General features: G+C 42.4%; 39 protein-coding genes and 1 pseudogene. 21 read left to right on the forward strand and 19 right to left on the reverse strand.

What is annotated here, in order from left to right; translation table 11 throughout:
- Nucleotides 1-106: 106 nt before the first annotated feature.
- On the reverse strand, nt 107-1,459 hold the full coding sequence (locus AC4II3_RS01970; protein WP_488006927.1) for a TldD/PmbA family protein: 1,353 nt from the start codon (nt 1,457-1,459) through the stop codon (nt 107-109).
- A 99-nt stretch (nt 1,460-1,558) separates the two neighbouring features.
- Between AC4II3_RS01970 and AC4II3_RS01975 the strand changes: the two genes are divergently transcribed.
- On the forward strand, nt 1,559-2,950 hold the full coding sequence (locus tag AC4II3_RS01975) for a tetratricopeptide repeat protein (protein ID WP_488006929.1): 1,392 nt from the start codon (nt 1,559-1,561) through the stop codon (nt 2,948-2,950).
- Here the strand turns inward: AC4II3_RS01975 and AC4II3_RS01980 are convergent.
- Both AC4II3_RS01980 and AC4II3_RS01985 read right to left on the reverse strand, forming a co-directional pair.
- Nucleotides 2,947-3,642 (reverse strand): potassium channel family protein, encoded by a 696-nt coding sequence (locus tag AC4II3_RS01980; RefSeq protein WP_293082200.1) that lies wholly within the window; start codon nt 3,640-3,642, stop codon nt 2,947-2,949. The genes AC4II3_RS01975 and AC4II3_RS01980 overlap by 4 nt on opposite strands.
- A gap of 116 nt (nt 3,643-3,758) precedes the next feature.
- Nucleotides 3,759-5,093, reverse strand: a complete 1,335-nt coding sequence (locus AC4II3_RS01985; RefSeq protein WP_488006931.1) for a TrkH family potassium uptake protein — start codon at nt 5,091-5,093, stop codon at nt 3,759-3,761.
- Between the two features lie 180 nt (nt 5,094-5,273).
- Here AC4II3_RS01985 and AC4II3_RS01990 point away from each other — a divergent pair, with 180 nt between their 5' ends.
- From AC4II3_RS01990 to AC4II3_RS02005, 4 genes are all read left to right on the forward strand, one after another.
- Nucleotides 5,274-6,137, forward strand: a complete 864-nt coding sequence (locus tag AC4II3_RS01990) for a methyltransferase domain-containing protein (protein ID WP_488006986.1) — start codon at nt 5,274-5,276, stop codon at nt 6,135-6,137.
- A 306-nt stretch (nt 6,138-6,443) separates the two neighbouring features.
- Nucleotides 6,444-7,124 (forward strand): actin-binding WH2 domain-containing protein, encoded by a 681-nt coding sequence (locus AC4II3_RS01995; RefSeq protein ID WP_488006933.1) that lies wholly within the window; start codon nt 6,444-6,446, stop codon nt 7,122-7,124.
- 377 nt (nt 7,125-7,501) lie between these two features.
- Nucleotides 7,502-8,182 (forward strand): actin-binding WH2 domain-containing protein, encoded by a 681-nt coding sequence (locus tag AC4II3_RS02000; RefSeq protein ID WP_488006935.1) that lies wholly within the window; start codon nt 7,502-7,504, stop codon nt 8,180-8,182.
- A gap of 205 nt (nt 8,183-8,387) precedes the next feature.
- Complete coding sequence (locus AC4II3_RS02005; RefSeq protein WP_488006937.1) at nt 8,388-9,104, forward strand: hypothetical protein; 717 nt, start codon at nt 8,388-8,390, stop codon at nt 9,102-9,104.
- Between the two features lie 152 nt (nt 9,105-9,256).
- Here AC4II3_RS02005 and AC4II3_RS02010 read toward each other — a convergent pair whose 3' ends face one another.
- The 5 genes and pseudogenes from AC4II3_RS02010 to AC4II3_RS02030 form a co-directional block, all read right to left on the reverse strand.
- Nucleotides 9,257-10,657 (reverse strand): reverse transcriptase family protein, encoded by a 1,401-nt coding sequence (locus tag AC4II3_RS02010; protein ID WP_488006939.1) that lies wholly within the window; start codon nt 10,655-10,657, stop codon nt 9,257-9,259.
- Between the two features lie 754 nt (nt 10,658-11,411).
- Entirely contained in the window at nt 11,412-12,818 is a 1,407-nt protein-coding gene (locus AC4II3_RS02015; protein WP_488006941.1) for a hypothetical protein, read from the reverse strand.
- 1,198 nt (nt 12,819-14,016) lie between these two features.
- Nucleotides 14,017-14,358: a XisI protein gene (locus AC4II3_RS02020; RefSeq protein WP_293087194.1), complete on the reverse strand. Its 342-nt coding sequence runs from the start codon at nt 14,356-14,358 to the stop codon at nt 14,017-14,019.
- Nucleotides 14,346-14,811 (reverse strand): annotated as a pseudogene (locus AC4II3_RS02025) (XisH family protein). The gene AC4II3_RS02020 and the pseudogene AC4II3_RS02025 overlap by 13 nt, the downstream one beginning before the upstream one ends.
- 236 nt (nt 14,812-15,047) lie before the next feature.
- Nucleotides 15,048-15,245, reverse strand: a complete 198-nt coding sequence (locus tag AC4II3_RS02030) for a hypothetical protein (RefSeq protein ID WP_488006944.1) — start codon at nt 15,243-15,245, stop codon at nt 15,048-15,050.
- 398 nt (nt 15,246-15,643) lie between these two features.
- Between AC4II3_RS02030 and AC4II3_RS02035 the strand changes: the two genes are divergently transcribed.
- Entirely contained in the window at nt 15,644-17,389 is a 1,746-nt protein-coding gene (locus AC4II3_RS02035; RefSeq protein WP_488006946.1) for an esterase/lipase family protein, read from the forward strand.
- A 133-nt stretch (nt 17,390-17,522) separates the two neighbouring features.
- On the forward strand, nt 17,523-17,891 hold the full coding sequence (locus AC4II3_RS02040) for a translation initiation factor (protein ID WP_070391866.1): 369 nt from the start codon (nt 17,523-17,525) through the stop codon (nt 17,889-17,891).
- A gap of 83 nt (nt 17,892-17,974) precedes the next feature.
- On the opposite strand, the gene AC4II3_RS02045 is transcribed toward AC4II3_RS02040, so the two are convergent.
- The 3 genes from AC4II3_RS02045 to AC4II3_RS02055 form a co-directional block, all read right to left on the reverse strand.
- Nucleotides 17,975-18,481 (reverse strand): hypothetical protein, encoded by a 507-nt coding sequence (locus tag AC4II3_RS02045; RefSeq protein WP_293072439.1) that lies wholly within the window; start codon nt 18,479-18,481, stop codon nt 17,975-17,977.
- 410 nt (nt 18,482-18,891) lie between these two features.
- Nucleotides 18,892-20,916 carry a mechanosensitive ion channel domain-containing protein gene (locus tag AC4II3_RS02050; protein ID WP_488006949.1) on the reverse strand — a complete coding sequence of 675 codons (2,025 nt, stop codon included), beginning with the start codon at nt 20,914-20,916 and terminating at the stop codon, nt 18,892-18,894.
- Between the two features lie 65 nt (nt 20,917-20,981).
- Nucleotides 20,982-21,653 carry an FHA domain-containing protein gene (locus tag AC4II3_RS02055; RefSeq protein ID WP_488006951.1) on the reverse strand — a complete coding sequence of 224 codons (672 nt, stop codon included), beginning with the start codon at nt 21,651-21,653 and terminating at the stop codon, nt 20,982-20,984.
- Between the two features lie 206 nt (nt 21,654-21,859).
- Between AC4II3_RS02055 and AC4II3_RS02060 the strand changes: the two genes are divergently transcribed.
- From AC4II3_RS02060 to lnt, 4 genes are all read left to right on the forward strand, one after another.
- Nucleotides 21,860-22,777, forward strand: coding sequence for a branched-chain amino acid transaminase (locus tag AC4II3_RS02060; RefSeq protein ID WP_488006953.1), 918 nt, complete (start codon nt 21,860-21,862; stop codon nt 22,775-22,777).
- Between the two features lie 74 nt (nt 22,778-22,851).
- Complete coding sequence (locus AC4II3_RS02065) at nt 22,852-24,684, forward strand: tetratricopeptide repeat protein (RefSeq protein WP_488006955.1); 1,833 nt, start codon at nt 22,852-22,854, stop codon at nt 24,682-24,684.
- Between the two features lie 308 nt (nt 24,685-24,992).
- The gene (locus AC4II3_RS02070) at nt 24,993-26,225 is read left to right on the forward strand and encodes a glycosyltransferase family 39 protein (protein ID WP_488006957.1); all 1,233 of its coding nucleotides are present in this window, start codon (nt 24,993-24,995) and stop codon (nt 26,223-26,225) included.
- Nucleotides 26,226-26,292: 67 nt separating this feature from the next.
- On the forward strand, nt 26,293-27,972 hold the full coding sequence (gene lnt / locus AC4II3_RS02075) for an apolipoprotein N-acyltransferase (RefSeq protein ID WP_488006988.1): 1,680 nt from the start codon (nt 26,293-26,295) through the stop codon (nt 27,970-27,972).
- A gap of 127 nt (nt 27,973-28,099) precedes the next feature.
- Here lnt and AC4II3_RS02080 read toward each other — a convergent pair whose 3' ends face one another.
- The 8 genes from AC4II3_RS02080 to AC4II3_RS02115 form a co-directional block, all read right to left on the reverse strand.
- Nucleotides 28,100-28,852 (reverse strand): class I SAM-dependent methyltransferase, encoded by a 753-nt coding sequence (locus AC4II3_RS02080; RefSeq protein WP_488006959.1) that lies wholly within the window; start codon nt 28,850-28,852, stop codon nt 28,100-28,102.
- Between the two features lie 70 nt (nt 28,853-28,922).
- Nucleotides 28,923-30,137 carry an RNA-guided endonuclease InsQ/TnpB family protein gene (locus AC4II3_RS02085; protein WP_488006961.1) on the reverse strand — a complete coding sequence of 405 codons (1,215 nt, stop codon included), beginning with the start codon at nt 30,135-30,137 and terminating at the stop codon, nt 28,923-28,925.
- Between the two features lie 36 nt (nt 30,138-30,173).
- Nucleotides 30,174-31,370 carry a BtaA family protein gene (locus AC4II3_RS02090; protein ID WP_490722765.1) on the reverse strand — a complete coding sequence of 399 codons (1,197 nt, stop codon included), beginning with the start codon at nt 31,368-31,370 and terminating at the stop codon, nt 30,174-30,176.
- A 25-nt stretch (nt 31,371-31,395) separates the two neighbouring features.
- Entirely contained in the window at nt 31,396-32,037 is a 642-nt protein-coding gene (locus tag AC4II3_RS02095; protein ID WP_488006965.1) for a C40 family peptidase, read from the reverse strand.
- Nucleotides 32,038-32,219: 182 nt separating this feature from the next.
- Nucleotides 32,220-32,852 (reverse strand): YqiA/YcfP family alpha/beta fold hydrolase, encoded by a 633-nt coding sequence (locus AC4II3_RS02100; protein ID WP_488006967.1) that lies wholly within the window; start codon nt 32,850-32,852, stop codon nt 32,220-32,222.
- A gap of 24 nt (nt 32,853-32,876) precedes the next feature.
- Nucleotides 32,877-33,338, reverse strand: coding sequence for a Spy/CpxP family protein refolding chaperone (locus AC4II3_RS02105; RefSeq protein ID WP_488006968.1), 462 nt, complete (start codon nt 33,336-33,338; stop codon nt 32,877-32,879).
- A 283-nt stretch (nt 33,339-33,621) separates the two neighbouring features.
- Nucleotides 33,622-33,957 carry a hypothetical protein gene (locus tag AC4II3_RS02110; RefSeq protein ID WP_488006970.1) on the reverse strand — a complete coding sequence of 112 codons (336 nt, stop codon included), beginning with the start codon at nt 33,955-33,957 and terminating at the stop codon, nt 33,622-33,624.
- Entirely contained in the window at nt 33,954-34,571 is a 618-nt protein-coding gene (locus AC4II3_RS02115) for a sigma-70 family RNA polymerase sigma factor (protein WP_488006972.1), read from the reverse strand. Before AC4II3_RS02115 ends, AC4II3_RS02110 begins: the two co-directional genes overlap by 4 nt.
- 452 nt (nt 34,572-35,023) lie before the next feature.
- Here AC4II3_RS02115 and AC4II3_RS02120 point away from each other — a divergent pair, with 452 nt between their 5' ends.
- The 10 genes from AC4II3_RS02120 (at nt 35,024) to AC4II3_RS02165 (ending at nt 51,183) form a co-directional block, all read left to right on the forward strand.
- Nucleotides 35,024-37,255 carry a GumC family protein gene (locus tag AC4II3_RS02120; protein ID WP_488006974.1) on the forward strand — a complete coding sequence of 744 codons (2,232 nt, stop codon included), beginning with the start codon at nt 35,024-35,026 and terminating at the stop codon, nt 37,253-37,255.
- A 390-nt stretch (nt 37,256-37,645) separates the two neighbouring features.
- The gene (locus tag AC4II3_RS02125) at nt 37,646-39,319 is read left to right on the forward strand and encodes an alkaline phosphatase family protein (protein ID WP_488006976.1); all 1,674 of its coding nucleotides are present in this window, start codon (nt 37,646-37,648) and stop codon (nt 39,317-39,319) included.
- Between the two features lie 541 nt (nt 39,320-39,860).
- A complete protein-coding gene (locus AC4II3_RS02130) occupies nt 39,861-41,108 on the forward strand; it encodes an O-antigen ligase family protein (protein ID WP_488006978.1) in 1,248 nt (415 codons plus the stop codon).
- Entirely contained in the window at nt 41,105-42,199 is a 1,095-nt protein-coding gene (locus AC4II3_RS02135; protein WP_488006980.1) for a glycosyltransferase family 2 protein, read from the forward strand. The genes AC4II3_RS02130 and AC4II3_RS02135 overlap by 4 nt, the downstream gene beginning before the upstream one ends.
- A gap of 290 nt (nt 42,200-42,489) precedes the next feature.
- Nucleotides 42,490-43,380, forward strand: a complete 891-nt coding sequence (locus AC4II3_RS02140) for a sulfotransferase domain-containing protein (RefSeq protein ID WP_488006982.1) — start codon at nt 42,490-42,492, stop codon at nt 43,378-43,380.
- A 247-nt stretch (nt 43,381-43,627) separates the two neighbouring features.
- Nucleotides 43,628-44,932: an oligosaccharide flippase family protein gene (locus AC4II3_RS02145; RefSeq protein WP_488006984.1), complete on the forward strand. Its 1,305-nt coding sequence runs from the start codon at nt 43,628-43,630 to the stop codon at nt 44,930-44,932.
- Nucleotides 44,933-45,951: 1,019 nt separating this feature from the next.
- On the forward strand, nt 45,952-47,187 hold the full coding sequence (locus AC4II3_RS02150; protein WP_488008719.1) for a glycosyltransferase: 1,236 nt from the start codon (nt 45,952-45,954) through the stop codon (nt 47,185-47,187).
- A 301-nt stretch (nt 47,188-47,488) separates the two neighbouring features.
- Complete coding sequence (locus AC4II3_RS02155; RefSeq protein WP_488008717.1) at nt 47,489-48,418, forward strand: sulfotransferase family protein; 930 nt, start codon at nt 47,489-47,491, stop codon at nt 48,416-48,418.
- 138 nt (nt 48,419-48,556) lie between these two features.
- Nucleotides 48,557-49,618, forward strand: coding sequence for a glycosyltransferase (locus AC4II3_RS02160; protein ID WP_488008715.1), 1,062 nt, complete (start codon nt 48,557-48,559; stop codon nt 49,616-49,618).
- 401 nt (nt 49,619-50,019) lie between these two features.
- A complete protein-coding gene (locus AC4II3_RS02165; RefSeq protein WP_488008713.1) occupies nt 50,020-51,183 on the forward strand; it encodes an endo-1,4-beta-xylanase in 1,164 nt (387 codons plus the stop codon).
- The last annotated feature ends 865 nt before the right edge of the window (nt 51,184-52,048 follow it).

Genomic DNA, 52,048 nt, shown 5'->3' on the forward strand with positions numbered 1-52,048 from the left:
GGCAAAAGGCAAAAGGCAAAAGGCAAAAGGCAAAAGGCAAAAGGCAAAAGGCAAAGTTTTCATATTTGAGCTTTCACATTTCACATTTCATCCTTCATGATTTGGCTCAAATGCTGTCAGTGATACTATCAAAGTTCAATGCCTTCACCCTAACTCCTGGAACTACTATATTACCATAGCGCTGTACTTTGCTTAGGGCATCGACTTCTTTTAACATTTGGGGCAGGCTTTGGTTAAAACGCAGGTTTTTAATCGGGTAGGCAATCTGACCGTCTTCAATCCAGAATGTGCCGTCACGGGTCATCCCTGTGACTTCTAGGGTTTTGGGATTGACATAGCGCACATACCAAGCACGGCTTACCAAAATACCTCGCTCTGTCTGGGCAATCAGGTCAGCTAGACTTTGGCTAGAACCGGACATGACAATGGGAAACAATAGTCCGGTTGGATCTTTGCCTTTCTGAGCTGCCCAATAGCGGCTATAGTAAAGAATTTGGGGAATACCATCCTTAATCACCTCAGTGTAGCGATTACTCAACCCATCCCGAAAGCAAGTGCCTAATTGGAGTAGGGGATGAGCAGGGTGGCGTTGTACCTGCACTATAGGGCTAAACATTGGCTGACCCAAGCGGTTACCAGTGGGGTTACCGGTTTGATCACTATGGGACATAAAGGAACGTCCTTCATCCGCTGCCCGAGCATCCATATTCCAGATTACCCAAGACAGCAATTCCGCAAAGGCAGCACCATCAAATATGACTGGGTAGGTACCTGGATTGACCTGACGGGGGTGACGTGAGGCTAAGGCTCGTTCAATTAGACCTGTTATTGATGACTTTTCTAAAATCGGTAACTGTTCTATGGCAAAGGCGGTGCTATGACTCCAACTGGAACCATCGTCTATACGGGCTGTCACGCTACAATCTGCTTCTGTACCTTGGTCTAAGGCTCGTAACCCTTGGGAGTTCCCCACAACTCGTAAAAAAGCTTGAGTACTAAGCTTACCCGACCCTTCGACTCCTGCCTTAGCAGTTAAGGAACATACTTCCTTGACTCTTTCTCCCCGTTCCAAGGGGGAAAGGTTAGCTGTGGATTGATCGAAGGCTGGGGTGCGTTGCTCATAATCCTGGGCTTCGAGTAGGGGTACCCATTCAGGATCTTCTGGGGCAATGCGAGCCAGTTGTTCTGAACGTTGGATAGTTTGGGCTATTGCCTCTGGGTCTAGTTCTGTTGTGGTAGCAGAGGCACAACGCTTACCGAAATAACTGGTAATGGTAAGTTGGCAGCGTTGGCGGCTGATATTCTGGGTAATCTGATTTTCCGAGAAGCGGCTCAGAAATTCGTCACCAAGGCTGAGACTGACGAATACCCCTTCTGCTTGGGATTGGGCAATGACTGAATCGACTAGGGATAGGGTTTGATCTTTGCGATCGCATATCGGAGCAGCAGCTAGGGTCATTTCCTGTGGGGATGGGCTTGATAAGCAGCTAATTATTCTAGTAAAAAAATATTATCCTGTAGTATACCAAAAATGTCTCAGCATATAGGAAAAGGGTGAATGAAAACGATACCGCTGCTAGCTGCCACTATCATCAGTTTTGGTTTGACAAGTGTTGGTCAAGCTCAAGGTAAAGAGATTCCTGAGTATAAAGGAACCAAGCAGTTGATGGAAGGTCCATACTCCAATAACCTGGATGCGGCTTCATACTTTCAAGTTGGGGTAAAACTGTACGGACGTCGGGACTTTCCTGGGGCAGAGCGTGCTTTTCGTAAAGCCCTTGAGTTCGACCCCTATATGGCCATGGGACGTTATTTGTTGGCGAATACGTATTTGCAGCAGGGTAAGAACCAGCTGGCATTGGAACAATACCAAATTGCTATTGCCCTTGACCCAACCTTGTCACAAGCTTATTACAACTTAGGCATTGCTTTTTACAAGGAAGGGGCACCCGATAGTGCGATCGCTGCTTATCGACAGGCGTTGTCTTTCAATCCTGAATCAGCCAATATTTATTATAACTTAGGGTTAGCCCTGGAATCTCAGGGTGATCAAGAAGAGGCGATCGAACACTACCAAGCCACCATTCGCCTAGACCCAGATTATGGTAAAGCTTACTATAACATGGGACTGATATTAGTCGATCAAGACCAGATTGGACCAGCAACTACTGCACTCAGACAAGCAGTTCGCACTCAACCTAAATTGGAGAAAGCACACTACCAGTTGGGACTATTACTGGTGGAGCAAGGGGAAAAGTCAGCGGCGGAGGAATCCTTTAGGGAAGCAGTTAAGGTTGACCCGAACTTGGCTCCGGCTCAGTATCAATTAGCGGTAATTTTGTTTGAGAAAGGGGAGTTGGCGGAAGCGATTACTCGGTTTCGCTTGGTGACGGAACTGGAACCGGAAAATGTGGATGCTTACCGACAGCTAGGGGCAGCACTGACAGCGAATGGTGAGTACGCCGAAGCAGTAACCACACTCAAATTAGCTGTGCAACTGGATCCTTACCACGCCTTGACCCACTACAACCTTGGTGTTGCTCTACAACAGCAAGAACAGTATGAGGAAGCCATGGCTGAATATCAGCAAGCTCTTAGCCTGTCTCCGGCATTAGCAGAAGGTCATTACAACTTGGGTGTAGTCTTAGAAAAGTCTCAACAGCGAGAGGAAGCTCTCTCTTCTTTGGTCAAAGCTAGAGAGTTATTCGCTTTTGCTGGTAATGAGGAGAAGGTAACGGAGGTTGATGAGTACATCATGCAACTAGAACCAGAAGCTTCTTTGGTTGATACTCAAGAAACTCCTGAGGTAGACTCTCCTGGAATTCCACAGATGAAGTCTCCTGAAACTCTGGAGGTAGAATCCCAAGAAACTCCTAAGTTAGAGTCCACTGACACCGAAGAGATGGAACCGGAAAAGTCTGAACCAGAAAGAGGAATTCCTAAGCTTTAGATCGGTAAGCGGTCAATATCGGCGTTGGAGCCAATGATAACCATAACCATATCTTTGTACAGCGGTTCATTAGGGTCAGGGTTAATCTCAAATTCAGCATCTCCCTTGATAGCCAGGACAGTCAAGCCATAGCGGTTGCGCAATTCCAGTTCCATAATGGTTTTGCCATCAAATTTTTCTGGCACTATGACCTCAACAATACTGTGCTTAGAGTCTAGGTCAAACCATTCCAAAATAGATGGTTTGGTGAGGGAGCGTGCTAAAGCACAACCTGCATCATTCTCAGGAAAAACTACATGATCGGCTCCTACCCGTTTTAAGAGCTTACCATGAACTTCTGAGGAAGCTTTGGCAATGACGTAAGAAACTCCTGCTTCTTTTAAGTTGAGGGTAGTAATAATGCTTTCTTGTAAATAGTTACCGATGGCAATAATTACTGTGTCAAATTCAAAAATACCGGCTTCTTTCAATGCTAATGGTTCTTTTGAATCGAGCTGCACAGCATGGGAAGCTATTTTATCGGTTAACACTTGCGAAACGAGTTTTTCATCAATATCAGTACCCAGAACCTCATAGCCAAGTTGGTATAGTGTGGAACAGACAGCTCGACCAAAACGCCCTAATCCAATAACGGCAAACTGTTTATTCTCTTTGGGTAGGTTACGCAAGAATGTTAAAAATGATAGATTCACTTCGGCCTCCTGTGATAACTGATCTAGTAAGTTTTTACTTATTACTTGTTTCTTTTTAAGTGTTAATTGACATTGGCAATTAGCCATTACCAAGCCAGCATACCTTTTCCATTTGATTATCCCACAAGTAAGTTTTCTTCTGGATAGTTAACTGAACTGGGACGGGGTTCTCCTAGTAGGGATGCCATGAGCAACAAAACTCCAACCCGGCCAATGTACATTGTTCCAATTAAAACTAGCTTTGCCCAGGTAGAAACGTCTTGGGTAATGCCTGTGGAAAGACCGACAGTAGCAAAGGCTGAGACAACTTCAAATAAAATATTAATAAAATCAAGGGTTGGCTCAGCTAGGGAAATTAAAAGTGTTGATAAAATTACTGTAGCGAATGATCCTACTAAGACTCCAATGGCTTTTAAAATTAGTTCAGTTGGTACCTGACGCTTATATAGATAAACGTCTTCTTTTCCTTGTAAAATTGCTTTAGTAGAACTAACTAAAACTCTTACTGTTGTAGTCTTGATGCCACCACCTGTTCCCCCTGGGCTGGCTCCAAAAAACATCATGGTAATGGTAATAAATAACCCGGCTGTGGTCATTTTACCAAGATCAATGGTGTTAAACCCTGCAGTTCTGGTGGTCACTGATTGAAACCACGCTTGGATAAATTTGTCTGATAATGTTGAAGCTCCTAGAGTTTTAGAATTATTAAACTCGATGAACAAAAATGCAATTGTTCCCACTATTAACAAAAATATAGTGGTGCTAGTGACTACTTTAAAATTTAGAGAAAATTCCAAATACTGACGTCGTCTTAGAATGCGATCGCGCAACCAAAGATAAAACTCAAAAATTACCTGTTGACCAATGCCACCGCAGATAATTAGAGTTGTGATCACTAGATTGAGGAGAAGAGATGACTGATAACTTGTTAAACTGTCTGGGAACAGACTAAATCCAGCATTATTCCAAGCACTGATGCTATGAAAAATAGCTAACCAGAGTCCCTGGTATAATCCATAATCGGGAACAAACACTAGTAAAAGTAGAAAAATGCCTGTGATTTCAAAAATTATTGCTGTGGCAATGATCGAACGAATTAATGCTGCACTGTCTTGTAAACCTTGTCTATCTAAGGCTTGTTGAATGGCGATTTTCTGCTTCAATTTGAACTTGCGCCCCAGTAGTAAAATCAGAAATGTGGTGGTGGTCATATAGCCCAAACCGCCAATTTGGAATAGGGCAAGCACAATCAACTGTCCCCAAAATGAAAAATAGGAGCCAGTATCGACAACCACTAGACCAGTAACACAAACAGCAGAGGTTGAGGTGAATAGTGCCACCATGGGGTTAGTCCATGTGCCATCACTAGCAGCAAATGGCATCATTAGCAAAACAGTTCCGATGGCAATTACGGAAAGGAATCCAAGGCAAATGGTTCGGGGAATAGTCATGTCTCATTTGTTATGTGTCTTTGTAATTTGTCTTTGTCATTGTTTATTTGTGATTTGCCATCTGTCAAGACCCTTTTCCCTTAGTAGCGGCTCACCCCGTGCGCCCGTCGAATTGGGTATGGTTTATGGAAGTCATAACCGCTATAGTTGGTGATACGGAACGATGCTACTGGACATAATATGACATTGAGTCTTGAAAAATTGAGTCTTGAAAAACAGATTCAGGAATTTTATGATGCCTCTTCTGGCTTGTGGGAAGCCGTTTGGGGTGAACATATGCACCATGGCTATTATGGCTGGGCGGGCACTGAGAAGAAAAACCGACATCAAGCACAAATTGACTTGATTGACGAATTGCTCTGTTGGGCTGAAGTGGAGCAAGCTAGTACTATTCTGGATGTCGGTTGTGGGATTGGTGGGAGTTCACTTTATTTAGCGCAACAGTTTGAAGCAAATGTTACTGGAATTACCTTAAGTCCAGTTCAAGCATCACGAGGAACTCAACGAGCGCAAGAGGCTGGGTTGGCGACACGGGTTCAGTTTCAGGTTGCTAATGCTTTGGATATGCCTTTTGCTGATGAAACCTTTGATTTTGTCTGGTCGATGGAGAGTGGAGAACATATGCCGGACAAGCAACAGTTTCTTCAGGAATGTTATCGGGTGCTTAAACCTGGGGGAAGGTTTTTAATGGCAACTTGGTGTCATCGTCCGATAACGTTGGCGACGGGACAATTGACAACAGATGAACAGCAGCATTTGGCTGAGATTTATCGGGTTTATTGTTTGCCTTATGTGATTTCTTTGCAGGAGTATGAGGAAATTGCTGGCAATTTGAATTTCCAAACTATTCGCACGGCGGATTGGTCAGATGCGGTTGAACCGTTTTGGGATATTGTGATTGATTCTGCTTTTGAGCCGAAAGCGATTTTTGGGTTGCTTAAAAGTAATTGGAAAATTCTGGAAGCGGCACTGTCGATGGGGTTGATGAGTCGAGGGTATCGCCGGGGGTTGATTCGTTATGGGTTGTTGTCTGGAACCAAGTGAACAGACCAGGTCAAAATTGTAGACCATAGTAACTATAGCAATCCGATCAGCTTTGCTGCGCCTTTGGCGCGGCTTCGCCGAAACGCTTCATCGCGTCGGCTGCACCGAATCGCTATAACCCTTACCCAGCAATAATTTCAGATTTTGCTGATGGAAAAAATGATTGAGTAGGATTGCTATAGGTACTATCACAGCCAGTTCAAACCCATGAGGGGGCTATAGTTTTAGTCCAAATTTTTTGCATAAGTGACATGCTCCTATAGCTAAGTGTATTTTGTAGCTTTAAATTTTAATTAGGAGTAGGTCATGAACCACTTTAGTATAGTGATGGAGTTTTTGGGCGATCGCCAAAGATTCCTGAAGGAGGTTGACCAAGGGATTAAGATTGATATCAAGATTATCTCTTTATTAATTGCTAGCTCAGGATTTTTTGGGATTTATGGTTCAATTATCGGCTCGTTTAGCGGCCCCGTCCAGATTATCTCTTCAGCTATCAAACTCCCGGCTCTATACCTTTTAACGTTGTTAATTTGTTTACCAACTTTATATTTGTATGAGATTAGCTTAGGTTGTAAACGTAGTTTTGGGCAGTACCTAGTTTTGCTTTTGGCGGCGACATCTGTGATTAGTGTGATGCTATTTGGCTTTGCTCCTATCACTTTCTTTTTCCGTCTTTCAATTCATGATTATCAATTTTTTCAGCTCTTAAATCTAGTCATACTTGGCATCACTGGGTTAATTGGTATCAATGTATTTTACCAATGTATGCGATTTATCACTGAGCAAGAAGCTGAAAACAAAAAATATCGCACTAGGCTTCTTAAAGCTTGGTTAGTGCTGTATGGATTTGTTGGTAGCCAATTGGGATGGACTCTCAGACCATTTTTCGGAGATCCTGGGCAACCTTTTGCCGTATTTCGCGACTTAGAGAGTAATTTTTATATGCATGTATTGGAGTTAATTGGTAAAATCTTGGGTTGGGTTTAAGGCTTACTATTGATTTGTTGATTCGTTATGGGTTGTTGTATGGGAGCAAGTGAGGATTGTAACGGAAATCATTTGCTGATCCTTTGAGTTATCAAAATCAGTTGTTTATGACCTGAATCTAATGATTGCCATGGGATCATCCCATGATAATTAGGAATTTATTTGGCGTACAGGATATCAAATCCCTTGAAGTAAGTATATAACAGTGAGCTAGTTGCCAATGGCAATTTGGCATGGGAAATGGTAAATCCATCGATTATTGTGGTAAGCACTAGTTCTAGTAAAGATTAGTGCTATATTACTAGATTTTATCCTAGGTGGCTGAATGTGTGAGGTGGCTGTATCTTGTAGCTTTAAATTTTAATTAGGAGTAGGTCATGAACCACTTTACTATAGTGATGGAGTTTTTGCGCGATCGCAAAAGATTCCTGAAAGAGGTTGACAAAGGAATTAGGATTGATATCAAGATTATCTCTTTATTAATTGCCAGCTCGGCCTTTTTTGGAATTTATGGTGCAATTATCGGCTCCTTTAGTAGCCCCCTCCAGATTATCTCTTCAGCTATCAAACTCCCGGCGCTATACCTCTTAACGTTGTTAATTTGTTTACCGACTTTATATTTTTATGAGATTAGCTCAGGCTCTAAACGTAGTTTTGGGCAGTACCTAGCTTTGCTTTTGGCGGCGACATCTGTGATTAGTGTGATGCTATTTGGCTTTGCTCCTATCACTCTCTTTTTTCGTCTATCAATTAATGATTATCATTTTTTTCTGCTCTTAAATATAGTCATCTTTGGGATCACTGGCTTAATTGGAGTCAATGTGTTTTACCAATGCATGGGATTTATCACTGAGCAAGAAGCTGAAGAAAACAAATATCCCACTAGGATTCTTAAACCTTGGTTAGTGCTTTATGCATTTGTTGGTAGCCAATTGGGATGGACCCTCAGACCATTTTTCGGAACTCCTGGGGAACCTTTTGCCCTATTTCGTGAGTTAGAGAGTAATTTTTATATGCAACTGTTGAAGTTAATTGGTAAAATCCTGGGTTGGGGTTAAGGCTTACTATTGATTTGCTGTTTTGAAGCCACACTTGTGGCAGGTATAGCGCTGCCCGCAGCGCTATTTATTCTATCGATAACGGATGGGATTGCTTGGGTGGGAGTAAGAGGCGTTGATTTATTCGCGGTGTGGTTTTAACTACTGGTGGGTGATGGGAATTGGTGCAAGATATCAGAAAATGGTGTAACAGGAGCGAGATGATATGTCATCAAATTTAGGCAATTTACAGATTACGTCAGAGGATATCAGAAACCTGGTAGATCTTAATTTTGCTAAGCTTGTGGCTATTGATTTTTGTCGGGGGTTTATCTTTAAGAAGCCTAAGCATATGTTATCGGTTCTGTTAACTGAGATATTTATATTGGGTCTGAGTTTAATTTTCTTTTTGCCTCCAATCCTGATTTTTATGAAAAATTCAGGCAATTTGCCTGAAGACCAGGCTGGGATAACTGGGCTATTTACTATACTGGTGGGATTGTTTGTGTCAGGGATAGTGATTGGTAATGTATATCTTTATAAACAAGGAAAGCGAATTAAGTCTTTGGTTAGGTTAATGGATCAGGTTGATAACTATAATGGTGTGATTAAAGCGATTGAGTTAGCTGAACGAATAGAGGCAATTGAGGGTTCAGGTACTGAGTCTAAACAATCTGAAAGCCGGAGAAAAGTTATTGAATCTCTAGCTATTACTAAACAAAGTTTAGTGAATGCTTTACAAGTGGAAAATTTAATCAGAAGTCATAATAATTTAATTGACAGTCGCCAGGTATTTTTGAGCAATCTTGATGATAATTTGACTACTTTGATGGCTTTTGAACTGAGTGACGAAACTGGTGAATATGGTCGCTTACTTAATCAGTCTATTCAGATTGGGATGAGTGTACATAAGGAGGTAATAAATTTACAAGGTAAGCGGTAAGTTGTTCGGGTACCGTGGCCTTTTGGCCAAGGTTGTCGGTCAGAATGCAGAATTAATAATGCAGAATGCAGAATGTAGAATTCTTAATTCTTAATTCTTAATTCTTAATTCTTAATTCAAAAATAAGGTAAGCTGAGACCTAATGGGAATTTTTATAACCATTTGTCTTTGATGCGTTGGATTTGTGCTTGAAACGGGGCTGCTTTTTCGGGATTGACCATGGCGATGAAGTTGACGTAGCCTTGAATGGCTGCCATTACATTACTGGAGTTTCCCCAGTGTTTGCTGTCTGGACCGTCTTTTTCGATTTGATAAAGGGTAGCACGGAAGCGTTTTAATTGTTTTCTGGAAATATTGAGATGGTCGTTAACTACAATTCCTGTTACTTCTTGCTGCTGGGATTTCCTTAGGATTCGGGTCTTTTGTTGATTGATAGTAAACCCTTCGTGAGCTACTACGGAGCTGGTGCGTTTTAAGAGTTTACCGATAAAGCGGAGGCTCTCACCGGAGCCGGAGAAGGTGAGATCATCGGCATAGCGGGTGTAAATAAAGCCTAAGTCTGTGGCTAGTTTGGTTAGTCGGTGGTCTAAACGACGGCACAATATGTTGGTAATGGCTGGTGAAGCAGGGGACCCTTGGGGGAGGTGGCGATCGCTTGTGGCTACGTAGTAGGTTTTGCTATCTAGTTCGACTTCTTGGATGTCGGCTTCTGTACAGAGTAATCCAAATACTGTTGCTACTGCTTCTGAATAACCGAATGACCGGAAAAGTCCTTTGACTCGTGGGTAGGAAATGGATGGGAAGAAATTTTTTAGGTCAATGTTGATAATCACATCAGCACCAACATGAGGCTGGGCGTTGGTTACTATGGAGCGATCGCGTCGAAAGCCGTGAGCTGCATTGTCTAGTTCTAGTTTTTCTAGTATGTTGCTGAGAATCCAGTGTTGTGCTTGTTTTAGTTTTGGTTTGGGTGCGGAAATTAATCGCTCTCCACCGGTTTTTTTGGGAATCTTGAAACGAATGTAGTGAGATATGGTGGCGGTTTTGCGATTAAATGCGAGAAACCTTAGCTGTCCTAGGGTAATCCCCATGGCTTTAGCAATGTCTTGGGCTGTGCTAAGCAGGGGTAATTTATAGGTTTCTAATCGAATGCGATCGCTTTCGGTATGGTTTAGACCTGGGGATACTTCCTCACCGAGATAGAGTATTTCCTTTTGCTGGCGTATAGTCCACGCTTGGGCACGTTCGAGCCGTTGTTGTTCCCGTCTTTCTTTGGTTTCCTGACGCTTAAGCCTAGACTGGGCTAACCGTTCTTTTAACAACCGCTTACGGACTGCTTGTTCGTTTTGTAGTTTCTGACTTTCTTGGCGCAGTTGGGCTAGTTCTCGCTGGAGTTCTCCCCGCCGTCGAATTTCATCAGCTGGATCTTCTGGCATCTCACCTTCTGCTGGCCAAAATCCGTAGCGAATCATTTCTTCGAGGACGAATTCTTCTTTACCTATTTCGCGGATGCGATCGTAGAGTTCCTGACGGGTAAGGGGTTGGTCTGACATGGGAACTATTTTTTAGTTTTTAGGTTGGTTGTTCGCGTAGCGTGGCCTAAAGGGCTAATCGCGCAAGCGTGGCCAAAAGGCCAAAAGGCCAAGGTTGTTTGTTATGGCGCTATGCCCAGGGAATAGGGAACAGCGGATCACCGGAACAAAGAAGAGGCAAGAGGCAAGAGGCAAGAGGCAAGAGATAAAAAATCTTGTGTACCTCATTAGGCTAGAAACCGCTATACATTTTTTACCATTGTCTTGATGAAGTTGCTGATGGGGGAAACTTCCTTTGGTGGCACCGGTACAGGCAGTTATGGGTGAGTGTCAACTTCGCTTTTTCAATTTTAGCTGCTGGCACAAGACTGTTCCAAGGTGATACACAGAGCGGTAAGGGTCAGCCCTTTGTATACATCACAGCACAGTCAGTTTTGACTAATGTTGCCAGATTTTCAGTTTCAGATATACTCCCAATCCCGTTATATGCGTCTTGACAGGCCACGGTAAGCACCAGAATCAATAAGCCTATATTTATTGATAAAAAAACCGCGTCATTCTCAACAACTTAACCCTCTTGGGAATAAAGTTCTAGGAGATTATAGGGATTTCTAGCCATGATCAACCGATATCTAATCAATGCACATTATGGACATTTTTTCTGGCGCTTACCCTGAACCCCACCACCTTCCTTAACTGCTTCAGAACAGCTCTTTCCAATTTTGATAATTATTGTGTAAACGCTATAAGCCTTATAAAATAACCCAATTATTAGTCAGATTTTGTCAAAAAGTGAGGAATCGTAATTAGCAATTTTTTCTTCAAGTTTTTCTATGTTGTTCCAATGTCTATCTCGTTTTTTTTCAATAAAGTTCTTCCAGGATTTTATAGTTTTAGGGAAATTAGCAATTGTTTGATCAAATACATAAATCAGTGTGTCAGTGGTGTCAATTAATTGATCATATTGATTATCTTCTTGTTGGATCACTGCTCCTTCTAGTAAATCGTTAATATCCTCCTCTTTAAGGAAATCTATTATTCGCTCAATTAATACAGCATTAATTCTCCCTTGATGATAGCTAGTTGATTGGCAATATAAATTTATATTATGTTTTATGATTTTTTTAATAAATTTTTCTATTCTTTTTATTCTATCAGTGTTTAAACCAACTATTAAGCTGATCAAGTGCTTATACTGTTCTTTATCAACAGACAATGATTCTAAATCTTTTGATAACTCCTCTTCTAATTCAGGTAAGATATGTAATACACGAATTTTTTCCTCATTTGTTGCACTTTCTTTAATAAAATTTTTGAATTTTCCTTTAAAATAGTCTGGAGAATCATTCCATAAACTTTCTGCTATATTAAATAGTTCTACTATAAACTTATACCTCTCTTCTTTCGCCTTCTCAAAAATGGATGCTATTGCCTTCTTATCAATTGACTCAAAATCGCCTCGATTTTCATTAATTAGTAGATTAAATACTAAAATATATCTATTAATAAATTCTGGGTTATTGGGCTCAAGATATAAAATTTTTTTTAAACAAAATTTAAAGAGGTTTACTCGATACTTGTTTGATGTGGATAATATATGTCGATTTTTTAAGGCTTTACTTACATCTTCTAACTTATTTGGGAAATAACCACTAGTTTCAACATCACGCTCTAATGCATGTATAGCTGCCTTACCAATAATAGGAGGTTGACTGAATAAAACATCCACTGCCGTCCTAATGTGTGAACGAGTCAATTCAGGTGATGGCTGAAATAGAAAACCATCACTATCTAATACAGGATGAGCGCAGCGGTGTCGATCTTGCTGAATCCTCTCAAGATGCTCATACTCAGTTGGGGTAAACATTTTAATTTCTTTATAGCCCTCTTCTAAAATTTTTCTTTCCCAAGCACTAACCTGCTTCTTGTCGGTATATCCACGAATTTTATTAATCTCTTTCATGCACTTTTTTGCTGCTGGGTCACCATACTGTTCATCCAGGTATCGCACCTTTTGGTAGAGGTCATAAACCACAGCAGTCCAAATAGACACAATGGCAGATCGATAAGCTCCTACAGAATAAGAAGCAATAGATTCTTCCACATAAGCCCGGACAGTTTGATCATGAACATTTAAAGTAAGAGCTTCTAAGTCCGCAAGCTGACTATATTTCTTGATCATATTACCTTTACTAAATCATTTATCTTGATGGTATCCACAATTTAAGTTTGTATTTGCTGTATTATCTCAAAAATTATATTCATTGGATATTCCTATTCAAGTTTTAGCAATAACTTTTAAGCCTTCACCTTATAGAGTTTGATTAACGTGAGTGGGAGCGAAAAGCCCATTATTTCGTTGAGCAGCCCAAAATTAATGGTTTGATCGAACTCACGTTTTATGAGAAGCAACATTGTCTATAAAATAAAGATAGGTATCAAATGAGATAAAACCCTGACTGCTTGACAGAAGTACTAGAAAGCCTACAAGAAGCGCATCTTTAAAACCTCAGCTTATGCCCACATTCGGACTAGGATTCGTTGGTGTTCGCCTAGGGTTGGCAAAGCCCGAATCGCTACCGACAATCCAAGGTCTATCGATATCTTCAAGTTTCTGCCGGAGCACTCTTGGTGCTGGAAGGTTTTGAGTCAAAAAGGGTAGAGTGGCATGAGAAGCTAGAGTTACGATTAAAATAGCGTTTTCTGATTTTAAACTCTACCGGTTTCTATAGTCAACTATTAGACCTCCTGCATCAATATAGTAACTAGGGTAAGCTGATGTAATTTGGTATAAATTGTAACTTAAAAAAATCTAATTAAACCAATTTTTCTTAAAATTGGAAAAAGTTGAGTTCAAACTCAGTACATTTGTTCTACTCAATCCCTGAACTTCCAACGTATTTTGAGCAAGAAAGAATAAACTGTTGTGATTGCCATTAGCATTTTTCAGATTTCTCAAATCACATTCTCAATCATTTGGGGATTATTGATAATGTAGGGCACTTATTGACATTAACTCAGCAGATTTTAGGTAAAAAACACTATAAAAAAACTTTTATCTGTAGTTTGTAATACGAAGTTAGATCAGCTTACCCTGCTTGATAACCTGGGATGGCCTAATCAGCATAGCACTAATCACCATAGAACCTGGTTGACTGACAAATTTTGCTTCCTAGGTTAGGTTGAACATAGTGAAACCAAACTCTGGCCAGGGTTTTGTTGAGTTTCGCTACCCCTCAACCGCTCCCTAGGTAAAATCAATGGTTTTAGCAGTTTGGTCTGTCAATCAGGCGATCGCTGTCTGTAAAGTTTTGTCAGTCAACCAGGAGCAGCCCTTGCACGTAATAAAGTCGCAAACCGCTAAATAGGGTATCAAAGTTTTAACCAACTGCATAACGGGTAAATTGGCGCTTAAAAGCGGAATGAAAACCTAAAACGATATCAGAAGTGGGCACACCCATTTCCACCAACCTCTCAGCAACCGAGTCTTCAGTCCCGTTATATTGAATCCAGATTTTGCCATCAATAATATCAAAGTGCATCACAGGACCAAATACCCGCTTATCTCCTTGCCAACCCACATAAGCCAATTGATAATGGTCGTGTTCCCTATCAAATATTAGCTCGGCTTTGACCGTATCCCTATCAGTAGGGGTTGCTATTTGGGAGTGTTCAGTTAAAATATGCTTTACAAATTGCCGATATTGCTCTATTTTATCCATTGCTTAATCTCCTCTAATTTTGGATCGTAAATCATCAACTTGACTTGGTAACGTGTCAGAGCGCGTTGGATGAAAGAAAGCTTAAAAAAATCTTGATAAGTTTCATAAGGAATAGCCAAATAAACAATTCGCTCTGCTTCAAGTTCTTCAAGAGCCTGACAATAATTAAGATATTGCCCTAACGCCGTATGAAATGTGCTGATATCTGAGTCGCCAATAAAGCTTTTGATTTCTACAGCAATTTTTGAGGTGCGACCCAAGGGCGATTTACTCGCCCATTGGAAAGCGCACCTATTCGGAATCTCGTTCAGCTGCGATTGCGATTTCTGCCGCTAAATCAATTTGTAATTTTACTGCCTCGCCAATCCGAATCGTGAGAGGATCATGAGTGATATTCCATCCGTCTTTGATCAAAGCATTTTTAACCTGTTGATGGAAAACGTCTTTTGCCATTTTGGATGTTTTTCATCCTCATTTTCATTTATTTAATTCTATCATCTACGGCATTGTCATTAGCTGTTGCGCATTTAAATTGGATATTATTCAGTATCTTGATGTAAAGCGCGAGTGGTTTTGGGCTGGTTGATTGACCGAAAATCTGCCAAAGCCAATGGCAGTAAACTTATGCATCGAGTCCGTTTCACCTTTAATTACGACCCTGACCCAGCCATGACCTGCCGCAAACAACATCAGGTGCGACTCGTGGCGAATTTAATTATTAATGCGGAAAGCGCACCTAAGTTTTTGTAGTCAACTTTAGCATCCATGCCTCTTGCCAATGCCATTGCGGGTAGCGCCTCACGGGGTGACAACCTGGAATGGCGAGCGTGGGCATAGGCATGATCACCATAAAACACAGACAAGCAAAATATAAATAGCACAATCAAGATTTTTTTCAGTTGTTTGATAGCTACAACAGCTAGTGTAAAAATTTATTCTTGAGCGATGCTAATGTAATCACAACTATTATCACAAGTAGTTTATGATCAAAAAAAATCACTCTATTTTAATGTCCATCAGGAAATGATTGACTTTGTCCTACCTGTTGATTGAAAGGCTAAGCAGTGGATACATAAACCAATTTATCCTCAAACTTACTTAAAAATTAATTAGTCTGACTCGAAGCTCCTGACTCGAAGCTCCTGAATTAGAGGATAGTTGGTTATGTCGAACTGAGGTGATTTTAAATTATTAATTTTTAATTGACGAAAAACACTGATGGTCTATAGATAAATCAGCAGCTAAGATCGATGAATTAACATTCCAGATACAATAGGAGATGACAATGTCTGTACCTACCCGTACTCATTTACCAATTATCCTAATTCGTGGGTTTGGCGGTCTCAATATTGAAGAGGAACAGCGCTTAACCTATCAGGGCTTTAACCAAGGCACCGTCTATGAACACAAAAAGGGAACAAATCAGATTTATGAAGGATTAATCCTGAGTTTTCTCAAGTCAGACTGGCAATACCAGGATGCCACTAACGTCGTGACCTTTAGTAGTCGGGAGATTGAAGATGAACCAACCCTGCCTCGGAAACTAAACTCTTTGCAGAAAATGCTCCAGGATGGCAAACCCCTGCCATCATCACTTCAGTGGTTAAAGGATAATGGTATTTTCGATAAATTTAAGCGCCTCAAAGAAGAAACCTATACTTTAAACTATCCAGACAAAACTGAACAAAAAAGATTTTTTTCAGGGGATAAAGTAGTCATAAACCCCGAGATGTCACAATACTTTTTGGAGTCTATCAAAGAGCCTTGGCGCTCCATTTGGGTATTTCGCTACTATGACCTAAAAGAGCGTAAATTTGACACCTATGGTAATGCATTGGTGCGTCTGATCTACTTAATTCGTGAACTAACCGCAAATCAAGCAGGTATTAAACCTAAGGTTAACATCATCGCCCATTCTATGGGTGGGTTAATCGCTCGTGAAGCAGTTCAAGTCACCTATCCCAGCCTTGGTCTTAAGGCCGAAGACTACATCAATAAAATTATCACTTTGGGCACTCCTCACCAAGGCATTACCTTCCAAATCTTAGAAGATTGGCTGGGGTTTGGGGGAGAACTAGGTGCTCAAGAAGAATTAGAGCGCTTTAATCTAAAAAATCAAACTAAGCTCAACAACCCCTATTCGTTCCAAAATTTTGAGAAACACTTTCCCTTAGAACGACTTTTAACTATTGTTGGCACCAACTATAAGTCTTACAATTTGCGACAAGCCTCCTTTCTCAACCGCGTTTTCTCCCCGAGATATGAGTTTGGTTCTAACTATAACCGTAGTGATGGCTTAGTTAAGCAATTCTCTGCCCAAATTCCTGGGGCACCCCGTACCTTTATCCACAAATCCCACGGTGGTTTCGACTCCGTGATTACTTCCCGGGAAGCATTTGAAGTAGCAACGCGCTTTTTATTTGGGAATGTGCGATCGCGTTTACGTTTTGTCAACGCCCAAATCACTCGGGGTAAGGATTGGTTTGGCAAAAGTGAGTTCTTTCTGGGAGTATCCATTAAACCCCGTCTAGTGGATTTTGAACTGTTCCACCAGAGTGATGCTGCGGAAAACTGCTATGGTCCGTTTATAAAAGAGGATTTGACCGACGAAAAGCCAGCATTTACTTGGGCTGATGGCAAAAATCTGATCTGGGAAGGCTACCTGAATACCATATCAATTCTAGAGGATGAGAGTATCCCAGCACAAGAGAAAGACATGGTCTTACGGCTGGACTTTTACGTCGGTGAACGGGATTTGTTAGGTCTTGGTTTCTCTGACAATGTCATCTTCCGCAAACAATACTATATCCGGGTTCTGATTGCCAAGACACCCATAGAACTCTACCTCCATACCGATGAAAAATTTGCTCAGCCAGATTTTACCGTCAATCCCGCTGATAAGATGAAAGAAGTGGATGGTGCCTGGGAATTTCAAGTGCAAGACACTGGATTTGAAGGGACATTCCAAATCGAAATCGATTGTATTCCTGAACAGGGACATCCAGAACCGTTCCTTTCCGGGATAGGGTAATGGGTAATGGGTAATGGGTAATGGGTAATTGGTAATTGGTAGTTTATGATTACCGATTACCGATTCCCTTAACCCAAAAATTTGATAATATATTAACCTGATTTGTAAATAGATTGATACCTAAATTCAAGCAATGGCTTCATCAAAATCAAAACGCAATGCTTCTGACTCCAAAACCTCTGGCAATCGAATTGCCTACCAGGAATTTGGCACTAGCAATGACGCTGCAGTTGAACGAGGGATTCAGGAACTTCCGCCAAATCAGCAAGATTTGCGGGTACAGGCATCACGGAAAGGACGTAAAGGAAAAACCGTTACAGTAATTAGTGGATTTCAATCATCACCAGAAACCTTAACCAAGTTACTTAAACAGCTCAAAGGCCAATGTGGTAGTGGTGGTACCGTTAAAGATAATACTATTGAAATTCAAGGTAATCATACTGATAAACTAGTGCAAATTATGATTAAACTGGGCTACAAAGCAAAAGTTAGTGGTGGTTAATGAGACAAGATAAAATAAACCTGGATGTTGAAAAACGGATAAACGGATAAACTAATCTTAGGTTATCCGTTTTAATTACTAACTTAAATGACTAGTTTGGTAATCCTTAAAACATCGTGATCGGAACGAAGATAGGGAACTGAGGTACTTCTGAATCCAGTAACAAAGGGTCGATGATACAACTTCCAATAAATGGGACTCAGGTCATGAGCGATCGCTTTTAGGGCTTTGAGTTCTTCTGCTAGTTCCGCTGCCAGTTCATTAATCCGTTCAGCGTGGTCATAAGCTTGTTGTGTGGCTTGTTCTATTTGGTTTTCTAGGGTTAGGGGTTCACTGATAGTAAGTGCTGGCTGTAGCTGCTGCTGTTTTTGTTGCAACTGGGCTTCTAAGGCTGCGATCGCATTATCGATTCCTAGTATCTCTACCGACCGTTGGGCGTTTTCACTGGCTTGACGACGATAGGCTTGAGCGATCGCTTCTGGAGACTGGTCTTCTAAGATAATTTCCTGGCGGGTTAGGGTATCACGTTCAGCACGCAGTGCGGCAATGCTCTGGCGAATTGCGTCAATTTCTGAGTGTATTTGCTCCATTTTTGCCTTTAGCTATGAGTTTTATACTCTTTTTATATTGAACAGTCAACAGCCCTATCCACAAGGGGATGGAGCTTGTCACTAACAGGACTTACGCCATAACTATACCAGTAAGCTGCGTTATTAAGGCACTCTACTATCACTCTTCTGTCACTTTCGGGAAACAAAATCAAAATCGGAATTCTCTAAGCTGTTATTCCGTAATTAGTATGATTTTTTTGAAAAAATAATGGCTAAAAGTGTTGCTTAGCAATACTTTTACAGCATTTTTAATAAGTATCAGGTACACAGTATTTTTTACCTTTTCCCTATTACCTGTTCCCTGTTCCGCTGTAATTTTTTTCGTCTACAAAAATCACGCTCATCAGACGGGTCTGCTGAAACCCCGTCCCTCTAAAGGGTGGGGTAGTTCATTTCTCATCTAAATAAAAACGGTAAAACAAATAATCATCCCGGAAAGGATGATCATCTGCGACATGATGAATAATACCTCGATTAATCAGTATCTGTCCAATAGCCACTGCATCTTCCCGAGTAGAATTACACCGTTTTACCAACCAATCTACGGCTTCTGACCCAACAAAACAGCATCCATAGCTATTGAGACGATAGCGACGGTCTTTAATATCCAACGCTTCTGGTTGACGCATTTCTTCGACCAAGGTTTCAATGTCTAGTGTTACCATATCCTCTTGCAAAGGAGCCGTAGGGTAAGAGTCTAGATCTACCTCATCCATCGGCTCTAGGAAACCTGAAACTAAAGCATCTTGGGTGGGCCGCTCAGACTGATACCCATTAGGAATATAGAGTTGGTTTTCTGGCGGTTTTGGCTGACGCTCCCCCAGCCAAGCCGTGAGCAATTTTTCTAACTGAGGCGATCGCACATGGAGGTCCCGTTGAGGAAATGGTATATGGATATCATGGCGACGCAGACTTTTCTCAATCCGGTAGTTGAGGTCACTCTTGATTTTAGGCTGCCGCTTGGGGTCTCCAGTCCAGACCAACAGCTCAAAGTTGAGGGAACTCTCACCAAATTCCTGAAACCAAACTTGGGGATAGGGCCTCAGTAACACTTCCGGGTGACTCTTCGCAGCTGCCAACAGTGCCTTCTTGACCTGCTCCACATCAGATCCGTAAGCCACTCCTACAGGAATCTTGAGCCGGGAAATCGGGTTACCGTGACTCCAGTTAATCACCTCAGTTTCTAAAAACCGGGCATTGGGCACAATTATTGTCACTTTATCCAAGGTGCAAATTTCTGTACTGCGGGAACCAATGCGCTGCACAGTTCCCACCAAATCGTTGACTTTAATAAAATCCCCCAGTTGAATCGGTCGCTCTAGGGTGATAATTAAGCCACTGATAAAGTTGTTAGCAATATTTTGCACACCGAAGCCAATTCCCACCCCTAAGACACTGGCAAAAATGGTTAGGGAACTCAAATCCAACCCAGAACTTTGCAGTATGATAATCATGCCCAAAAATGTCAGGACATACTGGGTCAGGATCGCAATAACCTCTTGCACCCCTGAATCAGCGCCACTTTTGCCCAAGACGTAACGCCTCAATAGCCTGGTGAGGGCACTAACCACAAACCATAGCACAACGGTTAATACCACCAACAGCAGCACTTGGATAGCAGAATATTTGCTTTCTCCGGAACCAATGACAGGAGACTTGAGGAAGTTTAACAGGTCATAACGCCAACTGCGAACTTGGGGAAATAGGTCACTAATGGTTAAGATCGCTGTAGTCCACAGGATAAGCTGTAAACCTAACAGGGCTGCCCCGAGAAATAATTTGGCTGGGTCGTGCCAAGGGAAAAAAGGCGAAGCCGGATTGCCTAGCCAGGAGGTCAGTTTCCGCAAGGCAACTTGCCTGAAGAAGCGTAACAGCAAGTACAACAGCATTAACAACACCAGGACTATGGCTGTAAACCTTACTGCCTGACGACTATAATCTGGCATCCGCTGTCGTTTGCCCTGCCGGATTGCCCTTTCAATCAGCTTCTCCCATTTCTGGGCTTGCTCAAGAGGATCAGTATCAGGAATTTGATCGGCCTTGGTAATGGTGACCAGAATGCGCTCGGTAAACTTGGTACGAAGAATCCCCTCGTTTTGCCCGACATATTCAATGTCCACATACTTAGGTTTTTGTAGGGATTTCACCTCCCTTGCTAAGCGCTGATTGATCAGATTGGCTCGCTCAGTAGCGCTAAAGTTGCCAGCGTTGCCGACTTGAAATAATTCAATACCATCCACTACCACAGGAGCTTTCTTAGTGCCATTTGCCAAAGATTCCTGTGCTAAGGTAGAGGCTGGTAATAGGGTGAGCAGTAGGGTAAGTACACCTAGCAAAACCAATCCCAAGAAACGCTGAAACCTAACCCTTGGGAAAGGGTTAATGGAAAATCGAACATTCAGAAGAGATTCCATAGGTTACGTTCCATTTAGGTTCTATTTTCGATAACATTAGAATCTCATGGTTAAGATTTAGCTAACTAGCTGTTGACGACTAACCGTTCTAAATGTGTGGAGGAATTGTTTTCCTGGTCTGGCGTTCCCGGTTTTAACCCCTCCAGCAGACCGCTGACCACGGCCCAGGTGCCGACTCCCATTATTAACAGTACCACTAAGCCAATCAACCAAACCACAGGTTTATTATTGGGCAGAGAGTTAGTGACACTTTTCTCTCCTAATAGACTAGTCTGGTCAAAGTTCTGTGCAGTGGCGTTCAGGTCATTTTCCCGTTTCAAGGTCGCTGTAATCTTGTACGGACCAATCCGCAGGGTATCCTTGCTTGAAAAAGGTTGAATACCAGAGCGAATCTTCCGCCCGTTAATAAACGTGCCGTTGGCGCTGCGGTCAGTAATATAGAGTTGGGTATTAGCCACTGTAATCAGGGCGTGATACCGGGAAATTTCCTTGTCAAGAAGTACCAGATGAGACACAGATTGACCTGCTAAGTGTTCTGGCAAATGGTCATTTTCTCGACCAACAGCAATGGGCGGTCTCAGAACAGGTTTCTTTAACTCCCCGGTTTCTGGGTCTTCCCAGGTCAATTGAATATAAATAGGTTCAGCCAAGATTTCACTCCTTGTAACTGGAACATCGTGGATCAGTGCTGAGTAGGTCAGTGGTGAGTGCTGAGTTTTGATTAGCACATTAAGCATTTTTTGTCAACCATACCCACCAATGCTCAGGGGATGACAACAAGGGTGAAAATTAGATAGGGTGTCGGGTGTGGGGTTTTGGGTAGGTCGTGGGTAGGAGCCAGTTGCCCCTTACGGAGTGACAACAAGGCTAAACCCCATTGAGACCATGCTGTCAGCCACTCGTTAAACTGAGGTAAATTAATTTTGAAGCACTGATTTTAACTATGCCTGATTTTTTGCCCATTGCTTACTTTCAGAACAAGTTTGTCCCTTTCGCTGACGCCAAAATCTCCATTGCTACCCATGCCTTGCACTACGGCACTGGAGCTTTTGGCGGATTACGCTGTATCCCTGAGCCGAAAAAGCCACAGCAATGTTTACTGTTTCGGTTAGACCGCCATTGCCAACGCCTAAGTAATAGTGCTCGGTTATTACACTACAATTTACCTGCTGATAAAATCAAGACTATTATCATTGATTTTATAAAACAAAATAAACCAACTACATCGTTTTATATCCGCCCTTTTGTCTACACATCAGATTTAGGAATTTCCCCGAGACTCCATAAGATTGACAAAGACTTTTTTGTGTATGGATTAGAATTAGGAGATTATTTATCTCCTAAGGGAGTTAGCTGTCGGATTAGTTCATGGCATCGACAACAAGACCAAAGTTTACCCTTGAGAGGTAAAATTAGTGGAGCTTATATTACCTCTTCCTTGGCGAAAACTGAAGCAGTAGAGTCTGGCTTTGATGAAGCCATTTTGATGAATTCTGAAGGGAAAGTCTCGGAAGCTTCTGGGATGAATATCTTTATAGTCAGAAATGGGCAGCTGATTACCCCTGGATTCGACCAGGATATCCTGGAAGGAATTACTCGGGATAGTATTCTGACCCTTGCTAAAGACATGGGCTTGCCGACTATACAACGGCCAGTGGATAAATCAGAACTATTTATTGCGGATGAAGTATTTCTGAGTGGGACAGCGGCAAAGATCACCCCAGTTAAACGAATTGAAAACTATCATTTATCTCAAAACAGACCAATAACCGAAAAGCTAAAGGAAATGCTAGCAGCAATTACCGAAAATCGGGAACCGAAATACAAAGACTGGGTGTCTACGGTTAATATTGATAGTTAAATTAAACTCCGGCTTATAGAACCCTCTAAACCTGTAGCGACTTCTGGGATAGCGAGTATAATCAAAGCTAAACCATGAACAATGAACTGCTAAATTCCGCAAAGCCCTTAGGCGGTCGCTACAAAATTATCAGCAAGCTGGGAGCAGGTGGCTTTGGTGAAACGTTTCTGGCACGGGACTTGCACTTGCCAGGAACTCCCCAATGTGTGATTAAACAGCTCAAACCTCAGGTGACGGATCCTGAGTGTTTGGAAATTTCCAAACGCCTATTTGAGCGAGAAGCCCAAGTGCTCTATCAGCTGGGTACCCACGATCAGATCCCCCAGTTGCTGGCGCATTTTGAGGAAAATCACGAGTTTTATCTGGCCCAAGAATTTATTGATGGACAACCGCTCAACAAAGAAATCAGTCAGCCTTGGGAATCAAATCGAGTGATTGCTCTGTTGCAAGACATCCTACAAGTCCTAGTATTTGTCCATGAGCAACGTGTGATCCATCGTGATATCAAACCCCCAAACCTGATCCGCCGCCGCAAGGATAATAGAATTGTGATGATTGATTTTGGGGCAGTTAAGCAAGCTAGCACCCAGATTATCGATCCTGAAACGGGGCAAACCAAAACCATTGCTATTGGCAGTTATGGCTACACCCCCAAAGAACAGTTTGGTGGCAATCCCCGTTTTAGCAGCGATATCTATGCGGTGGGTATGGTAGGTATCCAGGCATTAACGGGAATTCATCCCAAGTTACTAAAAGAAAACTCCGAAACAGGGGAAATTAACTGGCGCGATCGCATCCAAGTTAATACCCAAGTTAACTCAGAATTAGCGGATATCCTGGACTGTATGGTGCGCTATGATTTCCGTGACCGCTACCCGACCGCAGTAGAAGCGTTGGCAGCAGTTCAGAGGCTAACTGCTGCACCAACAATAGCTATGTCTGCTACAGTTCCGGAAGAGACTGTTTCTGTTTCAGCAACATCAGCACAAACCCAGGCCAGATCAGAGATCATCCGAAGATGGTTAACTAAGCCTTGGTTGATGATTACTGTCTTAGCAGGGATGGGTATCGGTATTGCTGTGATCGGTACTAAGACTTTTCTAGTTCCCAAACCTGTCAGTCAAACTGACAACATTACTGACAAGATTAGCGATACCGTTGCGGAAACATCGACTACCAGCTCTGAGTCCAAACCTGCAACCGCAGCGGTAGTTAGCAACACCCCTGAAAGCACTACTACCACCTCAGTCCAAAAAACTATTCCTGAATCGGATACCGAATCAGCGGCAAAATTGCCATCCGACCCGGAAACACAATCAAAGGAAACACAACCAACTGCAATAGAATTAAACAACCAAGGGGATAGCTTGCGGCAAGCAGGAAAGTACCAACAAGCACTGATGACTTACGAAAAAGCGATCGCAAATGACTCAAATTTAGCAGAAGCTCATTGGGGTCGTTGTTATAGCCTGAATTCCTTGGGGCGTACTCAAGAAGGACTGGCTGCCTGCGATCAAGCCCTTGCCCTTAAACCTGACTACCCAGAAGCATTGTGGAGCAAAGGTGCAGCTCTGGAATCCCAAAACACCCCAACAGCCATAACTCTAGCCCTAACTCAATACGAGAAAGCGATCGCTATCAAGCCTGATTTTGCTGACGCTTGGATTAACCGAGGAGTAGCGCTACATAAACTCGGTCGCTACAATGAGGCGATAGATGCTTATAATCGGGCAATTAAACTCAATCCTAATTCTGCGGATGCTTGGAGTAATCTAGGGGCAGCCAAATGGGAGGTTGGTCAATTGGATCAAGCAATCAATGCCATGGAAAAGGCACTTCAAATCCAGCCGAATCACCCCAATGCTAAGAATCTGCGTCAGCAGGCAAGGCAAAAATTAGGCCGTTGATCACTGAGGAAAAATAAATATTTGATAAAGATCAGATATCTAAATAAATATCTGATAAAGATTTTCGGTTTTGGTCTTAGAAACGGGAAAATCTTCTACTATTACGTTTAATTGGTATTAAGCATTAGAGCTGATAGCCCTAGGGATTAAATATAAAAACTTAACACCTAACACCTTATCCTAATTTTCACAACTAAATTCACAGAGTACTAGGATTGCGATGCTCTAAAAGAGCCGCTACGCGAACGCCATCCATAATTTTACTTAAATAATCTTGCTTAACTAATTGTACTTAACTGTGCATCACCATGAAACTGAATACACCAGCACTTGGAATAAGAGCAAATTGGCTCCAGAAGTGGATACCAATCAGCTTAATTTTACTAATCGCTACTGGGTTGTACCTCTATCAACTCGGCACAGAGAGCTTATGGTACGACGAACTATTTAGCATTAACAAAACCCAGAGTGGGATATCACTGCCTCCCAAGAATCTCACACGTCCTTTTTATTTCATGATTCTCTACATTTGGATGCAGTTTAGCACTAGCACCGTTTGGTTGCGTGGGCTATCTGTGATTTTTGGACTAGGCAGTATCTTCCTAATCTACGTGCTGGGTCGTCGCTTAGCTGGAAAGCCAGTTGGCTTGATTGCCGCCCTGTTACTAACCCTCTCGCCTCTGTTTATCAACCATGCCCAAGAGGTAAGGATGTACACCCTAATCCCCTTTTTAAGTTTGGGGGGTACCTTAGCTCTAGCTCATGCCCTTGAAAATCCTAGGTTTGCTGCTATCAACTGGTGGGCTGTCGCCAGGTTTCTAGCCCTTGTGACTACTCCGGTTAGTGTGACCTTGTTTCTGCCAGATCTGGTATTAATTACATGGCAGTTTCGTAATCAAAAGCGCCGATTATTTGCGTTTGGGATCAGGCTGCTGCTGATTGGGAGTTGTTGGCTTCCTTTAGTATCAGCAGTTAATGAGTCTTCCACTAAATTCCTCAAAGGTTGGGTAACACAATACCCAAAACCCAACATTATCTTAATTGTCTCTGAAGTCACCCACTTGACAGCTTTCTGGCCATTGAGACACTTACTAGGGTCAGGCATCAGTGCCAACGACTTGATGAAACAGCTCAATCAGCAGTCTATCATGGAGTGGCTTGTGGAGCATGTGTTAACCTCAAATCTTGTACCTTTGCTCTATTACATGGCATATACGGCCATGGCAATCGGCTTGCTTGCTATAGCTCTATTGAGCAGGCACCCCTCAACAAAACTCTGGTGGATGAAAGTGTGGGCATTATTACCTGCCGGATCTATCTTATTGATATCCTATGTTTCCAGTTCCATATGGAAAGCTCGCTATCTAATATTTGTATCCCCCTATTTCTTAATTCTTCTAGCAGCAGGCTTGATGCAAGTTTGGCGTTGGCAACGTCGGGTGGCTGTTTTAGTAACTCTGATCTACGCCATAGCAGTGGGTAGTGGTCTAGTGCATTACTACACAACCTTGTATCGTATAGCAGGTGGTGCGCCCACTTGAGAATTTATTTATATAGTTTAATTTGTCTATAAATCGTTTACTATTACCGTTAATCGGTGGCATCCTGATGGGACTGACACCATCACCAACGGAAGCTTGGCCCCTAGCGTGGATTGCCCTAGTGCCGCTATGGTTCATAGTAGTCAGGGGTCAGAGTATTCGTAGCAATGCTTTATCTGGTCTGATCTGGGGTATCGGTTATCACGGCTTAGCTCTATTTTGGATTACTGGTATTCACCCGATGGACTGGATGGGGGTACCATGGCTAGCTAGTATTGCGATCGCATTATTCTGCTGGATAGTCATTACCCTCTGGGGAGCACTCCTAGTAGCTGTCTGGGCAATAGGAATCTCTATCACTCAATCAATTTTCCCATCCATTAAATTCCCTTCCACCAAAGCGACACAACAACGTGATATAAATCCTGATATAAATCCTGATATAAATCTTCCTAACCCCACTCAAAACTATTTTCTTTTAACCTCCTGCCTGCGGGTTCTAATTGGTACAGGATTGTGGTGTGCCATAGAAACCCTGTGGAGTATGAGTCCCCTCTACTGGTCTGGCTTATCCTATACCCAAAGTCCCCATAACCTGATCATTTTGCACCTCGGTCAATTATCCGGTCCGGTAACAGTTACAGCAGCTATTGTAGCAGTCAATGGCTTAATTGCTGAAAGCGGATTAACCCTTAATAAGTTTAACGTTGGTAGCTTTAACGTTGGCAGCTTTAACGTTGAAAGTGATCACAACAACCTACCCTACGGAAACGCCAAGGGCAAACAACATTCAATCCTTTTAGGTATAGCAATCGGGTTATTAATTAGCTTACATTTTATCGGATGGTTACTGTACAGCCAACCAATTGAGCAATCAAAAGATTCTGCTATTAACGTCGGTATTATTCAAGGAAACATCCCCAATGAAATCAAACTTTACTCCGCTGGCTGGCAGCGTGCTATAAAAGGTTACACTACTGGATACCAGACATTAGCAGATCAAAAGGTAGACGCAGTGCTAACTCCTGAAACTGCCTTACCTTTTCTTTGGGAAGAACAGGTTCGCAATGTTAGTTCTTTCTACTCAGCAATATTAGATAAAGGGGTTTTAGTTTGGGTAGGAGGCTATGGACAAAGAGGGCGTAGCCTTACCAATAGTTTGTTTACTGTCACCGGTACTGGTGAGACCTTCAGCCGTTACGATAAGGTCAAATTAGTGCCCTTAGGAGAATATATTCCTTTTGAAGAATTCCTAGAACGTTTAATTGACCGATTATCCCCTCTTGATGCTCACTTAGCCCCAGGTAAACCTGACCAATTATTAGAAACACCCTTTGGTCAAGCAGTGGTAGGAATTTGTTATGAGTCAGCTTTTCCCGAGCAATTCCGCTATCAAGCTGCCGCTGGTGGGCAGTTTATCCTCACTGCATCCAATAATGCCCATTACAGTAATACAATGCCTGCCCAGCACCATGCTCAAGATGTAATGCGCTCCATTGAAACAGATAGGTGGGCTGTTAGAGCAACTAATACTGGCTATTCCGGTATTGTAGACCCCCATGGCAAAACAGTATGGCTATCCGGGATTAATACCTATGAGTTGCACGCAGATACGATTTATCGACGACAGACTCAGACGTTGTATGTGCAGTGGGGGAATTGGTTGACTCCGGTGTTATTAGGGTTAGGGGGAATTGGCTGGTTGGTGTTGGGTTGGTTTGGAGTTAGTGTTGGCTTGGCAAATTAAACAGCGTTGGATTTAATTTGCCTAGACAAGGTAGTAATAAACATGTAGTGGTTTGGCTGCGGTAACCGTCAAGGTTTCCGGGGCTAAAATAACTCCTTTTGTACCACTAAGCCCCATTAGAGGAACTTCAAGTTTTAGATCGTTTGCGACCAATAAACCTATAGTAGGGAACTTTCAAACCAGGTAGGAATGGTAAATTTCCCATCTTTTCTGTCAAAGACACAGTATCAAATTTATGATGCAAGTAGCCTAGGCGATTGGGACAAAGAAAAACGTTATCCGTGGCAAACCAAATCGGCCAGAAGTGACGAGCTAAAAACGAATGACGTTGCAATCCTTCAGGGGGATGTTTGTGAGACACATAAAAATCCACAACCCCGATCATTCCCCCTGGCTTCAAAATCTTTTCAGCTTGCTCAATCGCCGCAAACCATTCGGGAATCATAGTTAAAGAATAGGAAAAAGTGACGATATCCGCCACCCCTTCTGGCGGTAAAAATTGAGTGATATCGGCTTCGACAGTGGTTACATTTGTCCAGCCGTGATCGGCTATTCGCCCTCGCGCCACTTCCAGCAGGGAAGGGGACAAATCCACAATGTAAATTTTACTAAACTTAGAGAGGCGATTAGCAATGGATTCCAAATTCGACCCCGTACCGCCCCCGAAGTCAACCCAGACACAGCCATTGCTATCGCTATCGGCAAGGGATTGATAAAGTTCTTCTCGTCCTTTTAGCAAACGCCGACGAAAGCGATCGTAATCCGTTGATTGAGTACGATAAAAGTTTTCCAATCGCTCTTGATGGCTATCCCCTCGGATCGGTTTGGCTAGATGATAAACCGTTTTGAGATCGCTAATCAAGTCGGATAAAACGCTCATTTTTTCTCTTCCCTCGCCAGTGGAAATAGTTTTAAGCAGTCACCAAATCAGCTATTTGACACTCCCCGTCCTATAAGGACGAGGATTCTTGCTTCATCAGGATTCCAATGAATTTACCCTCTGCAAGCATCTTGACCGTATGCCCTACGGCTGCAAGTCCGCGCATGGCGACTACTTGAGCGGCTGCCACATCTCTATCAGTTGTGTAGCCGCAATTTAAACAAACATGAGTACGTTCAGAAAGCTCTTTCTTGCCAGTCTCAATTCCACAGTTTGGGCAAATCTGGCTTGTCTTACGTGGGTCTACTTTCTGAAAATAAACCCCACGTTTACAACAAGTTTGTTCTAGTATGGTGAAAAATTGTCCAAATCCTGCATCTAAGCAATGTTTGCCCAACATTCCACGAGATAGACCAACAAGATTTAAATTCTCAACAAAGACCATTCCTGCATTGTCACAGATTTGATGAGCTAGTTTTCGATGCCAATCTTTACGGCAATTAGCAATGTACTCATGAAGTTTTGCTACTTTATTCTGTGCTTTTTGCCAATTCTTCGAGCCTATAGGTTTTCTAGAAACACGCTTCTGCAGCAATTTCAGCTTGCGTTCGGCATCACCAAAAAACCTCGGACGTTTGACTAAAAGACCATTGGAAGCTGCCACAAAACTAGTTAAGCCTACATCAATTCCTACTGCTTCACCATGGGGCATTGGTGATGGTAGATCAATATCCCATTGAATGGTCAGCATTACATACCAACCAGAAACTCTTTTTACTATACGGGCTTGTTTGACTACTCCATCATCAGCGATATCCCGTGATTGGCGAAACTTTACCCAACCAATAACGGGAAATTGAACCATGCCAGGCTTAAATCTATCCCCTTTCATTTGAGGAAAAACAAAGGATCTCATTCTCCCTTTTTTCTTAAATCGTGGGAATCCCATATTGCGTTCCCACATATTAGTGAAAGCGGTTTCAACTCTTTTTAAAGTTTGCTGCAATACTTGAGACTGAACCTTTTTCAATTCAGGGTTTTGTTTCTTTGCAGCTGTCAGAGACTTACATTGACTAGCATAGGTGGGACGGGTCGCATCAGCAGGAATTATGTAGCAACGAAGGAGACTACAGGAATTTATCTGACAACTACGAGACTTGTACCAGTCTTTACGCTCAGCTAAAGCATAGTTGTACACCCTACGAGTTACTTCTAGCCACTCGTCAAATATTTGGGATTGTTGTTTGGTGGGTTTGAGTTTGAACTCGTAGGTGAGATTAAACATTGTTTTTCCTCCTGACCTACTATCATCCTGCTTGTTTTAAAACGTCAAATCGGCTATATAAAAACTGCCGTAGGTCTGGACGCGATCGCGTGGGTGCAATTGGTCAGCCAATTCAGTATTGTACATCAATAAGTCTGGTAAAAATCGGTCTTTACCGCCATAACGCACTTGCACCGAATCAAGGTATTCCACTTTGAATCCCCCACTGCGAAACAAAATGCGAGTTTTATCACTGGCTCTAGTCAAAATAGCTTGCCATTCTTTTTGCAATTCTTCGTGATTATACTGACTCAGCCAGTCCATGTGGTCGAGAAGCACGAAGCGAGAAATTCGAGCTTGACAATTTTCCAGAAAGTTGGTTATTGTGCTATTTTCCACCTGAATGCGATCCACTAACCCAGATTTTAGGCGCAGGAAATTTTCTTCCTTTAAATATTGGGGACAGCAATCGGGGGAATATTCTCCATTCAGAAAAACTCGCCAAAAATAGTTATCTTGAATGGGGATCCGAGTAAAGACATTTTCGCAGCGTTGGCGTACAAAGGTCGCGATACTGCCTTCGTCGAGATAGCGTTCCATCTGTTGACGTTGCTGTGCGGGAACACCGAGCATCCACAGGACTAAATCGCTATTGAGGAAGCGATAGAGATAATCTTTCCAAAAGACCGGTTCGATCTCGCGCTGGTAAATTTCCTGCCGTTCTTCTGGGGTTTTGGCATTGAGAATAGCATCGAAACTGGGGCGAATTTTCAGGATGCGATCAATGTAGTAGTTGATAGCGAAAGCAAAATTACCCGTAGTTCCTCGAAAATAAAACGAGCGTGCGCTGTCGAATAATTTAGTTCCTTCTTTGTCCCAATACCCTTGCGAGGGTAAAGATAAATGGGAGCGCAGCTTTTGAGTATAAATCTCGTTAAACTGCTCTAACCTACCGCGACCGAACAATTGAAAAAATTGCTCGAAATCCAGTTCTCGAATCGCCGCAATTTTGAGTTCGAGCAACGCATTTTGTTTGGGATTGACATCGATGGCGTAAATTTGTTTGGGTGCGTCGAGAGCGTATTCCAAAGCGTTGCATCCCGCAGAGGTAATCACGACAACGGTATCGTCAGCTTGCAAGTTTAAGGCAACACGATCGAGTCTGGGATCTTCCCAGCAGGTAACGTAAACGAGATTCTGCTGATGTACCCAACTAAAACCAAGATATCGCCAGATATCTTTGATTGATTGCAATTTTGATAACACAGTTTAACCCTAACTAAATTTCCAGTAATACGGGAGCCTCAAAGCATCCAAAAGTAACTGCTTCTTGGGGTGTTTGCTGGCAAGCCATAACAGAGCCATCGATTGAGCCTGCGATTTGTAAGGCTTGGGTCACCAGTTCCGAACAAAATATTCTTTGTATGTTCTGGCTATCAGAAGGAACCAAATATCGGTTAACTTTCAGCCAAGCTCCGATGGACTTCCAGCAGCTATACCTGACTTGGCGCTCATGAAGGTTCCACAGCCAATTTTGCATTTTATCGATCCCTTCCGAACTTAATGGTTTTGCCAAAGGAACCCACCAGGCTCGTCCGTAGTTTCGATAAGCATTGAGCCAATTCTCCAGGTAGTGAATTTGTACTCCTGGTTTACATTTTTGGTTTCTAAAATCCGGCAAACTTGTGTAACTTGTGGACTCAGCGATCGCCACCTTTCCGTTCCCGTTCGCTTCCAGATCGGAATCCAGGACAATCGCCGTATGACTGTAATCGCTTCCAGTGAACCATCGAATCAGAGCAGCATCGATCTTCAGTCCAGAAAAAGTAATCAGATCTCCTGGTTTAAATGGATAGAGAGACTCAATCAAATTTTGGGGTGGGCTAGAGCGAGAGCTTGTCAATCTAATTGAATCTAACATCAACTTATTCAACTCAATGACAGTAAATGTGAACTCGAGAGTCAACCTCAGTTTCGATCTCGATTCATTTTTTTTGACAGAGTAATTCTAGCCTATAGTGGAATTTTTGGGAAATAATTATTGTGATTATTTCCCGAATAACCTGCTGTTGGATCGGATGTGACACTCACCCCTCAACCGACCTAAAGATCACAAAATTCCCGAACTGCTGCCCAAATTAACCCCATCACATCCCGCAAACCATGTTCGCTCTCCAATTCAACCAATTGCACCCAAGGGCGCGTACTGGCATAATCACGACTCTCGATGATAGGAATCACGTCATCATAGCACCCATGTAGAATCAGAGTAGGTACTTGTCGCCCTAGCTCCAAAGCCTCATAATGACGGGCATCTTCTACGAACTGGTAGTGCAAGGGAAGCTTTCGGTTTTCTCGGTAATGGTAAATGTCTAGATATCCCTGGGAGCGCCACTGATTAAGCTGTTCTGCTCCTAATTTCGGCAACCAATGGTCAAGGAAGCCAAATGCTGGTGCCAGTAGAACCAGTCTCTTGATTTGTGGATTGTTTTGTGCTAAGTGTGCAGCGGTAAAAGCACCCAAACTAGAGCCGATTAACGTGACTGGTGTTCCATCTAAGGGCAGTAATGCTGCCACTTGACTAATCTGGCGACTTATTGTTAAATGATTAAAGTCATCTTGATTAAGGTCAGGAATTGTTAGAGAGACATTGAGGCCAGCAAACGCTTGCTGTAGATACACCCCCTTGGCTGATTCAGGGCTAGATGCAAAACCGTGTAGATAGATAAATCTCAAAATCCTTGTCCTTTGTGGTTCTCCCTAATTTGATAGAGGGTTTTGCTGGCGGCGCTGTCTCATGAATTGAGCAAACTGGATGCGTTGTTCAGGAGTCATCACCTCTCGCATCTGCAACATACTCTCAAGGTGTAATTTTCCTAGCTGCTGGTTCAATAGTTGAACTTGTTGGTATTGAGTACGGATAGTTTCTCTGTCAGCTGTACCCACCATCAACTCACTTAATTTCTGCTTCGCTTGACTCACTTCCTCACGAAGATCTATAATGGATTCTTCATACTCTAGCTTAATAGCTTTTAGCTGCTGCCTTTGCACCTGGTCGAGATTCAGTCGCCTGATTAACCTATCCTTACTCAATTTTGGGTGTTGTTGACCCTCGGGGCTGGGAATCAATTGAGAGGTTACAGGGTTGGAATTAGCTACAGCAGTGCAGCCAGTCAGGGTAACCATGAGAATTGACAAAATATAACCTGGACGTAACAGCATGGAAGTTACCTATAAATGTCTTTAATTTAGAGTTTGTAAGAAATATTGAAGGTTGAAAACTCAACTTGAAGGTTGAAGGTTGAAGGTTGAAGGTTGAAGGTTGAAGGTTAATTGGTTGAAGATTGAAGGTTGAAGGTTGTTCGCGTAGCGTGGCCTTTGGCCAAGGTTCAAGCTTGACAACCCACTTTTACATTGCCATAGCCGTTGGCTAGAGCCAACCTTTTAACAGGTCAAACCTTATCCTCTATAGGTGATCCTGAGGTGATGGTTCCTACTATTTCATTTATTGTCCAGTATTGGCTAAGATCATCCAATCAGCTGGTGGAGTATGAATGACATTGCTCACCGATGTCTCTCCCACAACTCCATGCCAATTTTTCTCTAAGAAAGCTTCTAGAGTGGTTAAATTGTGGGTGCGGTAACCACTCCAAGCCATCAGTAAACCAACAGCGATGGCTGATGGAACTAACCAAAGCTGTGGTTTACGACTAGGCGGTGGGGATAATGCGATCGCATTTATAACTCGTTCCTCCAAGTCAAATGCTGCTGCTGGAGGAGTAGGTCGATGTTGGCGCAGAAATGCTTGCCATTGTTCGTCATCAGATTGAAACTGAGTCATGGCATCTCTCCTTGTTGTTGGATGATATATTTCCGTAGGGAAGTTCGAGCGTGGAAAAGACGAGACTTAACCGTTCCGAGAGCTATGCCCAAAATTTTAGCAACTTCCTTTTGTGGCAAATCCTCTAAATCATGTAGCACCAGCACAGCACGATGGTTCAAGCTCAGCTGTTGCATTCCTTGTTGAATCATGTCCTGATAGTGCAACTGCATCAGATCAGGAGTATGGGAGGATTTGGCATTTTTTAGGGGTAGATCAGCTGTGTCCTCTGGAAGTTGAAGGTTGAAGGCACGTTGCCGTTGCAAATTGCGCCGCTGATCCGATGCCACATTCCAGCAGATCCGGTAAAGCCAGGTGGAAAACTGTGAGGGTTGCCGCAGTTTTGGTAAGCCTTTCCAAACTCGTAGGAACACCTCTTGTACTAAATCATCAAGAGCATAAGCACCACATAGCTGATAGATAGTTGACCTGACCCGCTGCTGATAGCGTCGGTATAGTTGGCGAAAACTCTGCTGGTTGCCCTGTTGGCACTGCAATACCAACTCTGTGTCTGTGCTGGTTGTTTTTGCAGCAGCAGAATCTTCTTTGGAAGCCTGGGCTGATCTGACTGACAACTCTGGGTTCTCCCTCACCGCTTTGTTTTCCGATGTTATTTAGACTCACTGGCTAACAGAATGGTTCAATCTGGGAAAAGTTTCGCCAAGAATGGAACCAGCGGGGGTAGGCTGACCGGGTTTGGGTTAGGTCGGAAGATAGAAAAGTCAACAGCTCCAGGGATTCCTGGTCTTACTGAAACAACAATCGGTCGCCAAACCCTACCCCCGTTGGCCCTATAGCAGACAGCCGGTCAGCCCCTTAACTTTCTTATGGTCACAAGAAGCACGGAAAATTTGCAGATCTTTACCAACTCTTTAATGTCGAGTTACCTTTGATATGATTAACTTTTATTATTATTTCCATATATATAGGTTGCATCTGAAGGATGGCAGGGTTGGTAGCTAATCCGCACCAATACCAAAAATTATTTTATTGTGCAATCTACCTAGGGAGAGCCCCTTAAGAACTTATGGAGTCTAGAAGTTCTATAGATCTCGATCTTAGCCAATACTTACTACTATTGAAACGTCGTTGGCTGCCAGCGGTTGCTATTTTCCTATTTACAGTTATCTCAGCAGCCTGGTCTACCTTGTTTCTCAAGCCTTCCTATGAAGCTGAAGGAAAACTACTGTTTAAGATAGACCGAACCGCTTTCTTGACTGGGTTGGGGGAAGAAATTGACCAGTTACGCCCTCTGGTTGATGCCCAGAACCCTCTGAGTACCGAAGTTGAGGTGATTTACTCCCACCCCCTTCTGCAACAGATCATTGATCAACTCAACCTCACTAATAACGAAGGTCTACCTTTGGAACCGGAAGCCCTCAAAAGAAAGCTCACTGTCAAAATTGTCGGTGGCACCGATGTGGTTAGGCTTTCCTACAAGGGTAACAACTCAGAAAAAGGGGCTGCAGTGATCAATCAATTAATGAGGCTTTATATAGAGAATCAGATCCTATCCAAAAAGTCGGAAGCCGCAAAAGCCCGTGAGTTTATTACTAACCAACTTCCTCAAAGTGAAGCCAATGTCAGGCAAGCAGAAGCTGCTCTACGGCAATTTAAAGAACGCAATCAGGTTGTATCCCTCACAGAAGAAGCCCGGTCTTTGGTAGCGGTGATGGCTGACTTAGACAGCAAAATTACCACAGTTCAAGCTCAACTTGAAGAAGCCAATGCCCAAGCTGCTGGCTTGAGAAACCAGGTCGGTCTTAATCCCCAGCAGGCAATAGCTATTAGTGCCCTGAGTCAGTCTACTTCCGTACAGGGGGTACTCCAAGAACTGCAAGAGGTTGAGCGGCAATTAGCGGTTGGGAGAAATCGTTACGGTAAAAATCACCCGGTCATGATTCGGCTGACCAAGCAGCAACGCTCCCTCAGAGGTCATTTACAACAGCAGATTAATCAAATACTAGGCTCTGGGAGTCTGGCTAGTACTCAGATACAAATTACTCAAGGGCTTTTAGAAGTTGACCAGCTCAAACAAAAACTGATTAACGATTTTATTGAATCAGAAGTCAAACGTCAGAGTTTAGCAGAAGGCTTAGCAACTCTTGCTAACGCTAGAATTGCCTATGAACAACGGGTAAATGTTCTTCCTCGGTTGGAGCAAACTCAGCAGCAGCTCGAACAACGAGTCCAAGCTGCCCGCTTGACCTATGAAACCCTGTTGAAAAATCTCAATGAATTAAAGGTCGCAGAAAACCAAGATACCGCTAATGCTCGCATCATTGAGCCAGCAATAGTTCCTAAAAAGCCTTTAGGTGATAAGAAAATAAAGGTGTTGGCTCTAGGGGTGATGTTGGGGGTCACACTAGCCACGACTGCTGTCTTGCTCTTGGAAATGAGAGACCGCTCCATCAAAACTCTCAAGGAAGTCAAGCAGTTATTAAGATATCCTGTGCTAGGGGTGATTCCAGTTTTCAAGCACAAGAAGCTTTCCCATCGTCGGGATGACCTATTCTTTGGAGGAGAATTGCCCGTAAGAGACCAGCCTCATTCCATGGTCAGTGAAGTTTACCGGATGATTCAAGCGAATCTGAAATTTCTCAAGTCTGATCACCCACCTAAAGTTATTGTAGTCACTAGCTCCGTTTCCAAAGAAGGCAAATCTACCGTATCAGCAAACTTGGCCGCTGCTATGGCTCAACTGGGGCGTCGGGTCTTGCTAATTGATTCCGATATGCGTCACCCCAGTCAGCACTATATTTGGCAAGTAATGAATGTGGCTGGTTTGAGCCAGGTACTCATTGGTGAAGTGCCTCTAGAGCTTGCCATCTGTCAAGCCATGGAAAATCTTGATATTCTCACTGCTGGGGTAATGCCTCCTAATCCTTTGGCACTGCTGGATTCAAAGCAAATGGCTTCCCTGATTCAGGAATTTTCAACCCAATATGACTTTGTGATTATTGATGCCCCACCCTTACTTCTAACTGCTGATGCCCTTTGCTTAAGTCCAATGACTGATGGCATGTTGTTGGTAGCTCGACCAGGTGTTCTGGATTTTGCTAATGCTAATGTGGCTAAACAAATGTTAGATAGTTCTGGTCAGACGGTTTTGGGTTTGGTGGCTAATGGTGTCATTCAAAAAGATGAATCGATTGGTTACTTTTACCAATCACAGGAATACTTCCATCATGGCTCAGTCAGAAGATTGGCACAGCGTCAAGCTCAGACTCAAAAAAACTGGAATCTTTCCCGGAGATGATTCAAAACTATGACTTATGACTACTCGCTATTCCCTAGAAGCAAACACTATAAATTAACTATGTAATCCCCTGGATTATTCCAGTCTATAAATAGAGTAAACCCCTATTTTTGTATTTATGAGTTAATGCCATTACTAATACTTAAATTATGAATATAGTGAGCAATTAAGCATTATTATTAAACTATCAAATCCGGTTAACCAATTTCCAAGCAAAATAGGATGTTTGAGAATAGGTAATTACTAATCGGTAATCCTAAACTAGATAATCATAAACTAACTACCAATTTACCGATTAATAATATCATGCTTAGTCAAGCCGACATGATCTTATGGATTAGCTTGAGTTTTATGTAAAAAGTTATGTAAAAAATTATCTAAAAAACTACTATGAAAACCCCTGTAATAGCTATTGGAATGGATGCAGCTGACCCGCTATTGTTGGAGAAGTGGATGTCCCAAGGACATCTGAAGACCCTCAACAAAATACGGCAACAAGGAATCTATGGTCGCCTGAACAATACCGTTAACTACAACAATAAGACAGTAGAATTTTCCTCCACTGAACCCTTGTGGGTGATGTTCTCTACCGGTTGTTTACCAGATAAAACCGGTTTTTGGGATACCATAAAATTCTATCCAGACACTTATAAAGTAGTCTGCGACAAAGTTTATAGTGGATACGATTATAAAGAGTATAATCCCTTTTATGCCTTAGGGGATGACTACCGGGTTGCTGCCTTTGATGTACCAGTATCAGCACTGTCAGATCAAATTAATGGCTTACAAATTTTGGGTTGGGGGGGACATTATCCCTTTGTGCCAAGCCATTCTCAACCGCCGGAATTATTGCCGAATATTATTGCCCAATACGGCAAAAACCCAGTGCTCCATAAAGATAATGGTCGCTGGTGGGATCCAGTTTATTTTAAATGGATTCAGGAAGCTCTAACAACGAGTATCTCCACCCGCTCAGAGATTTGCCAGGATTTACTTCAGCGTGAACCGTGGGACTTGTTCGTGACCGGTTTCGGTGAAACTCACAGTGCTGGTCATGACCTGTGGGACCGCAGCCAACCAGATCACCAGCTCTACCCTTACCAGAGCAAAAAGAATGGTAAGGCTGGAGACCCGATGCTGAAAATCTTTGAAGCGGTGGATGATGCGATCGCAAAAATTATCGCTGCTGCCCCTAAAGATGCCTATATCTTGTGTTTCGCAGTTCATGGCATGGCTGCCAATGTTACTGATTTGATGAGCATGATGTTCCTGCCAGAATTGGTCTATCGGTATAACTTCCCTGGCAAGTATGCCATTACTCCCAGCAAAATCGGGGTCACTCCCCCACCACCAATTACTCGTCCAATCCGCAACTCTTGGCCAGGGGAAGTATGGCGACAGATTTATGAACCCAATCCCATTAAGCAGTTGTTCAACACCTGGACCCATAAAGCCTTTTTACAATCTGGGCAACACGGTTTACTCTCCCCTTATCCCCTCATGAAGCACAAGGTGCAATTGGGTTGGATGCCAGCTACTCTATATACTCCCCTGTGGCCCAAGATGAAAGCCTTTGCTTTACCCGCCTTTGCTGATGGACATATTCGCATCAACCTCAAAGGACGGGAACGAGATGGTATTGTTGAGCCTTCCGAGTATGATGCTCTGTGCGATAACCTAACAGACTTCCTTTATCGCCTTACCGATGGCAGGACAGGAGAACCATTAGTGAAACAAGTAGTGCGCACCCATAACGTAGCCACAGATGATAACCCCAAACTGCCAGATGCTGACCTAGTAGTGGTATGGCACGAGTGTCCCACAGATGTAGTGGATAGTCCTGATGTGGGACGCATTGGTCCAATTACCTATAATCGTCCTGGTGGTCACCGAGCCAGAGGCTTTTTGATGGCAAGCGGACCAGGAATTACCCCAGGTTCTAGTTTGCCAGAGGCTCATCCTGTAGATATAGCCCCAACCATCTTGACCTTGATGGGAGCACCCATTCCAGACTACTTTGATGGCAAATCTCTACTTAGTCCGACTTTATCCATCTCAGCCTGACATATAAATAAACCCTATCCCTAGGGTTTATTTATATGTCAGGCTAATTCCTGAGCCTCTTAGATTCAGCCGGTTTAAGGGTGTAGATGCACTCTTAGCTGGCCAGATGCTACTAACTTGACACAATGTCATTCATTGCCCTAGTTCGCAACTATAGGATTGACCCATTAAAATCCGACAATTACAGATTTAGATCAGGTTTTGTATACAGGTTATCTGTTCACTAACACAATTTTTGTATAAAGTAAGCTCCTGTAGAACAGGATCACTGCTTAATATCAAGTTCAGGAGTATTACTAATCTTAGGTCAGGGTTTACCCAAAACCTGTGAAGTCAAGCAATATCAGAGTTGTGAAATGCCATAATCCTGCTGCACCTTGCCTATTCCTTTACCAGCAAGCTTGCTACAGTTATATGGCTAGTTTCATTATACCACAAAGAAGCCTCAAAACATGATATAAGTTCTGAATTAGTAACTTTTTGCATATAACATTATGACTACAATAGTATACCTACAATTTTTTAATATAAACCAGGGTTGATGATAAAACTGTTGGCATTTTTTGAACCAATTTTCACTACTGTTTCATTGGTACTCTATTCAGGAGGAGTACTCACTGTCCTTTTATCAGGAGGCAGAAGTGAGGGGGATGTCATACAAGAATTTGATTCCTCCCTCAGTAGATTGCTATTCGTATTAATTTATCTCGTTACCTTTTTCCTCCTAACACTACGGTGGAAAAAAGTACTTTATCTCCTCAGTAAAGATAGATGGCTCAGTCTGTTGGTGGGGATAGCAGTAGTATCTGTTTTATGGTCTTCTGAACCAACAACGACTATCAACCGTGCTGTTGCCCTAATTGGCACAACATTGTTTGGTGTTTACCTCGCCAGCCGCTACACCATGAAAGAACAGCTAGAAATGCTGGGTTGGGCATTCGGAGTAGCAATATTGCTCAGTTTTCTGTTTATTGTGGCTCTGCCGAAATACGGGATTATGGGGGGAGTTCATGCTGGAACTTGGCGAGGAATATACGTCCATAAAAATGTTCTTGGCAAAGTAATGGTGCCCAGTGCAGTCGTATTTTTGCTCCTGGCTATTCGGGGCAAAAAAAATAATTTACTGTTGTGGGGGGGGTTTGGCTTTGCCGTAATTCTTTTACTATTTACCACTTCAAAAACTGCACTGGTTAGTCTTATAATTATGTTATTATCTCTATATCTATACCGGATGTTACGGTGGCGATATGACCTACTGATTCCGGCTATATTTGCCATGACAACATTCGGAGGCAGCGTCTTAATCTGGTTGTTAGATAATGCAGACGCTTTGCTAGGTACAATCGGTAAAGATGCTACCTTAACCGGTCGTACAAAGCTATGGCCCTTCGTGTTGGACATGATTGATAAACAGCCGTGGCTCGGTTATGGCTATGGTTCATTCTGGAATGGCTTGAATGGTCAATCTGCCTATGTCTGGCGTGCAGTATTGTGGCCAGCTCCCAACGCCCACAATGGCTTGCTTGACCTATGGCTAGCTTTAGGAATCTTGGGAGTATTAATCTACCTAATTGGATTTAGTTTTAGTTTACTAAGAGCTATTGCTTGGCTCCGTGTAAGTAAAACATCAGAGAATCTCTGGCCATTATTGTTCTTAACCTATACCGTGTTAGCCAATATCACAGAGACGTCAGTGATGATACAAAACAATATCTTTTGGGTACTCTACACATCTGTAGCTCTTTCGGTGCTTATTCCATTAGAGCGACAAAAAAACATATTGAAATGAATGAAAACTTTCAGTTATTAGTCAGTATTGTCATCAACAACTACAATTACGGTCAGTTTCTACCTCAAGCAATTGACAGTAGCCTGAGTCAGACTTATCCAAATACCGAAGTCATAGTAGTGGATGATGAGTCCACTGACAACTCTCAGGAGATTATCACTAGCTACGGTGACCAAATTATTCCTATCCTCAAGAAAAATGGTGGGCAAGCATCCGCGCTCAATGCCGGTTTTTATGTCAGCCGTGGGGAGATTGTAATTTTTTTAGATGCTGATGATTACTTATTCCCTAATGCGGTGTCCGAAGTGGTCGCCGTTTGGAAACCAGGGGTAGTCCAGGTGCAATATCGTTTAGAGTTGGTCAATGCCCTTAGTGAATTTATTGGTATCCATCCAGCTCCAGACATAAAATTTGATAGTGGCACCGTTTGGCCAATTTTGTTGGAGAAGGGAAAGTACAGCAGTACTGTAACCAGTGGCAATAGTTTTGCAAGGTCAGCACTAGCTCAAATTTTTCCTATACCCGAATCTGATTTTACCATAGCTGCTGATGGTTATCTAGTCACCCTGAACCCATTTTATGGGCAAGTGGTATCGATTGAAAAACCCCTTGGGGCATACCGACAACATGGGAATAATTTGTGGGCTTTTTCTAAGGGAACCATTCCCATTGAACGGTTTCGTCGGTCTATCAACCATGATTTCATCAAGTATAACTATTTAGTACGCAAGGCGACGGAGTTAGGCTATCAGGTATGCCCGGATTTGAACTTTCGTGACCCCAATCATTTGATTCACCGTATCGCTTCTTTACGACTAGATCCTCACCATCATCCTTTTGCTTCTGATTCCCCTTTAGTTTTAGCTTACAAAGGATATTGGTCAATCTGGAAATATTCTAAATTTAATTGGAAAAAGAAGCTACTCTGGAGTCATTGGTTTCTGTGGGTAGGAATAATGCCCTATAGTATGGTAAAATCAGTAATTTATTGGCCCCTTAGTTCAGCATCTCGTCCTACAATTATTCTCTGGCTAGTGAAAATAATCCGCATAGTGAGACGGCTATTGACCTATAAACAATTGACTTCTTAACTCATGCTCAGGAGAGCTGAAATCATTGGTATTATGTGAGTAGTACTAACTCCCAATATAATTTTATTATAAGTAATTTATTAGCTAATTATTTCAGTCTCCCATCTTAAAATTATTCTATGAATATAGAAAATAATCCGTATACCTACCTATAGTGGAGTCTATATATTAGTAAATAAAATCAGCCAAATTACTTAGGATAATAAGCAATATAGTCAATTGTTTTGTAGATTTTTATATAGGTAGAATTAACGGCGAAATAGCAGTGCTATATTACGAGAGAGTTGTTAGTGACTTTACCGAACTTTTTAATCATTGGAGCCCAAAAGGCTGGAACTACCTGGTTAGCCCATAATCTCAAGGAACATCCTGAGGTATTTATACCTGGCGATGAGATTCATTACTTTAATAAAAGGTATAATCTCAACCAAGGTATTGAATGGTATAAACAACACTTTGCTGATGTTAATGGGGAAAAAGCAATTGGAGAAAAAACTCCTAATTACTTATGGATCGACCCATTACCTGATGCCCAGGGTAAAGTCTACTATGACCCTCTCGAAGAAATTCCATATTCCCATCGGCTGATCTATGAGACATTGCCTGAAGCCAAACTTATTGTAGTCCTAAGAAATCCAGTTGAACGAGCCATTGCTGCTGTGAATCACTTTATCAAAAATGGAGTGATATCTGTCAATGATGACCTTGATGAGCTATTAGTTGGTGATAAACAATCCCTAGTTGAGCGCTATGGCATCATTGATATGGGACGATATTATCGCCAACTGCAAGCATACTATGACTACTTCGATCCTAACCAAATGCTAATTCTAGTGTTTGAAGAAGACATTGCTAAAAACTCAGACGATTCTCTGAAAAAGGTTTGTGAATTCCTTGACATAGATTCTTCATTTGATTTTAGTAAAAAGTCTAAGAAAGTCCATCAAAGCACTAGTTCACCAATTGCTCGTTATCTGGGAACCCGTTTCCCATTTATGCGTGGCTTGATCAATCGTGTTGATCAACGCTTACCCTTACAACACCAAAAGCTTCGGCCCAGTCCATCAGCGATTCAAAAACTCTACACTATCTATGCCAATGACAATCAAAAGCTATTCAAATTATTGGGGCGGGAGATATCGGCATGGTATAGCAAAGAATTAGTGGGACTAAGCAGCTAGTCAGCCTAAGGGTGAGCATAATGAAAAATTAGCCATCTAAGCAGGGATAAATCAGATAATACATAAGTTGCCTTCAGAGGTATTATGATGCTAACTTTTAGAGTAATATCTTCGATGGCAACTTGGTATAATTCATACCAATTTCCTGATTGTATTCTTAGTCTAGGTAATCAGAGATAATTTTCGATTAATGATCAATTTGGCAGGAAATCCTAGCAGCAAAAAGGTATGATCCAAACTACTTGATATGAATTTTCAATCCCTCAAATCCAGGCTCATTGGCATATTTCAGAAATCCCTAGTACGTAACACGTTGTGGATGCTATTGGCTAAATTTCTGAAGATGATTGTCCAAGCCGCCTACTTCGTGATGATTGCTCGTACCCTCGGTGCTCAACAGTATGGTTTGTTTGCTAGTTTGACGGCTTTAGCGGCGATTATATCGCCTTTTGCTACCTGGGGTAGTGGAGATGTTTTAATTAAAAATGTCTCTAGAAACCGAGCATTATTCAAGGAATACTGGGGCAATGCGCTATTGATGATTTTTACCTCTAGTAGCGTGCTAATTGCCTTAGTTATGCTTATAGCTCCAGCTATTTTACCTGAAGAAACCTCGCCCCTGCTAATATTTTTGGTATTTTTGTCTGACTTACTCTTTTTGAAAATTTTAGCCACCGCTGGTCAGGCATTTATCGCAGTCAGTCAGCTTAAGCACACCGCTCAGATTCATTTTTTACTTAGTCTAAAAAACTTAGTGGCAACACTTTGTTTTGTTAGCTTCTTTCAGACATCAGATATTGTAGTTTGGGGAGCTTTATATATGGCTAGTACAGCAATAACAGCTGGGATTGGATTTCTGATGGTACATCGGATGTTAGGCACTCCTAAATTGGCCATATCAAAGATCAAGCCGGAGATGCTTCAGGGATTCTACTTTTCTGTCAACCTTTGTGCTGAAACGGTTAACAACAATGTAGATAAAACCATGCTGGCGCGTCTTTCTACATTACAAGCTACAGGTATATATGCTGCTGCATACCGTTTAATTGATGTGGCATTTGTCCCTGTACAATCTATGTTAGCAGCTTCCTATGCCAAGTTTTTTCAGCACGGAGCCGCTGGCATCCGGGGAAGTCTCAATCTGGCCAAGCGTCTATCACCAATTGCTGGTATGTACGGAATAGCTGCTGGTATCGGGTTGTTTATCTCAGCTCCAATGGTACCCTACATCATAGGTGAAGACTATAGGGAGGTAGTCAATGCGTTACGTTGGTTAGCACCGATACCGTTTTTTAAAGCCATGCAGTTTTTTGCGGCGGACACCCTGACTGGTGCTGGATTTCAAGGGTTGCGTAGTAGCATACAAGTAACGGCAGCTCTGTTGAACTTTTCGTTAAACCTTTGGTTAATTCCTCTGTATTCATGGAAGGGAGCTGCCTGGTCAAGTTTAACCTCAGATTCCTTGAGGATGCTCAGCTTATGGCTATTAGTGTTTGTCTTATATCGGCAAGAGGTGACCAGAAGCAAGCGCCTTCAAGAATCGGAACATTAATCTTTATCCTCTTTCTCTAAGAGGGATGCAACATAAGATTGTTGGGTAATTGGTCGTAGGTAATTGCTCATGGGTAATTTGTCATGGTTAATTGGTAATCGGATCACCATTACCCATGACCTTGGCTGATTTTTACAAAAAATTTGCTGTTACTTAGGATGACATTTAACTTTCTTTAATAAAGCTTTACATAATTTTTCCGGATATTCTCTTAGAATCAACTAGAGCTAGCAATAAGTCTCTGGCAAAGCCAATCAGCACGTTGGCTTGCTTTTAATTCCTACCTCGGACTTCTAACTAAAGTCTGAGTAAAATCCGATTGATAGTGCTTTTGAAAACCCTCGTAAGCAATTATAGTCAGTGATTAACTATACCGCCCTACTATGGCAGGTAGGAGTTAGGCAAATACTTAGTCTACAAGAGTTTGCGTACTCCTGTTTATCAAGTAGTTCGTCCAGTGACTTTACAGTATTTATAGTGTATGACTAGCATCACCAAAATTTCTCAATTTTTGATGCAGTCGCTCATGGTTTGGGTTCTGTGTGCTGAACCTGCGTCCGCACCTGTCTTTATGCAGTCGCTCATGGGGGGAACCCCCTTTGGCGGCTTAGGTGCGCTTTCCGTTGGCGAATTTAATTCGCCACGGGTCGCACCTCTGCATCGCTTTCAACCCCTGACTCCTATATTGCTCCGATTAATATTGCTCCGATTAATACAAAGGGGTATATTACCGACGGAGTTCCGATTCATATCTTTTCAAAATCTGAACTATTCAAAGGGTTTGATATTGCTTAATTTAAGCTGTATTTAACTAGTGATTTAACTATAGATGATCACTATAAAGTGGTAAAATTGCATACTTATTGTATAACTATTATTTAAACTATATTAGAATAATACATTTTAAATATACCTAATTTATGGAACATATAGGTTATTAGATAATGATAAGTCAGTGCTGATAATTATTATGACTAATTCTATAGCAGTAAACAACTGAGAGGAATAGTAGCACTATTATGAAGATTACATTAGTATGCCATGATATTCCCTATCCGCCCATCCATGGGGCGCGATTAGACATGTGGCGAAGGATAAAAGCTTTCTCTAATTTAGGGACTGAGCTACAAGTTATCTGCTGGTGTAGCCATAGGCCAAAACCAGAGGAAGTCCTGGAAATTAGGAAGTATGCCAAGCAAGTTTTTTTTATAAAGTTTCCAAAGACACTCGGCTATTTTATTCGGCGGATAATTGACTTACTCAAGTATCCTTTGGAAGTGACATCTAGAATTGTTAGAGGTAAAGAATTCAAGCTATTACTCTCTGATGTGGCTGCGTTTAATCCTGATGTCATCTTCCTAGATGGTATTCACGGTGGAGAAGTAGCAAGTCAGTTAAGTCAACACTTGAATCGGCTGCTGGTTATTCGCTCTCACAATATCGAGCATTTGTACTATAAGCGAAAACTGGCTTCTGCCAAAGGGTTAAACAAGCTCAAACGATATTTATCACTGTCTAACTTAGCAAAGTATGAAATCAATTTACTAAAAAAGAGTACTTTATTTTACGATATATCCCTAGATGACCTAAATTTTTGGAGAAGTCAAGGATTGACAAATGGTCGCTACTTACCTCCTCTGATTGAGTTTACTGAAGAGAATAGGGAAGCAATATCCAGAGATAAACTAAGCACAAATCCTGTCTATGATATCGTTTTTTTGGGTAACCTCTTTTCGGACAACAATGTAGCGGGAATAATCTGGTTTATTACCGAAGTTATGCCTATAATACGTTTGGCATTACCAACATTTACTGTTTTAATAGCGGGTTCAAATCCTGTCCAGCACGTTAGGCAGCTATGTGAGGAAACTGCAGAAGTTGATCTGAAAATAAATCCAGTGTCTTCTACAGAAGTATACAAGTCGGGGCGGGTTCTCATTAATCCAGTTTCAGCTGGGAGTGGCGTTAGTATAAAGTCCCTAGAAATGCTGGTTTCTGGTAGACCAATTGTTTCTACACCACAGGGAATAGCAGGTCTACCAGAACAGGTTCATCACTACTTTGAAATTGCTCTAGATAAGTCATCCTTTGCAGAAGCAATTATCCGATTTTTGTCCAATCCTTTCAGGGAGAATGTTAATCCAGGTGTGCTTGAGGACTTGTTTGGTTATAAAGCAATAGAAGGCGTTATTTCAGAACTAGATTCTCGGGTTTCACTTTCAAAGTCTAACCAGTTAGCTCGATCTAGATCTTGATATACCAATTCTCAATTGGATGAGGTACTACGCCCTTGGGGTTAATGGGATTAGGCAGTAGGCAGTTAATCCTGAGGGGTTGCAAAAATTGACTGACCTTATAACTAGGATAAACGCTATATCGCTAACTATTGATAATTTTTATACTATTTTTAAGGTTTAGTGGTGATTAAATTTTAGTTGGCATTTTAGTTAGCATACTTGAGCCTGATTTCGATGTTTATATAAAAAAAACTAAATCATTGATTGAGTAACAATAAAACTATTAACTGTAAATTCAGTAAAATATAAATAAATATAAATGAAGAAACAACGTTTAATTACTAATATCAGCTACTATCTTACCTCGTGGTTTTTGAATCACTGGCAAGTTGGCAAACGCCCAATTTTGATTTTAGGTCATGGTCGCAGCGGTACAAGTTGGGTCGGTAAAACATTGTCCACCGCAAATCGTGCTATATACTACTACGAGCCATGTAATCCAGAGATTACTGGAAAAGGCAACATGGATACATGGTTCCGATATACACGACCTGGTGAGCAAGATGACTTGCTTGAAAATGCTTTTGATAATGTCTTCAAAGGTCTACCTTTTGGAGGCGGTTGGTACCGAGGTTTCTGGGCTAGAGCACTGCCTAATTATCAAATTATCGTTAAAGATGTAGCATCTCTGATGTCCATTGAGTGGGTTTTCAAGCGCTACAATCCAAAACTATTGGTAATTGTTCGACATCCTTGCCCCACCATATTATCAGAAATTAACAAAGAAACTCCTGCTGAGCTTTCCCGAGATACTCTATTACATCAATCTAGCTTATTTCAAGATCATCTCGAACCCTACCGCTCAGTGATAGAGCAAGCAAAAACGCCAATAGAAATATTTGCAGCTATCTGGGCAGCAAGACATCGTGTTGTAGCCGATGCATTGTCTCGAAATCCTGAATGCTTATTGGTCTTTTATGAGGACTTATGCTTAGACCCTATTAGTAAGTTTAAAGAGCTATTTGAGCACTTTGAATTGCCATGGACTAGGCGGGTAGAAAACCATGTACTCCAGAGTTCAACTAACAATATACCCGGTCGTTATTCCAAGGTACGTATAAGCACCCAACAAATAAATAAATGGAAACAAACGATGAAGCAATCTGAAGTCGAGGTTGTGCGTCATTATGTTCAACTGTTCAATTTGCCATTTTATCAGTCTGATCAATTCTGGTCACTAGAAACCTGAAATCGTTTACGTTTTTTTAAAGCTATGCAGTTCTTGGTGTTAGACACCTTGACTGGTAATGGATTTCAAGGTTTAGGTAGTAGCGTGCAAGTAACGGCAGCTCTAAAGTTAACCAAAGCTCAATAGACTAAGTGCAATATGAAAATTCTTGCCCAACCAGCCTTTAAAGATCGTGAAAAAAACCCTTATACCTGGCTAGTTTACACCCACCTGGCTACTTTGGGGGTTGATGTCCATGAGTTTTATCCTCAAAAATTGCTTATAAATGATTATTCTATCTGGCATCGGCACTGGCCAGAACGAAATTTAAATGAACCTAACTTATTCAGAGCGATCCCAAAAACGTTAGCTCTATTATTATTGATGATTTTGGCTCGCTGGCGGGGGACAAAAATTGTTTGGACAGTACACAACTTAGCATCTCATGAACAGCTTTACCCGCAACTAGAGGCTTGGTTCTGGAAAGCCTTTACAAGGCAGTTAGATGGTTACATTAACCTTAGCAAAACTGGGATGAAAGCTGCCCAAGAGCGCTTCCCTCAGTTAAAGAATATTCCTGGTTTTGTAGTACCCCATGGTCACTACCGAGGGCAGTATCCTAATCAAGTCAGTTCTCAAGAAGCTCGCAACTACCTAGGAATTAAAAATTCGGCAAAAGTATTGCTTTTGTTTGGCAAAATTAGACCTTACAAAAATGCTACTCAATTGATGCGAGTTTTCCGACATTTTTTTGACCCAGAAGCCATACTCTACATTGTGGGTAGTCCAGATTTTCCTGAATTAGCAGCAGAAATTGAAAGGGAATCCGCCTTAGATCAACGAGTGCGAATTAACCTAAATTTCATACCTCAAGACCATATGCAATGGTACTTCAGTGCTGCTGACTTAGTTATTTTGCCGTACCGCGAGATTTTAAACTCTGGTAGTGCTTTCTTAGCCCTATCTTTTAACCGACCCATATTAGTTCCTAAAATTGGCGCTCTGCCTGAAGTTCAAGACCAAGTTGGTGAAGAATGGGTCTATACCTATACAGGAGAGATTACTGATTATCACATTGAAAACGCTTTAAATTGGGCGTTAAACACTCCCCGTCCAGAACAAGCTCCCCTAGAGGCTTTTGATTGGCAAGAACTAGCCAATCAAACGATTAATGCCTACAAGGAAATTGCCAACGACTCCAGAAAAAAAAGGACGAAATGACAATAGCGCGACCAGAATCATCAATTTATTGATGGCTGCAAAATTCGTGGGCTACCTCACTAAATCAATTAGTTTTTTGGGGTAAAAAAAATCGGTTTAAAACCGTAAGCATAAGCTTACAGCACCTCAAGTAGCGTGATCATTGCCGTAGCGTGGCCTTTGGCCTTGGCCTTTGGATGTTCGCCTAGGGTGCGCCTAGCGCGCATATGCTTACGGTAAGCTTATCATGTTTATTATTGGTCTTATTGAGATAACTAGACCGATATTTTTTTACCATAAATTCCGGCATTTTTTACCAAATAAACTTTTTCTGCTATTTTGTCACCCCCTCAGCTATAAATGGCTGAAATAATTAAAGCTAGGCATATTAGGTGATGATTTATAGGAGTAAAAACAAGTTAATGATTGGACGACGTGAATTATTACTGGGTTTAGGTAGCTTAGCCAGTGTCGGCCCTCTGACAAGGTGTAATATGATACATACTCACCAAGTTCAAGCTATTGATGACCCGAACCGAGACTTTGCAGTAGCTCAAGGAGCTTCTTTAAAAGAGCGTGCAGCAGCAAAAGGATTAATTTATGGAGCCGAGAGTCGATTCCGAGACCTATCCTCAAACCCAGCCTTAGCCACCCGTTTTGCTCAAGAGTGTGCCATGCTGGTTCCCGGATGGGGACTAAAGTGGTTTGTTTCTACTCCTTCTTCCCCTCCCCTGTGCCCTCACCCCCATCAGTTTGACTTTACGGCTGGGGATTGGATGGCAGACTTTGCCGAGACTCATCGATTGCTGTTTCGGGGACATACTCTTGTTTGGCACATCTCATTACCCCCTTGGTTTGAGGAGACAGTAAACCGCCAAAATGCGCTTTCGTTCTTGGTTAGACATATTAAGACAGTGGCTGGGCGTTATGCTGGACAAATGCACTCCTGGGATGTGGTGAATGAAGCGATCGCTACCTTCCAAGGACGGGCAGATGGTTTACGCAAAACGCCATGGTTAAAATTTTTAGGTCCAAAATACATTGACCTAGCCTTTCGCATTGCAGCTGTTGCTGACCCCAAGGCAATGTTACTCTACAACGAGTATGGACTGAGTTATGATTCGAGTGATGAGCAAGCCAAGCGTAGGGCTGTCTTGAAGCTACTAGAGGGGTTGAAGTCCCAGGGAACCCCCTGTCATGCCCTGGGAATCCAGGCTCACTTGCGAGGGAACAAACGGATTAACCCCCAAAGCCTGCGGAAGTTTCTCCGGGATGTGGCAAGTATGGGTTTTAAAATCTTGATTACTGAACTAGATGTCAGAGATGACAAGTTACCAAAGGATGTGATGGTACGCGATCGCATGGTGGCTCAAGCTTATGAAGATTATCTGTCTGTGGTACTTGATGAGCCAGCAGTGATTGCAGTAGTGACCTGGGGATTTAGCGATCGCTACACATACTTAAGTAGCTTCCATCCCCGGTCAGATGGTGCGCCAGTGCGACCTCTACCTCTCGATGCAGATTTCAAGCCCAAGTTAGCCTGGAATGCGATCGCTCGTGCTTTTGATAATGCTCCTAAGCGTTGAATCATTAGACCTTTGGGAAAATTAACTTTCAGCTGAAATCTCAAAAGGGTTAATGGTTCATTTTCACGCCTATGTTTATATATAGGTTTATATATAGCATTTCTCAATTGGGTGAGGTAGAGAGTCCTGGGTTAATGAAAGTCGGGAGTCGGGAGTCGGGAGTCGGGATGCAGTCGCTTATGGCGCATGGGTCTGTGTGCAGAACCTGCGTCCGCACCTTGAAAGCCCTGTGGAAACCACGGCAGTCGCTTATGGCGCATGGGGCTGTGTGCGGAACCTGCGTCCACACCTGTCAGCCATGCAAAGCGCGAGTGGTTTGTTCGCGAAGCGTGGCCTACGGCCAAGTTACCGTAAGACAGTTGAGCCTTAATCAATAAGTTTTAACCCTTTTCTGCATAGCCTATCAACTATAAAGGCTCAACTGTCTTACGGTTTCGTCTCCGGGGGAAACCCCCGCATGAAGGCACCGGTAGTCGCTCATGGGGGGACCCCCAAGACCGCGCTACCTCGCTGCATCGCTGAAAGCCCCGTGGAAACCACGGCAAAGCGCGAGTGGGGGGAACCCCCCCATGAAGGCGCTGGCCCCCTTTGAAAGCACTGGCTCCCCAAGACCGTAATGGTGCGTTTGACCTAAGCGAATTAAATTCGCCACGGGTCGCACCTCTGCATCGCTTTACTAACGACGTTGTTTTGCTTGGTCAAAGGCTTGCGCATTGTTCCTCGAAAGAACAACCCAGTATTTCAATCAGGAGCCTGACGTGCTTTAAGCGTGGTAACGACGTTGTTTTGCTTGGTCAAAGGCTTCACAAAGTTCCTCGAAAGAACAACCCAGTATTTCAATCAGGAGCCTGACGTGCTTTAAGCG

This window comes from Moorena sp., assembly GCF_982860115.1.

Coding starts and splice junctions, on each gene's coding strand:
- AC4II3_RS01985 (WP_488006931.1), bottom strand. CDS start 5,093: ATGACTATTCCCCGAACCATTTGCCTTGGATTCCTTTCCGTAATTGCC.
- AC4II3_RS02015 (WP_488006941.1), bottom strand. CDS start 12,818: ATGATCAAGAAATATAGTCAGCTTGCGGACTTAGAAGCTCTTACTTTA.
- AC4II3_RS02010 (WP_488006939.1), bottom strand. CDS start 10,657: ATGTCAGACCAACCCCTTACCCGTCAGGAACTCTACGATCGCATCCGC.
- AC4II3_RS01990 (WP_488006986.1), top strand. CDS start 5,274: ATGACATTGAGTCTTGAAAAATTGAGTCTTGAAAAACAGATTCAGGAA.
- AC4II3_RS02135 (WP_488006980.1), top strand. CDS start 41,105: ATGAATGAAAACTTTCAGTTATTAGTCAGTATTGTCATCAACAACTAC.
- AC4II3_RS02050 (WP_488006949.1), bottom strand. CDS start 20,916: ATGGAATCTCTTCTGAATGTTCGATTTTCCATTAACCCTTTCCCAAGG.
- AC4II3_RS02155 (WP_488008717.1), top strand. CDS start 47,489: ATGAAGAAACAACGTTTAATTACTAATATCAGCTACTATCTTACCTCG.
- AC4II3_RS01975 (WP_488006929.1), top strand. CDS start 1,559: ATGAAAACGATACCGCTGCTAGCTGCCACTATCATCAGTTTTGGTTTG.
- AC4II3_RS02080 (WP_488006959.1), bottom strand. CDS start 28,852: ATGAGCGTTTTATCCGACTTGATTAGCGATCTCAAAACGGTTTATCAT.
- AC4II3_RS02000 (WP_488006935.1), top strand. CDS start 7,502: ATGAACCACTTTACTATAGTGATGGAGTTTTTGCGCGATCGCAAAAGA.
- AC4II3_RS02040 (WP_070391866.1), top strand. CDS start 17,523: ATGGCTTCATCAAAATCAAAACGCAATGCTTCTGACTCCAAAACCTCT.
- lnt (WP_488006988.1), top strand. CDS start 26,293: ATGGGACTGACACCATCACCAACGGAAGCTTGGCCCCTAGCGTGGATT.
- AC4II3_RS02085 (WP_488006961.1), bottom strand. CDS start 30,137: ATGTTTAATCTCACCTACGAGTTCAAACTCAAACCCACCAAACAACAA.
- AC4II3_RS02035 (WP_488006946.1), top strand. CDS start 15,644: ATGTCTGTACCTACCCGTACTCATTTACCAATTATCCTAATTCGTGGG.
- AC4II3_RS02060 (WP_488006953.1), top strand. CDS start 21,860: ATGCCTGATTTTTTGCCCATTGCTTACTTTCAGAACAAGTTTGTCCCT.
- AC4II3_RS02095 (WP_488006965.1), bottom strand. CDS start 32,037: ATGTTAGATTCAATTAGATTGACAAGCTCTCGCTCTAGCCCACCCCAA.
- AC4II3_RS01995 (WP_488006933.1), top strand. CDS start 6,444: ATGAACCACTTTAGTATAGTGATGGAGTTTTTGGGCGATCGCCAAAGA.
- AC4II3_RS02165 (WP_488008713.1), top strand. CDS start 50,020: ATGATTGGACGACGTGAATTATTACTGGGTTTAGGTAGCTTAGCCAGT.
- AC4II3_RS02110 (WP_488006970.1), bottom strand. CDS start 33,957: ATGACTCAGTTTCAATCTGATGACGAACAATGGCAAGCATTTCTGCGC.
- AC4II3_RS02120 (WP_488006974.1), top strand. CDS start 35,024: ATGGAGTCTAGAAGTTCTATAGATCTCGATCTTAGCCAATACTTACTA.
- AC4II3_RS02055 (WP_488006951.1), bottom strand. CDS start 21,653: ATGCTTAATGTGCTAATCAAAACTCAGCACTCACCACTGACCTACTCA.
- AC4II3_RS02160 (WP_488008715.1), top strand. CDS start 48,557: ATGAAAATTCTTGCCCAACCAGCCTTTAAAGATCGTGAAAAAAACCCT.
- AC4II3_RS02005 (WP_488006937.1), top strand. CDS start 8,388: ATGTCATCAAATTTAGGCAATTTACAGATTACGTCAGAGGATATCAGA.
- AC4II3_RS02125 (WP_488006976.1), top strand. CDS start 37,646: ATGAAAACCCCTGTAATAGCTATTGGAATGGATGCAGCTGACCCGCTA.
- AC4II3_RS02045 (WP_293072439.1), bottom strand. CDS start 18,481: ATGGAGCAAATACACTCAGAAATTGACGCAATTCGCCAGAGCATTGCC.
- AC4II3_RS01970 (WP_488006927.1), bottom strand. CDS start 1,459: ATGACCCTAGCTGCTGCTCCGATATGCGATCGCAAAGATCAAACCCTA.
- AC4II3_RS02070 (WP_488006957.1), top strand. CDS start 24,993: ATGAAACTGAATACACCAGCACTTGGAATAAGAGCAAATTGGCTCCAG.
- AC4II3_RS02145 (WP_488006984.1), top strand. CDS start 43,628: ATGAATTTTCAATCCCTCAAATCCAGGCTCATTGGCATATTTCAGAAA.
- AC4II3_RS02065 (WP_488006955.1), top strand. CDS start 22,852: ATGAACAATGAACTGCTAAATTCCGCAAAGCCCTTAGGCGGTCGCTAC.
- AC4II3_RS02150 (WP_488008719.1), top strand. CDS start 45,952: ATGAAGATTACATTAGTATGCCATGATATTCCCTATCCGCCCATCCAT.
- AC4II3_RS02130 (WP_488006978.1), top strand. CDS start 39,861: ATGATAAAACTGTTGGCATTTTTTGAACCAATTTTCACTACTGTTTCA.
- AC4II3_RS02020 (WP_293087194.1), bottom strand. CDS start 14,358: ATGGATAAAATAGAGCAATATCGGCAATTTGTAAAGCATATTTTAACT.
- AC4II3_RS02105 (WP_488006968.1), bottom strand. CDS start 33,338: ATGCTGTTACGTCCAGGTTATATTTTGTCAATTCTCATGGTTACCCTG.